The organism is Pseudomonas sp. GW821-FHT03E01 (assembly GCF_059420765.1).
On record NZ_JBWKUI010000012.1, the window covers coordinates 1 to 57671 of the forward strand.

The 57671-nt window shown below is 58.9% G+C and carries 49 protein-coding genes and 2 pseudogenes (1 of these 51 running past the window's edge); 33 read left to right on the forward strand and 18 right to left on the reverse strand.

Translation table 11 applies throughout. From position 1 onward, the window contains the following. Window positions 1-180 precede the first annotated feature (180 nt). From recC to yfiB, 6 genes are all read left to right on the forward strand, one after another. A complete protein-coding gene (gene recC / locus AC07VO_RS20125) occupies window positions 181-3633 on the forward strand; it encodes an exodeoxyribonuclease V subunit gamma (RefSeq protein ID WP_086946406.1) in 3453 nt (1150 codons plus the stop codon). Next, window positions 3630-7319 carry an exodeoxyribonuclease V subunit beta gene (gene recB, locus AC07VO_RS20130; RefSeq protein ID WP_192351645.1) on the forward strand — a complete coding sequence of 1230 codons (3690 nt, stop codon included), beginning with the start codon at window positions 3630-3632 and terminating at the stop codon, window positions 7317-7319. The genes recC and recB overlap by 4 nt, the downstream gene beginning before the upstream one ends. Then, a complete protein-coding gene (gene recD / locus AC07VO_RS20135; protein WP_086946404.1) occupies window positions 7316-9424 on the forward strand; it encodes an exodeoxyribonuclease V subunit alpha in 2109 nt (702 codons plus the stop codon). Before recB ends, recD begins: the two co-directional genes overlap by 4 nt. A 117-nt stretch (window positions 9425-9541) precedes the next feature. After that, window positions 9542-10117, forward strand: a complete 576-nt coding sequence (gene yfiR, locus AC07VO_RS20140; RefSeq protein ID WP_018929415.1) for a regulatory sequestration protein YfiR — start codon at window positions 9542-9544, stop codon at window positions 10115-10117. Then, window positions 10114-11382 carry a diguanylate cyclase DgcN/YfiN gene (dgcN, locus tag AC07VO_RS20145; protein ID WP_086946403.1) on the forward strand — a complete coding sequence of 423 codons (1269 nt, stop codon included), beginning with the start codon at window positions 10114-10116 and terminating at the stop codon, window positions 11380-11382. Before yfiR ends, dgcN begins: the two co-directional genes overlap by 4 nt. A gap of 5 nt (window positions 11383-11387) precedes the next feature. Further along, window positions 11388-11891: an outer membrane lipoprotein YfiB gene (gene yfiB, locus AC07VO_RS20150; RefSeq protein ID WP_028939937.1), complete on the forward strand. Its 504-nt coding sequence runs from the start codon at window positions 11388-11390 to the stop codon at window positions 11889-11891. On the opposite strand, the gene AC07VO_RS20155 is transcribed toward yfiB, so the two are convergent. Next, window positions 11888-12835, reverse strand: coding sequence for a LysR family transcriptional regulator (locus tag AC07VO_RS20155; RefSeq protein WP_086946402.1), 948 nt, complete (start codon window positions 12833-12835; stop codon window positions 11888-11890). The genes yfiB and AC07VO_RS20155 overlap by 4 nt on opposite strands. Window positions 12836-12998: 163 nt before the next feature. On the opposite strand from AC07VO_RS20155, the gene AC07VO_RS20160 reads away from it, so the two are divergent. Next, the gene (locus AC07VO_RS20160) at window positions 12999-14516 is read left to right on the forward strand and encodes a CoA-acylating methylmalonate-semialdehyde dehydrogenase (protein WP_086946401.1); all 1518 of its coding nucleotides are present in this window, start codon (window positions 12999-13001) and stop codon (window positions 14514-14516) included. 10 nt (window positions 14517-14526) lie between these two features. Next, window positions 14527-15414: a 3-hydroxyisobutyrate dehydrogenase gene (gene mmsB / locus AC07VO_RS20165; protein WP_019582621.1), complete on the forward strand. Its 888-nt coding sequence runs from the start codon at window positions 14527-14529 to the stop codon at window positions 15412-15414. 95 nt (window positions 15415-15509) lie between these two features. On the opposite strand, the gene AC07VO_RS20170 is transcribed toward mmsB, so the two are convergent. Both AC07VO_RS20170 and AC07VO_RS20175 read right to left on the reverse strand, forming a co-directional pair. Further along, the gene (locus tag AC07VO_RS20170) at window positions 15510-15854 is read right to left on the reverse strand and encodes a cupin domain-containing protein (protein WP_007900627.1); all 345 of its coding nucleotides are present in this window, start codon (window positions 15852-15854) and stop codon (window positions 15510-15512) included. A 155-nt stretch (window positions 15855-16009) separates the two neighbouring features. Continuing rightward, entirely contained in the window at window positions 16010-16894 is an 885-nt protein-coding gene (locus AC07VO_RS20175) for a LysR family transcriptional regulator (protein ID WP_086946400.1), read from the reverse strand. 97 nt (window positions 16895-16991) lie between these two features. Between AC07VO_RS20175 and AC07VO_RS20180 the strand changes: the two genes are divergently transcribed. After that, window positions 16992-17756 carry a sulfite exporter TauE/SafE family protein gene (locus tag AC07VO_RS20180; RefSeq protein WP_019651020.1) on the forward strand — a complete coding sequence of 255 codons (765 nt, stop codon included), beginning with the start codon at window positions 16992-16994 and terminating at the stop codon, window positions 17754-17756. Here AC07VO_RS20180 and AC07VO_RS20185 read toward each other — a convergent pair. After that, window positions 17746-18060, reverse strand: a complete 315-nt coding sequence (locus AC07VO_RS20185; protein WP_086946399.1) for a putative quinol monooxygenase — start codon at window positions 18058-18060, stop codon at window positions 17746-17748. The genes AC07VO_RS20180 and AC07VO_RS20185 overlap by 11 nt on opposite strands. Before the next feature lie 159 nt (window positions 18061-18219). Between AC07VO_RS20185 and mdaB the strand changes: the two genes are divergently transcribed. The 8 genes from mdaB to AC07VO_RS20225 all read left to right on the forward strand — a co-directional run bounded on the left by mdaB (window position 18220) and on the right by AC07VO_RS20225 (window position 26677). Then, window positions 18220-18810, forward strand: coding sequence for an NADPH:quinone oxidoreductase MdaB (gene mdaB, locus AC07VO_RS20190; RefSeq protein ID WP_019651022.1), 591 nt, complete (start codon window positions 18220-18222; stop codon window positions 18808-18810). 55 nt (window positions 18811-18865) lie between these two features. Then, window positions 18866-19777, forward strand: coding sequence for a LysR family transcriptional regulator (locus AC07VO_RS20195; RefSeq protein WP_018929425.1), 912 nt, complete (start codon window positions 18866-18868; stop codon window positions 19775-19777). 114 nt (window positions 19778-19891) lie between these two features. Continuing rightward, the gene (locus tag AC07VO_RS20200) at window positions 19892-21337 is read left to right on the forward strand and encodes a SulP family inorganic anion transporter (RefSeq protein ID WP_086946398.1); all 1446 of its coding nucleotides are present in this window, start codon (window positions 19892-19894) and stop codon (window positions 21335-21337) included. 199 nt (window positions 21338-21536) lie between these two features. Further along, window positions 21537-22211 (forward strand): hypothetical protein, encoded by a 675-nt coding sequence (locus AC07VO_RS20205; RefSeq protein WP_245852801.1) that lies wholly within the window; start codon window positions 21537-21539, stop codon window positions 22209-22211. Window positions 22212-22462: 251 nt separating this feature from the next. After that, on the forward strand, window positions 22463-23812 hold the full coding sequence (locus AC07VO_RS20210; RefSeq protein ID WP_064616102.1) for a GntT/GntP/DsdX family permease: 1350 nt from the start codon (window positions 22463-22465) through the stop codon (window positions 23810-23812). A gap of 15 nt (window positions 23813-23827) precedes the next feature. Continuing rightward, a complete protein-coding gene (locus AC07VO_RS20215; RefSeq protein ID WP_086946396.1) occupies window positions 23828-24688 on the forward strand; it encodes a MurR/RpiR family transcriptional regulator in 861 nt (286 codons plus the stop codon). Between the two features lies 1 nt (window position 24689). Beyond that, entirely contained in the window at window positions 24690-26147 is a 1458-nt protein-coding gene (locus AC07VO_RS20220; protein ID WP_086946395.1) for an N-acyl-D-amino-acid deacylase family protein, read from the forward strand. 161 nt (window positions 26148-26308) lie between these two features. After that, entirely contained in the window at window positions 26309-26677 is a 369-nt protein-coding gene (locus tag AC07VO_RS20225) for a glyoxalase superfamily protein (RefSeq protein WP_018929431.1), read from the forward strand. A 112-nt stretch (window positions 26678-26789) separates the two neighbouring features. Here AC07VO_RS20225 and AC07VO_RS20230 read toward each other — a convergent pair whose 3' ends face one another. Beyond that, the gene (locus tag AC07VO_RS20230) at window positions 26790-27653 is read right to left on the reverse strand and encodes a methyl-accepting chemotaxis protein (protein ID WP_404942596.1); all 864 of its coding nucleotides are present in this window, start codon (window positions 27651-27653) and stop codon (window positions 26790-26792) included. 42 nt (window positions 27654-27695) lie between these two features. Then, window positions 27696-28709: pseudogene (locus tag AC07VO_RS20235) on the reverse strand (methyl-accepting chemotaxis protein); the annotation flags it as partial. Window positions 28710-28969: 260 nt separating this feature from the next. Between AC07VO_RS20235 and pmrG the strand changes: the two are divergent. Beyond that, window positions 28970-29641 (forward strand): lipopolysaccharide core heptose(II)-phosphate phosphatase PmrG, encoded by a 672-nt coding sequence (pmrG, locus tag AC07VO_RS20240; protein ID WP_026286668.1) that lies wholly within the window; start codon window positions 28970-28972, stop codon window positions 29639-29641. A gap of 34 nt (window positions 29642-29675) precedes the next feature. Then, window positions 29676-30539: a phosphatase PAP2 family protein gene (locus AC07VO_RS20245; RefSeq protein WP_064616104.1), complete on the forward strand. Its 864-nt coding sequence runs from the start codon at window positions 29676-29678 to the stop codon at window positions 30537-30539. Here AC07VO_RS20245 and AC07VO_RS20250 read toward each other — a convergent pair. Then, window positions 30490-31929, reverse strand: a complete 1440-nt coding sequence (locus AC07VO_RS20250) for an ArnT family glycosyltransferase (RefSeq protein WP_086946394.1) — start codon at window positions 31927-31929, stop codon at window positions 30490-30492. The genes AC07VO_RS20245 and AC07VO_RS20250 overlap by 50 nt on opposite strands. A gap of 193 nt (window positions 31930-32122) precedes the next feature. On the opposite strand from AC07VO_RS20250, the gene AC07VO_RS20255 reads away from it, so the two are divergent. Continuing rightward, window positions 32123-32647: a GNAT family N-acetyltransferase gene (locus AC07VO_RS20255; RefSeq protein WP_086946393.1), complete on the forward strand. Its 525-nt coding sequence runs from the start codon at window positions 32123-32125 to the stop codon at window positions 32645-32647. A 221-nt stretch (window positions 32648-32868) separates the two neighbouring features. On the opposite strand, the gene AC07VO_RS20260 is transcribed toward AC07VO_RS20255, so the two are convergent. From AC07VO_RS20260 to AC07VO_RS20285, 6 genes are all read right to left on the reverse strand, one after another. Beyond that, the gene (locus tag AC07VO_RS20260) at window positions 32869-33276 is read right to left on the reverse strand and encodes a PIN-like domain-containing protein (protein WP_086946392.1); all 408 of its coding nucleotides are present in this window, start codon (window positions 33274-33276) and stop codon (window positions 32869-32871) included. Continuing rightward, the gene (locus AC07VO_RS20265; protein ID WP_018929438.1) at window positions 33273-33965 is read right to left on the reverse strand and encodes a DUF433 domain-containing protein; all 693 of its coding nucleotides are present in this window, start codon (window positions 33963-33965) and stop codon (window positions 33273-33275) included. The genes AC07VO_RS20260 and AC07VO_RS20265 overlap by 4 nt, the downstream gene beginning before the upstream one ends. 430 nt (window positions 33966-34395) lie before the next feature. After that, window positions 34396-34764 carry a DUF6124 family protein gene (locus AC07VO_RS20270; protein ID WP_018929439.1) on the reverse strand — a complete coding sequence of 123 codons (369 nt, stop codon included), beginning with the start codon at window positions 34762-34764 and terminating at the stop codon, window positions 34396-34398. 227 nt (window positions 34765-34991) lie between these two features. Beyond that, complete coding sequence (locus AC07VO_RS20275; RefSeq protein ID WP_086946391.1) at window positions 34992-36032, reverse strand: DMT family transporter; 1041 nt, start codon at window positions 36030-36032, stop codon at window positions 34992-34994. Between the two features lie 155 nt (window positions 36033-36187). Beyond that, window positions 36188-36445, reverse strand: coding sequence for a hypothetical protein (locus AC07VO_RS20280; RefSeq protein ID WP_018929441.1), 258 nt, complete (start codon window positions 36443-36445; stop codon window positions 36188-36190). A gap of 35 nt (window positions 36446-36480) precedes the next feature. Beyond that, window positions 36481-36855, reverse strand: coding sequence for a DUF6124 family protein (locus AC07VO_RS20285; RefSeq protein ID WP_086946390.1), 375 nt, complete (start codon window positions 36853-36855; stop codon window positions 36481-36483). Between the two features lie 480 nt (window positions 36856-37335). Here AC07VO_RS20285 and AC07VO_RS20290 point away from each other — a divergent pair. After that, a pseudogene (locus tag AC07VO_RS20290) lies at window positions 37336-37539 on the forward strand (transposase domain-containing protein); the annotation flags it as partial. Here AC07VO_RS20290 and AC07VO_RS20295 read toward each other — a convergent pair. The 5 genes from AC07VO_RS20295 to AC07VO_RS20315 all read right to left on the reverse strand — a co-directional run bounded on the left by AC07VO_RS20295 (window position 37494) and on the right by AC07VO_RS20315 (window position 42547). After that, on the reverse strand, window positions 37494-37991 hold the full coding sequence (locus tag AC07VO_RS20295) for a GNAT family N-acetyltransferase (RefSeq protein ID WP_064616110.1): 498 nt from the start codon (window positions 37989-37991) through the stop codon (window positions 37494-37496). The pseudogene AC07VO_RS20290 and the gene AC07VO_RS20295 sit on opposite strands and share 46 nt — an antisense overlap. A gap of 994 nt (window positions 37992-38985) precedes the next feature. After that, window positions 38986-39432, reverse strand: coding sequence for a MarR family winged helix-turn-helix transcriptional regulator (locus tag AC07VO_RS20300; RefSeq protein WP_158245522.1), 447 nt, complete (start codon window positions 39430-39432; stop codon window positions 38986-38988). A 134-nt stretch (window positions 39433-39566) separates the two neighbouring features. Further along, the gene (locus AC07VO_RS20305) at window positions 39567-40691 is read right to left on the reverse strand and encodes a hypothetical protein (RefSeq protein WP_086945963.1); all 1125 of its coding nucleotides are present in this window, start codon (window positions 40689-40691) and stop codon (window positions 39567-39569) included. Further along, window positions 40666-42027 carry a cytochrome P450 gene (locus AC07VO_RS20310; RefSeq protein ID WP_086945964.1) on the reverse strand — a complete coding sequence of 454 codons (1362 nt, stop codon included), beginning with the start codon at window positions 42025-42027 and terminating at the stop codon, window positions 40666-40668. The genes AC07VO_RS20305 and AC07VO_RS20310 overlap by 26 nt, the downstream gene beginning before the upstream one ends. 22 nt (window positions 42028-42049) lie before the next feature. Beyond that, window positions 42050-42547, reverse strand: coding sequence for a DUF1330 domain-containing protein (locus AC07VO_RS20315; protein ID WP_086945965.1), 498 nt, complete (start codon window positions 42545-42547; stop codon window positions 42050-42052). 141 nt (window positions 42548-42688) lie between these two features. Between AC07VO_RS20315 and AC07VO_RS20320 the strand changes: the two genes are divergently transcribed. The 12 genes from AC07VO_RS20320 to AC07VO_RS20375 form a co-directional block, all read left to right on the forward strand. Continuing rightward, a complete protein-coding gene (locus AC07VO_RS20320) occupies window positions 42689-45019 on the forward strand; it encodes an efflux RND transporter permease subunit (protein ID WP_086945966.1) in 2331 nt (776 codons plus the stop codon). Then, window positions 44967-45752, forward strand: coding sequence for an outer membrane lipoprotein-sorting protein (locus AC07VO_RS20325; RefSeq protein ID WP_207238837.1), 786 nt, complete (start codon window positions 44967-44969; stop codon window positions 45750-45752). Before AC07VO_RS20320 ends, AC07VO_RS20325 begins: the two co-directional genes overlap by 53 nt. Before the next feature lie 15 nt (window positions 45753-45767). Beyond that, window positions 45768-46874: a DNA alkylation repair protein gene (locus AC07VO_RS20330; protein ID WP_086945967.1), complete on the forward strand. Its 1107-nt coding sequence runs from the start codon at window positions 45768-45770 to the stop codon at window positions 46872-46874. A gap of 30 nt (window positions 46875-46904) precedes the next feature. Beyond that, complete coding sequence (locus AC07VO_RS20335) at window positions 46905-47933, forward strand: methyltransferase (RefSeq protein WP_086945968.1); 1029 nt, start codon at window positions 46905-46907, stop codon at window positions 47931-47933. A gap of 151 nt (window positions 47934-48084) precedes the next feature. Continuing rightward, the gene (locus tag AC07VO_RS20340) at window positions 48085-49686 is read left to right on the forward strand and encodes an NAD(P)-binding domain-containing protein (RefSeq protein ID WP_086945969.1); all 1602 of its coding nucleotides are present in this window, start codon (window positions 48085-48087) and stop codon (window positions 49684-49686) included. 12 nt (window positions 49687-49698) lie between these two features. After that, window positions 49699-50517 carry an amidohydrolase family protein gene (locus AC07VO_RS20345; protein ID WP_086945970.1) on the forward strand — a complete coding sequence of 273 codons (819 nt, stop codon included), beginning with the start codon at window positions 49699-49701 and terminating at the stop codon, window positions 50515-50517. Between the two features lie 10 nt (window positions 50518-50527). Further along, window positions 50528-51856, forward strand: coding sequence for a coproporphyrinogen-III oxidase family protein (locus tag AC07VO_RS20350; protein WP_086945971.1), 1329 nt, complete (start codon window positions 50528-50530; stop codon window positions 51854-51856). Window positions 51857-51867: 11 nt separating this feature from the next. Continuing rightward, window positions 51868-53151, forward strand: coding sequence for an ATP-grasp domain-containing protein (locus AC07VO_RS20355; RefSeq protein WP_086945972.1), 1284 nt, complete (start codon window positions 51868-51870; stop codon window positions 53149-53151). After that, window positions 53141-54589, forward strand: coding sequence for a pyridoxal phosphate-dependent decarboxylase family protein (locus AC07VO_RS20360; protein ID WP_086945973.1), 1449 nt, complete (start codon window positions 53141-53143; stop codon window positions 54587-54589). Before AC07VO_RS20355 ends, AC07VO_RS20360 begins: the two co-directional genes overlap by 11 nt. Continuing rightward, on the forward strand, window positions 54589-55857 hold the full coding sequence (locus tag AC07VO_RS20365) for a cation:proton antiporter (protein ID WP_086945974.1): 1269 nt from the start codon (window positions 54589-54591) through the stop codon (window positions 55855-55857). Before AC07VO_RS20360 ends, AC07VO_RS20365 begins: the two co-directional genes overlap by 1 nt. Window positions 55858-56215: 358 nt before the next feature. Next, entirely contained in the window at window positions 56216-56563 is a 348-nt protein-coding gene (locus tag AC07VO_RS20370; RefSeq protein WP_245846306.1) for a LasR-specific antiactivator QslA, read from the forward strand. Window positions 56564-57630: 1067 nt separating this feature from the next. Further along, window positions 57631-57671: the start of a YfjI family protein gene (locus tag AC07VO_RS20375; RefSeq protein ID WP_086945975.1), read on the forward strand. The gene runs 1366 nt beyond the window's last position; only the first 41 of its 1407 coding nucleotides appear in the window; its start codon is at window positions 57631-57633; its stop codon lies beyond the right edge, outside the window.

Sequence of the window (57671 nt, forward strand, 5' to 3'; positions counted from 1 at the left end):
TGTGAGAGTAGGTCATCGTCAAGATTAAATTCCGAAACCCCTATCTGCGTATGCAGGTAGGGGTTTTGTTTTGCCCGCAGGAAAGTTCGTACAGCAACATCGGAACGGTCCCGGCTGTCACGGTCTGCCGACAGTGCTAAGGTTCGGCCCTAGCTTTTGTATTTTCCCAAGGAAGCCTTTATGCCGGACGCTACGTCCCTCAGTGCTGGTTTTATGGTGGTTCACGGCAACCGCCTGGACGAGCTGCGCAGCCTGGTGGTCAGTTGGATGCGGCGCTACCCGCTGGCTCCCTTGGAAAATGAAATTGCCCTGGTGCAGAGCAACGGCATCGCCCAATGGCTGAAGCTGGCACTGGCCGAGGACCCAGAAGATGACGACATGGGCGGCTGCGGAATCGCTGCCGCCATCGATGTGCAGTTGCCAGGCAGCTTCATGTGGCAGCTCTATCGCATGGTGCTGGGACGTGACGAAATCCCGGCCAAGTCCCTGCTCGATAAAGCCCCGCTGACTTGGCGCCTGATGCGTCTGCTGCCACAGTTGATCAACCAACCGCACTTCGAACCCCTGCAGCGCTTCCTTACGAATGACACCGACTTACGCAAACGCTATCAATTGGCGGAGCGGCTGGCCGATCTATTCGACCAATATCAGGTGTACAGGGCGGACTGGCTCGAAGACTGGGCAGAAGGCCGTCACCAATTACGAAATGGCAGAGGCGAAGCCAAAGCCCTGACTCCGGCCAACTGCTGGCAAGCAGAGCTGTGGCGTGCGCTGTTGCTGGATGTCGGTGCACAAGGCATGGCGCAAAGCCGTGCGGGTGTCCACCAACGCTTTATCGAGCGTATCAATAGTCTCGACAGCGCGCCCAGTGGATTGCCTTCCAGGGTGATTGTTTTCGGGATTTCTTCACTGCCAGCTCAAGCCTTGGAAGCACTTGCCGGGCTGGCTCGATTCAGTCAGGTCTTGCTGTGCGTACACAACCCATGTCGCTACCATTGGGCGGACATCGTCGCCGATAAAGACCTGTTGCGGCATCAATACAAACGCCAGGCTCGCAAGCGTGGCATGCCGGTTGTGCTTGATCCGCAAACGCTCCATCAACATGCCCACCCGCTATTGGCGGCGTGGGGCAAGCAGGGGCGGGACTACATCAATCTGCTCGACAGTTACGACGATCCCAACAGCTATCGCTCGGCATTTCGCGATGGGCGCATCGACCTTTTCAGCGATAACCAGCCTCAGAGCATGCTCAATCAGTTGCAGGACGACATCCTGGAATTGCGCCCCCTGAACGAAACTCGCGAGAGTTGGCCTGCAGTCGATCTGACAAAGGACGAATCGATCCGTTTTCACATCGCCCATAGCGCTCAACGCGAAGTGGAGATTCTCCACGATCAGCTGCTCGCACGATTCAGTGCTGATCCAGACTTAAGGCCTCGCGACGTGATCGTGATGGTTCCAGACATCGACAGTTACGCCCCCCACATCCGCGCTGTCTTTGGTCAGCTTGATCGGCACGACCCACGCTTCATTCCCTTCACGCTCGCGGACCAAGGCCAGCGCGGCAGGGACCCGCTACTGATCGCTGTCGAGCATCTGCTCAAGCTGCCCGACAGTCGTTTCCCCGTCAGCGAAATTCTCGATCTGCTGGACGTTCCGGCATTACGCGCTCGCTTTGGCGTAGAGGAACGTGACCTGCCGACTTTGCACCGCTGGATCGAAGGCGCAGGTATCCGTTGGGGGATGAATGCCGAGCAGCGTGCGGGTCTGGGCCTGCCAGAAGAACTGGAGCAAAACAGTTGGCGTTTCGGCTTGCGACGGATGTTGCTTGGTTATGCCGTGGGCAGTGCCAGTGCCTGCGAGGGTATTGAACCCTACGACGAGATCGGTGGCCTGGATGCTGCGCTCATAGGTCCTTTGGTCGCACTGCTGGATGCACTGGAGATTGCCCACCAGGAGCTCACCCAACCTGCGTCGCCCAAACTCTGGGGCATCCGCTTGCAAGCACTGGTGCAGTTGTTCTTCCAGGCCAGTAACGAACATGACGACTATTTATTGGCTCAACTCGAAGAGTTGCGCGAGACCTGGCTTGAGACCTGCGAGTCAGTAGGCTTGCAGGACGAGTTACCACTGACCGTAGTCCGAGAAGCCTGGCTGGCTGGCCTCGACCAAGGTCGCTTGTCTCAGCGCTTTCTCGCCGGTGCCGTCAACTTCTGTACCCTGATGCCCATGCGAGCGATCCCGTTCAAACTGGTCTGCCTGCTGGGTATGAATGACGGCGATTACCCTCGCGCGCAGCCGCCACTGGACTTCGACCTGATGGGCAGCGACTACCGGCCCGGCGATCGTTCCCGGCGTGAAGATGACCGCTATCTGTTGCTGGAAGCCTTGTTGTCGGCGCGGGACCAACTCTATATCAGCTGGGTCGGCCGCAGTATTCGGGACAACAGTGAGCGCCCGGCTTCGGTATTGATAGGACAACTACGTGATCATCTCGCCAGCGGTTGGCGATTGCACGATGACAAGGCTGATCTGCTTGAGTCCATGACTCAGGAACATCCGCTGCAACCCTTCAGTGCACGCTACTTCCATGAAGGCGATGATTTGTTCAGCTACGCCAGCGAGTGGCAGGTACTTCATCAGTCCAGCGGTTTGACGCCTGCCATCGAGGTTCTTGAGCCCTATATTCAGGACGAGCCGCTGAGCCTGGGTCAGTTGCAGGATTTTCTGCGCAATCCGGTACGGCATTTCTTCAGTCAGCGACTCAAAGTGTTCTTCGAGGCTGCCGAAGCGCCTTTGGCGGATGAAGAGCCATTTGTACTCGACGCGCTGCAACGCTATAGCCTCAGCGACAGCTTGCTCGAAGCAGCGCTCGGGCAATTGGACCAAATCGATCAGGTACTGGAAGCACAGGCGAAACGCCTGCAAAACAGCGGGCTCTTGCCCATGGCCGGTTTTGGCGAATGTTTGCAGCGAGAGTTGATCGAGCCGTTGCCGGATCTGTTGCAGCGCTATCAACAGCTTCTGGCGTTATGGCCTTCCCCACTTGCCAGCGCGTTGCCCGTGAGTCTGGAACTGCATGGGCTGCGTCTGGAGGGCTGGCTCAGTGGCCTGCATCAACGTGCGGACGGTGGTTTGCTATCGGTCACCACGATTCCCAACAGCATCGGCTCGCTCAAGACACGCAAATGGCATCGTCTGACACGACCATGGATCAATCACCTGGTTGCCTGTGCCAGCGGGATGTCGATGACCACCGCGTTGGTGGCCAGCGACGACAGTCTGTTACTGGCTCCGTTGGCGAAGGATGCAGCACTTGATGCCTTGGGTAATCTGTTGCTGGCCTGGCAAACGGGCATGCGCCAGCCGTTGCCGATTGCCGTAAAAACAGCCTTCGCCTGGCTGGCTCAAACCGATCCGGTCAAGGCTGACGCCGCTGCCCGCAAGGCCTATGAAGGCGATGGCCAGACCACTGATGGTGAGCGCCGCGAAAGCCCGGCACTCGCTCGGCAATACGCCGACTACGATGTTTTGATTGCCGACGAGACCTTCCCCGATTGGTGCGACGCTTTGTATCGGCCGCTGCTTGAGGCTCCCTGGCGTTCATTGACCAGCGAGGAGGCGCGCTCATGACCACGAAAACACCGCTGGCCCTGGCATTCCCCCTGCGTGGAAGCCAACTGATCGAAGCCAGCGCCGGGACGGGCAAGACCTTCACCATTTCTGCGCTGTACTTGCGTCTGGTCCTTGGTCATGGCGACGAGTCGAGTGGTTTTGGTCGTGAATTGCTGCCGCCGCAAATCCTCGTGGTGACCTTCACCGATGCCGCGACCAAAGAACTGCGCGAACGTATTCGTACGCGACTGGCTGAAGCTGCGCGTTTTTTCCGCGATGAGACACCGGCACCGGATGGCCTGATTGCCGAGTTGCGCGAGCAATACCTCCCCGAACAGTGGCCAGGCTGTGCAAACCGTCTGGACATCGCCGCCCAGTGGATGGATGAAGCCGCGGTATCGACCATCCACAGTTGGTGCCAGCGCATGCTGCGCGAACATGCATTCGACAGTGGCAGCCTGTTCACCCAGACCCTGGAAACCGATCACAGTGATTTGCTTGGCGAAGTCCTGCGCGACTACTGGCGACTGTTCTGCTATCCGATGCAAGGCGATGCGCTGAATTGGGTTCGCGGCAACTGGGGGGGGCCGGCAGCGTTGTTGCCGCGAGTGCGTGGGTTGTTCGCCAGCGAGCGTGACAGCGTTGAAGGTAAAGAACCTGCCGAGTTGATCGCCGAGTGCCTGGAGGAACGACGGGCCGCGTTGCTCGAGCTCAAGATGCCCTGGCGCCAATGGGCCGATGAGCTGCTTGCCATCTGTCATCAGGGCGTCGCGAGCAAAAGCGTCGATGGTCGCAAGATGCAGGCGCGCTACTTCGAACCCTGGTTCGAAAAGCTCCGGGCCTGGGCCGAAGACGAATCTCTGGAGCAACTGGACATTGGCACCGGCTTCACTCGCCTGACTCCCGATGGCATGGCTGAAGCCTGGAAAGGTGAAGCTCCCCGTCATCCCGGTCTCGATGCGATGCCCGGCCTCAAGGCCAGTCTCGATGGCTTGCCGACCCCCGATGCCGCCGTGCTGCAACATGCCGCCCACTGGGTCGGTGCTAGGTTCGAGGAAGAAAAGCGTCGTCGCGCGGAAATGGGTTTCGATGACATGCTGCTGCGTCTCGATGCAGCGTTGCAGTCCGATGGCGGTGAGCGTCTGGCGACCTTGATCCGCGAACAGTTCCCGGTTGCGCTGATCGACGAGTTTCAGGACACCGACCCGGTGCAGTACCGAATCTTCGAGAGCATTTATCGCATCGAAGACAACAACCCTGAATCCGGCCTGTTCCTGATCGGCGACCCGAAGCAGGCGATTTATGCCTTTCGCGGTGCCGATATCTATACCTATCTGCGCGCCCGGCAAGCCACCACTGGCCGCCTGCATACCCTGGGCACAAATTTCCGTTCCAGTCATGGCATGGTCAACGCGGTGAACCATGTGTTCCAGCGCGCAGAATCTCGCGAGCAGGGGCGCGGCGCGTTCCTGTTCCGGGAGAAGAGTGGCGAGAACCCGGTACCGTTTCTGCCCGTGGAGTCCCAAGGGCGCAAAGAAGTCCTGCACATTGAGGGGCAGGTTGTGCCTGCCCTGAACATCTGGCATTTGTCCTCTGACCAGCCACTGTCTGGCGTGGTGTATCGACAACAATTGGCCGCCGCCTGCGCCAGTGAGATCACTGCGTTGCTCAATGGCGGTCAGCAGGGGCGTGCGGGCTTCATACAGGATGGTAAGGGTCTCAGAGGCCTGCTGCCGGCGGATATCGCGATTCTGGTGCGCGACGGCAAAGAGGCCCAGGCCGTGCGCGGCGAACTTTCCGCTCGCGGTGTGCGCAGTGTTTACCTGTCAGACAAGGACTCGGTATTCGCCGCGCAGGAGGCCCATGATCTGCTGACGTGGCTCAAGGCCTGTGCCGAGCCGGATGTCGAACGTCCCCTGCGTGCCGCGCTGGCCTGCATCACGCTGAACCTTTCACTGGCTGAACTGGAGCGACTGAATCAGGACGAACTGGCCTGGGAAGCACGGGTCATGCAGTTCCGCGGTTACCGCGAGCTCTGGCGCAAACAGGGCGTTCTGCCCATGTTGCGGCGATTGCTACATGATTTTCAGCTGCCCCAGGCGTTGATCGCGCGCAGCGATGGTGAGCGGATATTGACCAACCTGCTGCACTTGTCCGAGTTGCTGCAGCAGGCCGCCGCTGAACTCGATGGCGAGCAAGCTCTGATCCGTCATTTGTCCGAGCATCTGGCGTTGTCTGGTCAGGCTGGCGAAGAACAGATCCTGCGCCTGGAAAGCGACGAGCAACTGGTCAAGGTCGTGACCATCCACAAATCCAAAGGGCTTGAATATCCGTTGGTGTTTCTGCCGTTCATCTGCTCGGCAAAACCGGTGGATGGCAGTCGTCTGCCGTTGTATTACCACGATGCCACGGGTAAGGCACAGGTGAGCTTGAAGCCGACAGCCGAGTTGATCGCCCAAGCCGACGATGAACGTTTGGCTGAAGACCTTCGTTTGCTCTATGTGGCCCTGACCCGGGCACAACATGCGTGCTGGCTGGGTGTGACTGATCTCAAACGCGGTAATAACAATGGCTCGGTCCTGCACCTTTCGGCGTTGGGCTATCTGCTGGGCGGTGGTGCGCCATTGGCTGAGTCGGCAGGGCTGCGTCGTTGGCTGGAAGACCTGCAGCAAGACTGCGCGGCGCTGAGCTACGGTGAAATGCCTGACGCGACCGCCGAGCATTATCATCCGCCACGCAATGAAGCGACCTTGCTTGCCCCGCTGATACCCAGGCGCAAGGCCAGCGAAAACTGGTGGATCGCCTCTTACAGTGCCTTACGCATTGGTGACAGTTTGAGCGTGGGCAGTGACGAGGCACCGGAGAGCGCGCAAGCACAAAAGCTCTTTGATGACGAACGCCTTGATCCCGAAGCGCCACGAGAAGTCGCCGCCGGCGGCGCTGATATCCATCGATTCCCTCGTGGGCCGAACCCCGGCACTTTTCTTCATGGATTGCTCGAATGGGCCGGTGACGAAGGTTTTGCCGCTGCACCGCAAACCGTGGAAGACGCGATCGCCCGTCGCTGCAACCGCCGTGGCTGGGAAGGCTGGATCACCACATTGAGCGGCTGGCTGCAGCACTTGCTCAAATCCCCGTTGCACATCGGTGGCGGGCAGGCGCCGGTGGTGTTCGAGCAACTGTCTCAATACCGGGTCGAGATGGAGTTCTGGTTCGCCAGTCATAAAGTCGATGTGCTCAAGCTCGATGAGCTGGTGCGCCAATACACCCATCACGGCGTGGCCCGGGTGGCTGCCGAACCGGTGCTGCTCAATGGCATGTTCAAAGGCTTCATCGACCTGACGTTCGAGCATGAAGGCCGTTACTACGTCGCTGACTACAAATCCAACTGGCTGGGCGTCGATGACGCGGCCTATACCGAGCAGGCCATGGAGCAGTCGATTCTCGATAACCGTTACGACCTGCAATACGTACTGTACCTGCTCGCCCTGCATCGCCAGCTTAAGGCTCGGCTGGTCGATTACGATTACGACCGACATGTCGGTGGAGCGTTGTATCTGTTTCTTCGCGGTACTCGAGCGGCCAGCCAAGGTGTGTATTTTGCCCGTCCGCCACGGGAGCTGATCGAGCGCCTGGACCGGTTGTTCCAGGGCAAGCCAGAGCCCAAGGCCGAACCCGCCTGGGAACAGGGAGTATTGCTATGAGTCGCACTTTCGCCGATTTGCTGCCTACGCCGTTGGCGGCCGAAAGTCTGGCGGACCTGGCCCCGTTGAGCCGCGCAGATGACTTGTTGCTGCTGCTCACGCGCTGGGTCGAACGCGGCTGGCTGCGGGCGCTGGACAAGGCCTTCGTCGCGTTTCTCCACGAGCTCGCTCCCGACGATGATCCGCTGGTGCTGCTGGCCGCCGCGTTGATCAGTCACCAGCTGGGCCACGGTCATGTCTGCCTGGATCTGTTCGAAACACTGAAGGAGCCGGACTTCGCTTTGTCGCTGCCGCCGGAAGGTGATGTGCAAAGCGGTGCGATGTTGCTGCCGTCGCAATTGCTTGAGGCGCTGGACGGCGCCCATTGGTGCAAGGTGCTGGCGTCCAGCCGTCTGGTGGCTTTGGCCGTCGACAGCCGTGAGGCCGCGCAACACCGGCCGTTGGTGCTGTCGGGTAAACGCCTGTACCTGCGCCGCTACTGGGCTTACGAACGGCGCATCGACCACGCGCTACGCCAGCGTCTGGCGGCACACGAAGCAACGCCGGGTGATTTGCCTCAACGCCTGACCGGGCTGTTCGGTCCAGCCAGGTCTGATGAAGTGATCGACTGGCAGAAGCTCGCGTGTGCCCTGGCTACCCGAAGTGCATTCAGCATCGTCACCGGCGGCCCGGGAACCGGCAAGACCACCACGGTTGTGCGCTTGCTTGCATTGCTCCAGGCACCCGCAGTGGAGGCCGGTAAACCGTTGCGTATTCGTCTCGCGGCACCCACCGGCAAAGCCGCCGCACGATTGACCGAGTCCATCAGCCAGCAGGTTCAAACCCTGAAAGTGCCTGAAACGGTGCGCGAGAAGATCCCGTCGGATGTGACCACCGTGCACCGTTTGCTCGGCAGTCGTCCCGGTACCCGGCATTTCCGTCACCACGCGGGTAATCGCTTGCCGCTGGATGTACTGGTGGTGGACGAAGCCTCGATGATCGACCTGGAAATGATGGCCAACCTGCTCGATGCGTTGCCGCCCCATGCTCGTCTGGTGCTGCTCGGTGACAAGGACCAACTGGCGTCGGTAGAGGCCGGTGCCGTACTGGGCGATCTGTGTCGTGATGCCGAAGCCGGTTGGTACAGCCCGCAGACCCGCCAGTGGCTGGAGGCGGTCAGCGGTGAGCGCCTCGATGCCAGCGGTTTGCGGGAAGACACCCAGGGCGCGCATCCACTGGCCCAGCAAGTCGTGATGCTGCGCCACTCACGGCGCTTCGGCGAGGGTAGCGGCATTGGTCAGTTGGCCCGTTGGGTTAACCAACAGCATCCCGAGGACGCGCGCAAGTTATTGGCCGCTGCAAGTCATGACGACGTATTTTCCCTGCCTCTCAAGGGTGAGCAGGACCGGGCGCTGGAGCGCTTGTTGCTCGAGGGCCATGGCGGGGGACCGCAAGGCTATCGGCATTACCTGAGTCTTTTGCGCAGTCAGCGACCACCGCTCGACCGCCCGCTCGACGATTCATGCTGGGCTGATTGGGCTCGCGTGGTGCTACAAGCCTTCGACGCTTTCCAGCTGTTGTGTGCTGTACGCAAAGGGCCTTGGGGCGTGGAAGGTTTGAATCAGCGCGTGACCGACGCGCTGCTCAAGGCACGGCTGATCGACAGCGACCATCAGTGGTACGAAGGTCGGCCCGTGCTGATGACCCGCAACGACTATGGCCTGGGTTTGATGAACGGTGACATTGGCATTGCCCTCAAGCTGCCGGAGCGTGAAGGCCCGGAGGCCGGGCGGCACGTGCTGCGTGTGGCCTTCCCGCGTAATGACGGGCAGGGCGGTGTGCGCTTTGTCCTGCCAAGCCGACTCAACGATGTCGACACGGTGTATGCCATGACCGTGCACAAATCCCAAGGCTCGGAATTTGCCCATACGGCGTTGATTCTGCCGGATGCTTTGAATCCTGTGCTTACCAAGGAACTGATCTATACCGGGATAACCCGGGCCAAGGACTGGTTCACCCTGATTGAGCCTCGAGCCGGCGTATTCGAAGAGGCCGTGCGGCGCAAGGTCAAGCGCTTGAGCGGGTTAATGCTGGAGCTGGAAGAGGGTACCTGGCCGAGCCATTGAGGGGCGGTGGCAGACGCCGGAATCTGTCCGATGTGCCGTGGCGCGTCGCCTCGCTGGTGTTTCGGTGCTGTGCTATCGTTGCGGCATCATTTTGTTGCGATCGTAGAGAATTCCTGCATGAAGTTGGCTGTCTGGGCGACAGGGCGCGTCGTTGGCTGCAAACAAGTGCTGCTTGCCGGCCTCCTCTGTTTGTTGACGGGCGTTGCCTGTGCTGAGTCGGAAACTATCGTGAGCAAAGCCGACCAACGTGCCAGGTCGGTCACTCAGGTAGTACTCGGGATCCTCAGTTATGCCCGATGGCCTGTTGAGCCCCAACAACTGCGCCTGTGCGTGGTCGGCCCCACTGAATACACCGACGACCTGGTCAAAGGCACCACACAAGCCACGGGTCGACCGGTTACTGTACGACGGTTGCTGGCCGATAATCCGGTCATCGCCAGTGAATGCGATGCGGTGTACATCGGCAAGCTGACCGGCGATGAACGCAGTCGGCTATTCGCCTCGTTGACGGGACGCCCGGTGGTGAGCATCAGCGAAGGCGGCGATCAATGCACTGTCGGCAGTCTGTTCTGTCTGCGGGTCGGTGATGAGCAGGTGTCCTTCGAGGTCAACCTCGACTCGGTCGCCCGCAGCGGTGTACGCATTCACCCCAGTGTGCTGCAACTGTCGCGCCGCAAGCCGGCGGCGCCATGAGTCTATTCAAACCTTGCATACGCCCGACCCTGGGGTCGGTTATCGGCCGTGGACATTTGATCGTCGCCCTGGTGGGTGTGGCCATGGCCAGTGTTTCACTGACCCTGCTGGGTGTTCTGGCTTTGCGGGTCTATGCCGATCACAACCTGCATCTGATTGCCCGTTCGATCAACTACACCGTGGAAGCCGCGGTGGTGTTCAACGACAAGTCCGCCGCCACCGAAGCGCTGGCATTGATCGCCTCCACTGAAGAAGTGGCTGATGCACAAGTGATGGACGAGCAAGGCGAGTTGCTCGCACGTTGGCAACGACCGGAAACGGGGTGGCTCTCCGATCTTGAAATGCAGATCGCCCGAACGATTCTGGAAAAACCCATCAGCATGCCGATCACTCATCAAGGTCGGGAAATCGGCAGCATCTTGCTCATCGGTCACGGCGGCAGCCTGATGCGCTTTTTGCTCAGCGGTCTGGTGGGAATCGTCTTGTGTACCGCTGTCAGTGCCTGGGTAGCGCTTTATCTGGCGCGTCGGCAATTGCGAGGAATCACTGGCCCATTGCGCAGCCTGGCTGCCGTGGCTCACGCCGCCCGTAGCGAGCGTGCTTTCGACCGGCGCGTACCGCCCGCCGACATTGCCGAACTCGACAACCTGGGCAACGACTTCAATGCTTTGCTCGACGAGCTCGAGTCCTGGCAGACCCATCTGCAAAGCGAAAACGAAACCCTGGCCCACCAGGCCAGCCATGACAGCCTTACCGGGTTGCCGAATCGGGCGTTTTTTGAAGGCCGCCTGATGCGCGCCTTGCGCAATGCGGGCAAGCTGGATGAGGGAGTGGCCGTACTGTTTCTCGACAGCGACCGGTTCAAGGAGATCAACGACAACTTCGGTCACGCTGCCGGTGATGCGGTGCTGATCGCCGTGGCGACCCGGGTTCGTGCGCAGTTGCGTGAAGAGGATCTGGTTGCGCGTCTGGGCGGCGATGAGTTTGCCGTGCTGTTGACGCCGCTGCACAAGATAGAAGACGCCGAACGGATTGCCGACAAAATCATTGCCAGTATGGACGCGCCAATCCTGTTGCCGGGCGGTACCCAGGTGTTGACTTCACTCAGCATCGGCATCGCCGTGTACCCGGATCATGGGCTTACGCCCGGTGCGCTGCTCGATGCTGCAGATACCGCGATGTATCAGGCCAAACGCCTTTCCCGAGGCGCTCACCACACGGCAGGGTCGGAGCACTCTGTCGTCCATCTTCAAACCAGGAGCTAATTTTTGTGTTCACATTCACTCAGCGTTCTCTGCGATTTTTTACGATTAGCTTATTCATGACCTTGCTGGCATTGACCGGTTGCCAGACGACACCGCAGAAAGGACTGACCCCGGCGCAGATCGCTGTACTCAAGCAGCAAGGTTTCGAGATGACGGATGAGGGCTGGGCCTTCGGCCTGTCCGGCAAAGTGCTGTTCGGTAGCGATGTCGAACACCTCAACCCCGCCAGTACCCAGATCGTCGAACGCATTGGCAAGGCGTTGTTGGGCGTGGGAATCGAGCGGGTGAGGATTGACGGCCATACCGATGCCTCGGGCGAGGAATCCTATAACGAACAACTTTCCCTGCGTCGCGCGAAAAGCGTTGAAGCGGTATTGGCCGCTGTCGGCATAAAAGAACAAAACATCCAGCTACGCGGCCTGGGCAGCAGCAAGCCCGTCGCCTCCAACGCCACCGCGGCCGGGCGCACCGAGAACCGCCGGGTGTCGATCGTGGTGAGTGCCGATTAATCGGCGAACACCATCTCCCGACTTTCCCCCATCAACAGCGCCTGATTCTGCTCGGTGACGGTACGGATGTAATCCCACAACAAGGTAATCCGCTTGAGCTTGCGCAGGTCCTCCCGGCAGTACATCCAGAACTGCCGGGTGATGGTGATCTCTTGTGGTAACACCGGCAGCAATCGCGGATCCTGAGCCGCTAAAAAGCACGGCAGAATCGCCAGTGACCGTCCTTGCTGCGCCGCCACGAACTGCGCGATCACACTGGTGCTGCGCAGATTGGCACTGGCACCGGGCAGCACATTCGCCAGGTACAGCAGCTCCGAGCTGAACGCCAGATCGTCCACATAACTGATGAATTGATGCTTGCTCAAATCTGCCGGGCGGCGGATCGGTGAGTGCTTGTCCAGATAATCCTGGGTCGCGTACAGCTGCAATCGATAGTCACAGAGTTTGCAGCAGACATAAGGGCCGTGTTCCGGCCGCTCCAGCGCAATGACGATGTCTGCCTCGCGCTTGGACAGGCTGATGAAGTGCGGCAGCGGCAGGATGTCCACCGAGATCGCCGGGTAGGCGTCGACGAAATGGCTCAGCTGCGGGGTGATGAAAAAGCTGCCGAACCCTTCGGTACAGCCCATGCGCACATGCCCGGACAACGCGACGCCTGAGCCCGAGACCTGCTCGCAAGCCATGTGCAGAGTGCTTTCGATCGATTCGGCGTAACCCAGCAGGCGCTGGCCTTCAGCGGTCAGGACGAAGCCGTTGGTGCGGGACTTCTCGAACAACAGCGTACCCAACGAGGCCTCCAGCGAACTGATGCGTCGCGACACAGTGGTGTAGTCCACCGCCAGGCGCTTGGCCGCAGTGCTGGCCTTGCGAGTACGGGCAACTTCAAGGAAAAACTTGAGGTCATCCCAGTTCAACGAGCCTAAAGACGTGATGTTTTTTTGCATGATGGACCGGCTTTTATGTGCGTTCTTATTAGAAGTTTGCACATCTATACTCCAAAAACAGTCCGACAACCAAATCGCGACACACGCCTCATCTCAAGGCGACTTTCTCGCCTTGGCTCCCAAGATAGCTCTCTAAATAAGAACAACGTCCCGGAGACCCGACATGAACGCATCGCTAGAAACCACCGTACAAAAGATCAAGTTATTGATCGATGGCGAGTGGGTCGAATCCCAGACCACCGAATGGCACGACATCGTCAATCCGGCGACCCAGCAAGTGCTGGCCAAAGTCCCTTTCGCGACCGCTGCTGAAGTCGATGCCGCCATCAGCGCCGCTCATCGCGCCTTTCAGACCTGGAAGCTGACGCCAGTCGGCGCGCGGATGCGCATCATGCTCAAGCTTCAGGCGCTGATTCGCGAGCACTCCAAGCGTATTGCCGTGGTACTCAGCAATGAGCAGGGTAAAACCATCGCCGACGCTGAGGGCGATATCTTCCGTGGCCTGGAAGTGGTCGAACACGCCTGTTCCATTGGCAGCCTGCAAATGGGCGAGTTCGCCGAGAACGTCGCAGGCGGTGTCGACACCTACACCCTGCGTCAGCCGATCGGCGTCTGCGCCGGCATTACCCCGTTCAACTTCCCGGCGATGATTCCGCTGTGGATGTTCCCGATGGCCATCGCCTGCGGCAACACCTTCGTGCTCAAGCCTTCCGAGCAGGATCCGATGTCGACCATGCTGTTGGTGGAGCTGGCGATTGAAGCCGGCATTCCGCCGGGTGTGCTCAACGTCGTTCATGGTGGCAAGGATGTGGTCGATGCGCTTTGCACCCACAAGGACATCAAGGCTGTTTCGTTCGTCGGTTCGACCGCGGTCGGCACGCATGTCTACGAGTTGGCCGGTAAACACGGCAAGCGCGTGCAATCGATGATGGGGGCCAAGAACCACGCCGTTGTGCTGCCCGATGCCAACCGCGAGCAAGCGCTCAATGCACTGGTCGGCGCCGGTTTCGGTGCGGCCGGGCAACGCTGCATGGCCACCTCGGTGGTGGTGCTGGTGGGCGCGGCCAAACAATGGCTGCCGGATCTCAAGGCGCTGGCGCAGAAACTCAAGGTCAATGCCGGCAGCGAGCCAGGCACCGATGTTGGTCCGGTGATTTCCAAGCGGGCCAAGGCACGGATTCTCGAGCTGATCGAAAGCGGGATCAAGGAAGGCGCCAAGCTGGAGCTGGACGGTCGCGACATCACTGTTCCGGGCTACGAACAGGGCAACTTTGTCGGCCCGACCCTGTTCTCTGGCGTAACCCCTGAGATGCAGATCTACACCCAGGAAATCTTTGGCCCGGTGCTGGTGGTGCTGGAAGTCGATACCCTCGATGAGGCCATCGCCTTGGTCAACGCCAACCCGTTCGGCAACGGCACGGGTCTGTTCACCCAGAGCGGTGCGGCGGCGCGTAAATTCCAGTCGGAAATCGACGTTGGCCAGGTCGGCATCAACATCCCGATCCCGGTGCCGGTACCGTTCTTCAGCTTCACCGGTTCCCGTGGTTCGAAGCTCGGCGACCTCGGTCCGTATGGCAAGCAAGTGGTGCAGTTCTACACTCAAACCAAGACCGTCACTGCACGTTGGTTCGATGACGACAGCATCAACCACGGTGTGAACACCACCATCCACTTGCGCTAAGGAGCCGGACATGAAAATCGCTTTTATCGGTCTCGGCAACATGGGCGCGCCGATGGCGCGCAACCTGATCAAGGCCGGCCATTCGCTGAACCTGTTTGACCTCAATCAAACCGTGCTGGCCGAACTGGCTCAACTCGGCGGCACCATCAGCACTTCACCGAAGGAAGCGTCGAAAGACGCGCAACTGGTGATCACCATGTTGCCGGCAGCGGCCCATGTGCGCAGTGTCTGGCTGGGTGAAGACGGTGTGCTGGCGGGAATCGCCAAAGGCGTGCCAGCGGTGGATTGCAGCACCATCGATCCGCAGACGGCGCGAGATGTTGCCGCGGCGGCCGCAAAGCAGGACGTGGCCATGGCCGATGCCCCGGTTTCCGGTGGCACTGGCGGTGCAGCGGCCGGGACGCTGACCTTCATGGTCGGCGCCACGCCTGAACTGTTCGCCACTCTGCAACCGGTGCTGGCGCAGATGGGCCGCAACATCGTCCACTGCGGCGAAGTCGGCACCGGGCAAATCGCCAAGATCTGCAACAACCTGCTGCTGGGGATTTCCATGGTTGGTGTCAGCGAAGCCATGGCGCTGGGCAGCGCCCTGGGTATCGACACAACCGTGCTGGCGGGCGTCATCAACAGTTCAACTGGGCGTTGCTGGAGTTCGGAGATGTACAACCCGTGGCCGGGCATCGTCGAAACGGCGCCGGCCTCGCGCGGTTATACCGGCGGTTTCGGTGCTGAACTGATGCTCAAGGATCTGGGGCTGGCCACTGAGGCGGCACGTCAGGCGCACCAACCGGTCGTGCTCGGCGCGGTGGCCCAGCAGTTGTATCAGGCGATGAGCCTGCGTGGGGAAGGGGGCAAGGACTTCTCGGCGATCATCAACAGCTATCGCAAACCCCAATAAGGGGATTGTGGTGAGGGAGCAAGCTCCCTCGCCACAGGATTCATGCATGCCTTTTTACCGAGAGACCACGTCGGGTGGTCTCTCGGTTTTTTGCATCAGGCAAACACGAAATACTTGCGCACGGTTTCAACCACTTCCCATGTGCCTTTCATCCCCGGTTCGATGACGAAGATATCACCGGCGCGCAGGTGGATCGGCGCCATGCCTTCCGGGGTGATGATGCAGTAGCCTTCCTGGAAGTGGCAGTATTCCCACTTCACGTATTCCACATACCACTTGCCCGGCGTGCAGATCCAGGTGCCCATGATCTTGCTGCCATCTTCGCTGGTGTACGCGTTGAGGTTGACGGTGTGCGGATCGCCTTCGAGCTTTTCCCATTTGCAGGCGTCGAGTACGGGCAACGGGTGAGTGTCGCGAAGAACGGTAATCGGTGCGGTCATGTGGACTCCGGGCCTTGGAATATAGAAAGTGGTACTGAAGAACTGAAGTCGCACCCTATAGCGCCCATGCTCCGCTCAGTTGTCTGTATTCGACATCGAGCTGTCCAGAAACGCGCAAACGCTCAAAGATTTTCCGGCGGGCAAAAACCTGCCCCTCAGGGCAGAGTCAAGGCGCTCAGCAAGGCCTGGGCATAACGGGGCAGTACGGTGAAGTCCCGGGCGCACAGCAACAGTTTGCGGCGAGCCCACGGCTCTTCCAGTACGACGCTTTTGAACGGCGTTTCAGCCGGCCAGCGTTCGACCGCCGCCAAGGGCACGATCGCCAGCCCGGCTCCCCGGGCGACCATGCGCATCACGCCCTCGAAACCATCGGCGCGGATGCGGACCTGCATCCGCAAGCCGCTGTGCAGGGCCTGTTCTTCCAGGTAAATGGCCAAGGCGCTGTTGGCGTTCAGGCCGACGTAGTCGTGGTGCAAAGTGGCGCTGAAATTTAGCGGTCCGGTGTCGGCCAAGGGGTGATCACGCGGCAGGATCAGCACCAGCGGATCGTCGCGGAAATAGCGGGTTTGCAGGCCGTCGGTATCCACGGCGTCGGACACGATCCCCAGGTCTGCTGCGCCCTGGCGCAAGGCGTGGGTGATGCGTGTGCTGGGCAGCTCCTGCAGGTCGATGTCGAGGTTCGGATGGTCGCGCAGAAAGTCCGCCAGCAACTCCGGCAGGTACTCGGTGATCGCAGTGGTATTGCACAGCAACCGCACCTGGCCTTTGACGCCTTTGGCGTATTCGACCAGCTCCTGCTGCATGCGCTCGGCCTGTTGCAACAGGACTCGAGCGTGCTGCGCCAGTGCCTTGCCGGCCGGAGTGGGGCTGACACCGCGGCGACCTCGCTCGAGAAACTCGATGCCCAGTGAGGCTTCCATCGCGCGGATTCGTGCACTCGCCGCCGCCAGCGACAAATGGCTGCGGGCGGCACCGGCGGTGATGTTGCCGGTGTCGAGGATGTTCAGGTAGAGGCGCAGGTCGGTGAGGTCGAAGTGCATACAGAATCCCGGATCGTTTTTAGCCTCTACCGATTCAAGAGGCAGCCTCAGTATATGGCAGATTTTCAATGCACCCTTCAGGGCCCACGATAGCCCCATGAATACACTTGCCGCGTTCTATCAACATCTGGGCTTGGCCCTGTCCTTATTGATTGTCGCCACTTTCCTGCTGGCCGGGATGATCAAAGGTGTGATCGGCCTTGGTCTGCCAACCATTGCCATGGGCCTGCTCGGCCTGGCTATGGCACCGTCGCAGGCTGCGGCGTTGTTGATCATTCCCGCGACGCTGACCAACGTCTGGCAACTGGCCTTCGGCGGTCATTTGCGCGGGTTGCTCAACCGGTTATGGCCGATGCTGCTGGCGATATTCATCGGCACTGGCGCTGGCACAGTGTGGATCGGCATGGCCGGTGGACATTGGGTGGTTCGGGGGCTGGGGGCGGCGCTGTTGATCTACGCCTTGAGCGGGTTGTTCCTGCCGACCTTGCGCGTCGGCGGTCGCACCGAGCGTTGGCTCGGTCCGCTCTGCGGTGTGCTGACGGGCGTCATCACCTCGGCCACCGGTGTCTTCGTGATTCCGGCGGTGCCTTATTTGCAAGCGCTGGGCTTGAACAAGGATGAACTGGTACAGGCGCTGGGCCTGTCGTTCACTGTCTCGACTCTCGCGTTGGCCGCCGGCCTGTCATGGCGCGGCGCCCTCGGCGGTGGCGAGTTGAGCGCGTCGCTGCTGGCGCTGATCCCGGCGGTGCTCGGCATGTTGCTGGGGCAATGGCTGCGCCAGCGGATCAGCGCCGTGTTGTTCAAGCGCGTGTTCTTCATCGGCCTCGGCGTGCTCGGCGGCCACTTGCTGATCAGCGGCTAGCGGACGATGTGCTGAGCATCTTGATCGGGCGGATATCGAAATCCTGCTCCAGATATTCCATGCGCATGTCGAGGAACTGCTTCATATGGGGCAGGTTCGAGTGCACGTCCAGATGGGCCTGGGATTGCCAGATCTCGTAGAAGATAAACAGCGTCGGGTCCTGCTTGTCGCGCAGCATGTGGTACTCGATGCAACCGGGTTCGGCGCGACTCGGTTCGACATAGGCACGGAAGAACGCTTCGAAGGCCTCGGCTTTTTCCGGGCGGGTCTTGGCGTGCAGGATGAAGCCTTGCAGTTCGCTCATCAGAATCTCCTAAACAGTCAGAATCGGCGCAAGTTTATGGCAACAATCGCTTGTTGATTCGTGCGTATAGGTCAAATGAATTTTGCGGATGGAGCGCTTATTCCGCGCGAGGCTGATCGTTAGGCTGCCGCCATCGATTCCAACCTTGCGAGATTTCTCATGAAAAAAGTCTTGTTGCTCAATGGCGGCAAAAAATTTGCCCACTCCGATGGTCGCTACAACACGACGCTGCACGAAGCAGCGTTGAGCGTGCTGGATCGCGGTGGTGTGGATGTGAGAACCACGTTCATCGACGAGGGCTACGACGTCGCCGAGGAAGTCGCCAAATTCCTCTGGGCCGATGTGATCATTTATCAGATGCCCGGCTGGTGGATGGGCGCGCCCTGGACGGTCAAGAAGTACGTCGATGAAGTCTTCACTGCAGGCCACGGCAGCCTCTACGCCAGCGACGGCCGCACGCGCTCCGACGCGTCGCAGAAGTACGGCAGCGGCGGCTTGTTGCACGGTAAAAAGTACATGCTGTCGGTGACCTGGAACGCCCCGCAGCAAGCCTTCGACGACTCGACCGACTTCTTCGAAGCCAAGGGCGTGGACGCGGTGTATCTGCCGTTCCACAAGGCCAATACCTTCCTCGGCATGACCGGTCTGCCGACCTTTTTGTGCGTCGATGTGATGAAGCGCCCGAATATCGAAGCGGATGTGGCGCGTTATGAGCAGCACTTGACCGAGGTGTTTGGCCTTAAGGCATGACGCTCGGCTACTATCGATATCTGAAGCAGTGCAGGACTATCGATAAGGGACACACGTGAAAGCCAGATCCGATGAGTTGCAGATTTTCGTCTGCGTGATTGAGTGCGGGTCGATTTCGGCTGCGGCTGAGCAAGTCGGGCAAACGCCGTCGGCGGTCAGCCGCACGCTGTCGCGGCTGGAGGCCAAGCTCGATACCACGCTGATCAATCGCACCACGCGGCGCATGGACCTGACCGAGGAGGGCAAATATTTCTTCGAGCACGCCAAGCTGATTCTCGATCAGATGGACGAGCTCGAAGAGCGTCTGTCCTCTCGCCAGCAAACCCCGTCCGGGCGACTGCGGATCAACGCCGCGTCGCCGTTCATGCTGCACGCCATCGTGCCGTACATCGATGAGTTCCGCCGTCTCTACCCGGACATCCAGCTCGAACTCAACAGCAACGATTTGATCATCGACCTGCTCGAACAAAGCACCGACATCGCCATCCGCATCGGCACGCTGGCCGACTCGACCCTGCACGCCCGCTCCCTGGGTTGCAGCCCGCTGCACATCGTCGCAAGCACAGCGTACCTGGAACAACACGGCGTACCGAGCGCTGTCGAGGATTTGAGCGAGCACACGCTGCTGGGCTTTACCCATAACGAAGGTCTCAACCAATGGCCACTGCGCTATGTCCATGGTGACCGCTGGCCGATTCAGGCGTCGATCAGTGCGTCGAGTGGCGAGACGATCAGGCACCTGGCGCTGGCCGGTCAAGGCATTGCCTGCCTGTCGCACTTCATGACCATCGACGACATCCGCGCCGGTCGCTTGCAGGTGTTGCTGGCGGAGTTCAACAGCGGATATCGCCAACCCATCAACGCGGTGTACTACCGCAACTCGCAACTGGCCCTACGGATCCAGTGCTTTCTGGACTTCATCCAGGGCAAATTGGCGGCTTATGCGATTGCCGATTTCAGGGGCTGATTCGCAGGTCGCGTGATCGTTCATTGCGAGCAGGCCACCCATTCACTGGCCCGCCCGCCGTCAATTCCGTAACATCCGCGTCCCTCTTTTCCCGCCTGTATTTTTAGGTAAGCCATGAAACCCAAACGTCTGCGCGCCGATGTCCTGGCCGGACTCACCACCTCTTTCGCCCTGCTCCCCGAATGTATCGCTTTCGCGCTGGTGGCCCACCTCAATCCATTGATGGGGCTTTACGGCGCTTTCATCATCTGCACCCTGACTGCGCTCTTCGGCGGACGGCCGGGGATGGTGTCTGGTGCCGCTGGCTCGATGGCGGTGGTGATCGTCGCGCTGGTGGTGCAGCACGGTGTCCAGTACTTGCTGGCGACGGTGTTGCTGGGCGGGCTGATCATGTTGGCGTTTGGTCTGTTGAGGCTGGGCAAGCTGGTGCGCATGGTGCCGCATCCGGTGATGCTCGGCTTCGTCAACGGCCTGGCGATTGTCATTGCGCTGGCCCAGTTGGAGCACTTCAAGAGCGGTGAGGCCTGGTTGAGTGGGGCGCCGCTGTACATGATGATCGGGCTGGTGGCGCTGACGATGGCCATCGTTTACCTGATGCCGCGCCTGACGCGTGCCGTGCCGCCGGCGCTGGTGGCGATTCTGGGCGTTGGGCTGGCGGTTTACCTGCTCGGCCTGCCGACCCGTACCCTGGGCGACATGGCGCACATTGCCGGTGGCTTGCCGGGTTTTGCGCTGCCAGACATCCCCTGGAGCCCGGAAACCCTGCGCATCATCGTCCCTTACGCGATATTGATGGCGGTGGTCGGCTTGCTGGAAACCCTGCTGACCCTGAACCTCACCGACGAGATCACCGAGAGCCGCGGCTATCCGGATCGCGAGTGCGTGGCCTTGGGCGCTGCCAACATGGTTTCTGGTGTGTTCGGCGGCATGGGTGGCTGCGCGATGATCGGGCAAACCGTGATCAACCTCAGCTCCGGCGGTCGCGGTCGGCTGTCCGGTGCGGTGGCCGGGGGGATGATCCTGCTGTTTGTGCTGTTCCTTTCGCCGCTGATCGAGCGCATTCCGCTGGCCGCATTGGTTGGGGTGATGTTTGTGGTGTCGCAGCAGACGTTCGCCTGGGCTTCATTGCGGGTACTGAACAAGGTGCCGCTGAACGATGTCTTGGTGATCATCGCGGTCACGGTGATTACCGTGTTCACCGATCTGGCCATCGCTGTGTTGTGCGGGATCATCATTGCGGCGCTCAACTTTGCCTGGCAACACGCTCGCGAGCTGTATGCCGACAGTCACGTAGAAGCCGACGGCAGCAAGCTCTACCTCCTGCACGGCACGTTGTTCTTCGCCTCGACGACGCCTTTTCTCAACCAGTTCGATCCCGCCAATGATCCGTCTGTGGTCACTGTCGACTGTCGCCACTTGAGCTTCGTTGATTACTCGGCCATCGCCGCGTTGAAGACATTGCGCGAGCGCTACACCAAGGCTGGCAAGCAGCTACGCGTGCTGCACTTGTCCGATCGCTGCAAGAAACTGCTCAAACGCGCCAGCGAGCATCACGACTGACATCGATGGGGGTCGTTCCTTTGCTCTGTGTCACGAGTGGTGGCGAATTATGGACAGTGTGATGGCTACTTAGTAGCATCCGCTGCATACGGATCTTTCTCCTGCGCGTCGATCGACGTGGGTCTATCAAGGAATCGAAATGCACAACTTTACCCATGGCGATAAAACCGTTTCTTTCACTGTCTTGAGCGGTGAAGTGGTGAGCAGCGAAAAAATCAGCGAGACCCGTGTGACATCCACGGGCGGCGTTCAGGTGAACGGTAACGACGGTGATGTGACGCCTGTGCGCATCAGTTCTGTTTCAATTATCAATCATGAGATCTGGGTCAAAACCCCGGACGGTATCGAGCACGATGTAAAGCTGCGCGGCATGGACATTCCTTTGCGCACAGGTCAGGAAATCTCTTTGATCAGTGCCTTGAAAAAGGATGGTTCGCATCTGCACACCATTTTGCAGAACCACACAGCGTCCAAGCGCTGGGTGCTGCGTGACGCGAGTGCACTGAATACCGAACTGGAGCTGTCGCCCTTTAACTGGAAGACAGTGCTGATCGTGCTTGGATTGTGCATCGCCGGTCTTGCTACGGCCGGGCTAGGCTTCCTGGCGGCGGCGGGCTATTTTTTCTACGCGTGGTATCGGGGCGCCCAGCGCAAGAAACTGCTGATTAGAGATTTGAACGCCTACATCGAGACCCTGGACAATCGAGTCGCCAGTCGCGAACAGGCGCCAAGCCCTGTTCAAGTCGAAAGCTCGGACCAGGCTGAAATCTCTTTCCAGGCCGAAAGTCCTGCACCGACGCAATCCCCTGCCGAGACTGAAAGCCCTGCGCTGAACAGTGATAGCGTACGCAGGGCGCTATCGCGCAATCTCTGATGACTTGATCTCGATACAGCAGAGTCAAGCCTGCCTCGATAGTGGAACTATCATCCCTCTACGCTGATTGTTCTCACGCAGAGGGATGAAAATTCCGCTATCCGATTTTCATAACCTGCGATCTCCCATACCTCTGCACGACATCCCTTACCCCTCCACGAAAATTACTTTCACTTCGTTTGAAAGTAGCCCGTCGAAATGATTTATGAGTTTCACAACCCATTCGACGTGACCCTTTCGAGGAGTACCGCATGACGCTTTCCTTCGGCTATTGGCTGTTGGTTTACGCCGCCATCGCCATCATTGCGCTGATCGTTCTGATCGCCCGTTACCGGATCAATCCCTTCATTGTGATCACCCTGGTGTCCATCGGCCTGGCGCTGTTGGCGGGGATGCCGCCGTCGGGTGTGGTGGGGGCGTATGAGGCCGGGGTTGGCAAGACGCTGGGGCACATTGCGCTGGTGGTGGCGCTGGGCACGATGCTCGGCAAGATGATGGCCGAGTCCGGCGGTGCGGAGCAGGTGGCGCGCACCTTGATCGACCGTTTCGGCGAGAAAAATGCCCACTGGGCGATGGTGTGTATCGCCTTTCTTGTAGGGCTGCCGCTGTTCTTCGAGGTCGGTTTTGTCTTGCTGGTGCCGATCGCGTTTACCGTGGCGCGGCGGGTGGGCGTGTCCATTCTGATGGTCGGTTTGCCGATGGTTGCGGGGCTTTCGGTGGTCCACGCGCTGGTACCGCCGCACCCGGCGGCGATGCTGGCGGTGCAGGTCTATCAGGCGTCGGTGGGGCAGACCTTGCTCTACGCGATTCTGATCGGTATTCCGACCGCGATTATCGCCGGTCCCCTGTACGCCAAATTCATCGTGCCGCGCATTCAACTGCCGGCCGATAACCCCCTGGAACGCCAGTTCCTGGAGCGTGAACCGCGCGATAGCCTGCCGGGTTTTGGTGTCACCATGGCCACGATTCTGTTGCCGGTAGTGCTGATGTTGATCGGCGGCTGGGCCAACCTGATCTCCACGCCGGGTAGCGGTTTCAATCAGTTCCTGCTGTTCATCGGCAACTCGGTGATCGCCTTGCTGCTGGCGACCTTGCTGAGTTTCTGGACCCTCGGCCTGGCCCAGGGCTTCAATCGCGAGTCGATCCTCAAGTTCACCAATGAATGCCTGGCGCCGACCGCCAGCATCACCTTGCTGGTCGGTGCCGGTGGTGGCTTGAACCGAATTCTGGTGGACGCTGGCGTCACCAATCAGATCGTCAGCCTGGCCGATGAATTCCAGTTGTCGCCGCTGTTGATGGGTTGGCTGTTCGCCGCGTTGATGCGTATCGCCACTGGTTCTGCCACCGTGGCCATGACCACCGCGTCTGGGATTGTCGCGCCGGTGGCCGTTGGTCTGGGTTATCCCCACCCGGAGCTGTTGGTGCTGGCGACGGGGGCGGGGTCGGTTATCTTTTCCCACGTCAACGACGGCGGCTTCTGGTTGATCAAGGAATACTTCAACATGACCGTCACCCAGACCTTCAAGACCTGGACAGTGCTCGAGACGCTGATCTCGGTGGTCGCCTTCGGCCTGACCGTTGGCCTTTCTCACCTGCTTTAGTCGGAGCCATCCGCCATGGACATCCTCTATCAGATCCGCGCTCGTCAGGAATCCTTCAGCGCCGGAGAAGGACGTATCGCTCGGCTGATGCTCGACGATGTAGGATTTGCCGCATCCGCCAGCCTCGATGAGCTGGCGCAGCGGGCGGAAGTCAGCACTGCCACGCTGTCGCGATTCGCCCGTACAGTCGGTTGCCGCGACCTGCGGGATTTGCGCCTGCAACTGGCCCAGGCCAGTGGCGTCGGTAGCCGCTTTCTGGACCCGGCGGGCATGCCTGAACAGTCGGCGTTCTACGGGCAGATCGTCGGCGATATCGAGTCGACCTTGCGCCAGCACCTGGCGGCGTTCGATGAGTCGCGCTTCGCCGATGCGGTGAAACTGTTGGGCAAGGCACGGATGATTCACGCCTTCGGCATGGGCGGCTGCTCGACCCTGTGCAGCGATGAACTGCAAGTGCGGCTGGTGCGCCTCGGCTACCAGATTGCGGTGGGTCACGACCCGGTGATGATGCGCGTCACCGCCGCCAGCCTTGGCGCCGAACACGCGGTCATCGCCTGCTCGCTGACCGGCATCACGCCCGAACTGCTCGAAGCGGTGGAGCTGGCGCGCAGCTACGGCGCACGAATTCTCGCCATCACCCGCGCCGACTCGCCGCTGGCGCAATTGGCCGATGTGCTGTTGCCGCTGCAAAGCGCCGAGACTTCCTTCATCTACAAACCCACGGCGGCGCGCTACGGCATGTTGTTGGCCATCGATGTGCTCGCCACCGAGCTGGCGCTGGCCAGTCCTGAAGACAATCAAGAACGTCTGCGGCGGATCAAACTGGCCCTGGACGACTACCGCGGCGGCGACGATCACTTGCCGCTGGGAGACTGACATGATGTACGACACGCTGATCCGCAATGCGCTGATTATCGACGGCAGCAACACCCCCGGTTACCCCGCTGACGTGGCGATTCTGAATGGCCGCATCGAGCGAATCGGCGATTTGCACGACGCTCGCGCCATCGAAGAAATCGAGGCCGCTGGCCGAGTGTTGGCGCCGGGTTTCATCGATGTGCATACCCACGACGATACGGTGGTGATTCGCCAGCCGCAGATGCTGCCCAAACTCAGCCAGGGTGTGACCACGGTGATTGTCGGCAACTGCGGGATCAGCGCGTCGCCGGTGAGTTTGCGCGGTGATCCGCCGGACCCGATGAACCTGCTCGGCACCGCCGCGGCGTTCGTGTATCCGCGCTTCAGCGACTATCGCGCGGCCGTCGAAGCGGCCAATACCACGCTGAACGTGGCTGCGCTGGTGGGGCACACCGCGTTGCGCAGCAATCACCTGGACGATCTGTATCGCACCGCGACCGACGCTGAAATCAGCGCGATGCGCGAGCAACTGCGCGATAGCCTTGAGGCCGGTGCCTTGGGTTTATCCACAGGCTTGGCCTACGCCAGCGCCTTCTCGGCATCCACTGATGAGGTGATGCAGTTGACCGAAGAGTTGACGGCATTCGGCGCGGTCTACACCACCCATTTACGCAGTGAGTTCGAACCGGTGCTGGAGGCCATGGACGAGGCGTTCCGCATCGGACGCCACGCACAGTCGCCGGTGATCATTTCCCACCTCAAATGTGCCGGCGCCGGTAACTGGGGGCGTAGTCCGCAATTGCTGGCGTCCCTCGAACACGCCGCGAAAACCCACCCGGTGGCTTGCGATTGTTATCCCTACGCGGCGAGTTCTTCGACGCTGGACCTCAAGCAAGTCACCGACGCCCATCGCATCACCATCACCTGGTCCACGCCGCACCCGGAAATGGGGGGGCGGGATCTGATGGACATTGCTGCCGAGTGGGGCACTGCGCTGCTCGAAGCCGCCCGCCGACTGCAACCGGCGGGGGCGGTGTATTACGGCATGGACGAGGCCGATGTACGAAGCATCCTCGCGCATCCGCTGTCGATGATCGGCTCCGACGGTTTGCCGGAAGACCCGTTTCCGCATCCACGCTTGTGGGGCGCATTCCCACGAGTGCTCGGACATTTCAGTCGCGACGTCGGCCTGTTTCCGCTGCATACCGCCGTGTACAAGATGACCGGGTTGTCGGCGGCACGCTTTGGCTTGAAGGAACGTGGCGAGATTCGTGAAGGGTATTGGGCGGATCTGGTGTTGTTCGATCCGGCGACGATTCGCGATGTGGCCGACTTCAACGATCCGCAGCGGGCGGCGCAAGGGATTGATGGAGTGTGGATCAACGGAGTCTTGAGTTACCGCGACGGGCAGGCGAACGGCAGAAGGGAAGGGCGATTTCTGGCGCGGGAGGGGGATTTGCGTAGAGGGTTTCATTGATCGCGCCTTCGTAGAAGCTGCCGAAGGTTCGGGCCGCGTTCGGACGATCTTTTGATCCAGGTCTCATGGTGGCACATTGCAGTTAAAGAAAGCCGTCACCAAGCCGAAGCGCTGACATCCAGCCCAGTCACACTGGGCTCATTCAGTCAGGGAGTTACCCCATGAGTTTCGGCAAAACCACCCCGATCCTGCGGATTTTCGATGAAACCAAGGCTTTGGAGTTCTACGTCGAGTTTCTGGGGTTCAAGATTGATTGGCAGCACCGCTTCGAGGCGAACCTCCCGCTGTACCTGCAAATCTCCCGTGGCGAGTGCGTGCTGCACCTCTCCGAACATCATGGCGACGCGACACCGGGCTCGGCCCTGCGCATCGAGACCGATGAGCTGGAGGCGTTCCAGCAGCAATTGCTGGCCAAGGAATATAAGTTTGCGCACCCACAAATCCAGGCGATGCCGTGGGGCAGTCAGGACATGACCGTGGCCGATCCGTTTGGCAATCGGTTGGTGTTTACCAATGCGATTAGTGTTTAAGCGTTAGATAGCCTTCGCGGGCAAGCCTCGCTCCTTGTACAGGTTACTCACTGAACCTGTAGAAGCGAGGCTTGCCCGAGAAGGCGATTAATCATTCACCGCAAAGTGAATATCAAACCCGGAAGTGACTCACCATCATCTGCAACTGATTGCCCAACCGCGCCAGCTCGACACTGGACGCAGCGGTTTCGTCGCTGGCGGTGGCGGTCTGTTCGGACACGTCGCGTACGTTGATGATGCTGCGGCTGATCTCTTCGGCCACGGCGCTTTGTTGCTCGGCGGCGGCAGCGATCTGCTGGTTCATTGACTGAATGTTGGACACCGTGCGGGTGATGTTTTCCAGTGATACGCCGGCCTTGCGAGTCAGCGCCACGCTGCTGTCGGTCAGGGTACGACTGTTGTTCATCACCGCCGCCACTTGTTGAGTGCCGTTCTGCAAGCCGGCCACCAGGCCTTCGATTTCCTCGGTGGATTTTTGCGTGCGCTGGGCCAGGCCACGAACTTCGTCAGCCACCACCGCAAAACCACGACCAGCCTCACCGGCACGGGCCGCTTCGATGGCAGCGTTGAGGGCCAGCAGGTTGGTCTGCTCTGCCACGGCCTTGATCACATCCATGACGCTGCCGATCTTGTCGCTTTCCTGCTGCAGTACGCTCATCGCTTCAGTGGAACGCACCACTTCGCTGGCCAGCCGCTCGATCTGGGCGATGGCTTCGTTGACCACTTTGTCACCTTCGCGAGCTTCACCGTCAGCGGCGGCTGCGGCCTGAGAGGCTTCTTCGGCGTTGCGCGCGACTTCCTGCACGGTGGCCGTCATTTCGTGCATGGCGGTGGCGACCTGATCGGTTTCCACTTTCTGGCTGTTCACACCGGCGCTGGTCTGTTCGGTCACGGCCGACAGCTCTTCGGCGGCGCTGGCGATCTGGGTGACGCCATCGCGGATGCCGCTGATCAAGTCCCGCAGGGTCACGCCCATGCGCGCAATGCCTTGCTGCAACACGCCGAGTTCGTCGCGGCGGGTGACCTTGATGTCCTGAGACAAGTCACCACCGGCGATGCGCTCGACCACTTTAAGGGTATCGCGCAACGGACCGGTGATCTGACGGGTGATGACCACGGCGGCGATGATGCCCACCAGCAACGCCAGCAAGGTGCTGATCAATTGAAGTGTGCGGGCCTGGGCGCTTTCGGCATCACGGCGGTCGAGCTGGAATTGATACAGCTGATCGCTCAGGGTCACGATGGCGGCGCCCTGATCGGTCATTTCCTTACGCGCCTGCACCGCATCGCTGTTGGCGGCTTTATAGGCTTGCAAGGCACTGCGGTAGTTGCTCAGGGCGGTTTCCAACTGACGCAGCGCGTCTTGTTGTGTGTCGGCGAAATGCGCGTTCAGCGACTTCAGGCTGGCGATGGCCGCATCCAATTGGGAAACGGCTTTCTGCTCGGTCTCGGCATTGGTGTTAGCGGTGTAGCCGCGCACTTCATAGCGGGCAAGAATGAACGCTTCCTTGGCGGCAGTGATGGCCAGGAACTGTTCGAAGCGCTGATCGCTCAAGGGCATTTGCTGTACGCGGATGTTGATTGCGTCGATCAGCTTGCTGGCGGTTTCGGCGTTGGCGCCCATGGCGTCGCGGGCGCTGTTGCCGGTGCGGTAGGCGCTGCGCATTTTGTTCAGCGACGTCTGATAAGCGGCGATGGTCGCGGCCTGCTCTTTGAGCATTTTGACGTTTTCAGGGTTTTTGAAGCTGCCCAGCAGGGCGGTTTGCTGAGCAACAAAACTGTCCAGGGTGGTTTGCACATTCTGTGCGGCGGTTTCGTCGCCGTTGGTCAGCATGTATTGCAGGCGAACCACGCGCAGCTTGGTCAGGCCGGCATTGAGCTGAGTGATGTCGCTCATCCAGTTGCTGCGGTCAATCAACCCGCCCAGGCTGGTCCAGCCGGTCAGGGCGAGAATGCAGGTCAGTGCCAGGACCAGGCCGAATCCCAGGCCCAGTTTCAAGTTCACGCTGATGTTGCCGAACCAGCTATTCATCAAATTCCTCCAGGAACGTTGCGCTTTCGATCGTCGGTTGGCTGGAAGATTTTTGTTTTTGGGAGCCAGCAAGGTGTGTAGCAGGTATGTATCGGCCGCAACCCCGGGAGCTGAAAGGATTTTGTCGGATGGATTCTGTAACAAGATTTTTACGCAGTTCTTAAGCTTTTTTTCACATGGGTTTCACCAGCAGCCAACGCGAGACTCGCTACCCTTGCGGTTTTGTATGATTGTGATGCATGCCGGCGAGGCGGCTGAACGTGGAATTGAGACTGAGTCTGTTCGGGATAAAACGCTCGATCGATCTGAGCCGTTTGGCCCGTTATCGAAACGCAATGGTCATCGTGGCCTCACTGCTGCTGGTGATTCCGCTGACCGTGTGGCTGTTGCGACCTGCGGCTGTGCCCGATCTGTCCCATGGCAATGTGGCGGGTGCCCGTGCGCTGGCTGCGGGGTGGGCCAAGGGCGACATGATCGTGCTGGTGCGTCACGTTGAGCGTTGCGATCACTCCACCGCCCCCTGTCTGATTGGCAATGATGGCATTACAGATCGCTCGCGCAGTGTGGCAGTGGGGGTCGGTGCGCAGTTTGAACGTCTGGGCCTGAACAAGACCGATATCTATAACAGTCCGATCATCCGTGCGGCACAGACCTCCAGTTATATGTTCAACAAGGTTGGCGTCGGCGAAGACTGGTTGATCAACTGCCGGGGCAGTATGTTACGTGATGCTCTGGCGCACAAAGTGGCGGGGCGCAACCTGATTCTGGTGACCCACAGTGAGTGCATGGCGGAACTCGAAAAAGAGCTCAAGCTGCCGACTGCTACTCTAGGCTACGGCGCTTCTCTGTTTATCTCCGCTGAAAAACCTCAGGAACCTCGTATGCTTGGTTCCATCGAGGCCTCTGACTGGCACTCGGTGACCACCGAATGAGCTTCTTCTTCATCACTCTGGATCTGGACGTACGATGCTGACTTCTTCCCGTTACCGCTTTTACTGGGTGAACTTTGGTATTCCGCTGGCCTGCGCGGTCGCGGTGTTCCTGATGTTTGACATGACCAAAATCGACATCGCTTTCAGCGATCTTTTTTATGACCCGGTTACCCAGGTGTTTCCGTTGGAGCATGTCCGTCTGTTCGAGCAGATCACCCATAAATGGGCGCGGATCATCCCGAACTGGACGGGTGAGATTGCGATCATCGGCGCCTTGCTGTCATTTCTCTGGCCGCGACTGAAGGCTGAAAAACATTCGAAGATCATCGCCTTCCTGGAAAAAATCAAAGTCGCGCCTGTGCTTCGGTTCGCCAGTAAACACCGCCGGGACTTCCTGTATGTGGTGTTCGCGTTTTCCATCAGCACCGGCGTTATCCACTACCTCAAGAGCCACACCAGTGTGTATTGCCCGGTTGAAACCACTCAGTACGCCGGGAAAATCGAGCACAAGGAGTGGTACCAGAATTTTGACCTGCTGAAAGAAGCCGGTGACGGTCGCTGCTGGCCGGGTGGGCATGCGTCGGGCGGCTTCACCATGCTCGCGCTGTACTTCGTGGCTCGCCGCTACCGCTGGCGGTACGCTAAAGCGATGATGTACGGCTCGCTGCTGCTCGGTTTCGTCTACGGCACGACACGGGTCCTGCAAGGCTGGCACTACATGTCCCACACCTTTTGGGCCGGGATCTTCGTGTGGCTGACGTGTTTACTGACGGCATTGGCGTTCTATGGGCGGGCGCGACTGGAGCTGCCGGTGCTGCAAAAGGCTGAGCTACCCGTCGCTGAGCCGTTTACAGGGTTACAAAGTAGTAAGCCTGACGCCCCACCATCATTGTCTTGATCACCTTTAAGGGTGCGGCGGGTTCATTTACACCAGACATGAGTGCCACATTAGCCGGTGAGGCGCTCAGAAACTCATGCAATTGCGCCTCGGTATCCAGGCCTTTGAGTACGCGTCGGGTGTAGAACACGCTGGCGCCGCCCACCCGCTCGTTGGCTTGAAACAATGCGACCTGCTGCCCGCTGGCCTGGAATGCCTGAATCTGTTCAGTCAGCGGCAGGAAGGACAGTGTGCGATCAGCGTGAGGCAATACCCATTGTGCGGCAGCGAGGTAGCTGCCAATCACCACGGCCAGTACGCCAACCCCTATACCGCGACGATGCCGGACAATCAGCCCCGGCAAGGTCGATGCACCGGAGTAGGCCTGAAGTCGCTCGAACAGCACGCTCGCATATTCCGCGGCAATCACCGCCGCTGCAGGCGTCATGGACATCAGGTACACCGTGCGTTTGCTCGACGCCAGGGTCAGCATGACGAACTGCGCCAGCAGCCACACCGTGAAGAACAACAGGTAACGATTGGCCATCAGGCTTTTGCGAAAGTGCCACAGCCCCAGGTACACCAGAATGTTCCAGGGCGCGAAGGTCTCCGGCAGCTTGGCCAGGTAGTAGTAGAACGGTTCGTAATGGCCGGCCTCGACGAAGGAGCCGCTGAAGCGCCCGACACTATTGGTCAGTAACACTTCCCCCACGGCATGCGCACCATCGCGTTGATACAGCACCGCGAGCCAGATCATCAGCGGCACCAATCCCAACAGTGTCAACAGGCCGGGGCGCAGCCAGTCCGAGGGCTTCAGGCGCTTGTCCATCAAGGTTTCGGTCAGCAGATACGCGAAGATCACCACCCCCGGCATCGCCAGCCCCAGTACGCCTTTGCTCAAGGTCGCGATGGCGATCCCTGATGCAAAAAGCAGGGCGTTGCCGACGGTCGAGTGCCGTGTCCCCTGAAAAAATGCCAGCAGCGCCATGCTCACGCCGAAGGCCAGCAACGCGTCTTCGCCGACGCTGCGCGTGTTGCTCCAGTAACTGGCCATGGTCGCCAGCAAAATCCCCGCCGTCCAGGCAATGACCTTGGGCCGGTCGAACCGCCGCAGCATCGCATACAGCAACATCACGCTGAACAACCCGGCAAACGCCGACGCGAGCCGCACCGCCCACGGCGTACCGCCGAATGCGCGAATCGCCCCGGCGTCGAGCCACAAGCTCAAGGGCGGTTTCTCAAGAAATGGCTCGCCGAACAAATGCGGGGTCACCCAGTCGTTATCCAGGTGCATCTCCATGGCAATTCCGGCGACCCGGGCCTCCGTGGAACCTTGTAATTGGTGGTTGCTTAGGGCGAAGAAAAACAGCAGAGCGGCGAGTAGAAACAGTGAAGAGACGGGGCGTGACATGAGTTTCTGGCTAACCGAGCAGGGGACCGGGAACCCCAAGCATACGAGTTGAATGCTTAACGAAACATGAACGACCAGCGAGAGGTGACGGGTGACGTTGGGGCAGCACTAACGGGGGGCGATCTGAGTAGCAGCGTCCTTCCAGGCGCTGTTATTGTCTGACGTCATGGAGTTGGTAGTTAAGGATGATGCAATGGAGCTTGCGCTGACGGTTGGCACTCACACATTGAGATTGAGCGCCCCCGACCCCGAATGGTGTAAAGCGTTGCAGCATGCGCTGAACGCCAGTTTTACAGTCCACTGCGAATTTCTGCCCTGGGCCAAACCCTACACCACCGAGGACGAGGCCCGATCGTTCCTCGCGCGGGCAGTCGATGAATTCAAAAGCGAAACCGGTGAGCGCCGGCTGTTTATCGTCGACGATGCCGCGCGCGCGATCATCGGCTGCATTGGCTTGAAGCCCCGGCGCCGTAACCGGTATGTGGTCGGCTACTGGGTCAATACCGAGTATTCGGGCAAAGGCTATATGCGCACGGCGCTTGAAGCGTTGATCAAAAGCATGCCCGGTTTCACGTTTTACCTGACCATCGCCTCGGCCAATGTGGCGAGCCAGCGGCTGGCCGAAGCGGCCGGGTTTGGTTTGATCAGACGGTGTTATCAGAGGGCTTGTTTGCAGCCGCATGAGGCGCAGGATACGTATCTGTATCGGTTGAAATGAGGGTGGGAGCAGTCACTGGAACCGACCGCTAACCAAATCGCAGGCAAAAAAAAGCCCGCGGGAGGGCGGGCAAACCGTAGTTTCTTGAATGAGCGAGGGGGAATGTACAGGTTGGAGGGGGGGCGGTGGGGTGAAGAAAAATTCATGTGGATGGATGGCTTCAGTCGCTCGTAGCTTCACCAAAGGTATGAATGAAAAGAAGCCCTGTCACGGTTCGGGGTTTATATTTTTATTTGATCAAATTTTCCGTGCGCCGGACATTTCCACGGTACGCGGAACGCAGCGCCACCTCCATTCAGATGTGCCTGACTCATGATCGACGGCCACCATCGCACCAGGTTATGCGCTTTGTTCCAATAAGACTCGTTTCCCCAATGCTTGGCCAAACAGAAGACCGGCAGTCCGCACTCGCGGAACGCTCTCTTTTCAATATCACCTTTTGTGAATTTGTCTTGAGAGATGACAGACCATCCACCTTCTTCTCTCAGCACTGATATCCATGCCACATCAGCGGTGCTTTGCGGAAATTTATCCCTTAAAGACAGTACCGAATGGCCCTCAGCTTTAGTCAGTTCGTTCAAGGCTCGGGCCAACGCAGGGGGAAGATTGTTATCCAATAGGAACTTCAAGCCGCATTCCTTTGCTCAAAACTGACCGCTGCCTCAACTGCAGCAATAGGTATTTCATAGAGGCGGGCTACACGTTTGACGTCTCTGCCTTCAGCTCTGTAGGCGCTAAAAATGGCTGCTGTGTCAATTCCCGTACCTGACAGGACAGGTTTTCCAAAGTTTCGAGAGGGGTCGAGAACGATGGCTTTGCTGCGTTTGACCGGATACCAGCGCTGCGCCGAGCCTGATCCTGTGTAGTCGATACCTTCATAGAGCGAAGGTTTGATGACTTGTTCGAATGCATACTGTCGCTTGATCAAGTCCAGAAGTGCCTCATCCCCTGTTTCACCCATCACCGTGGCGAAGATGCTTCGTCCGTCGGTTTGAAAGCGTTTGCAGGTGAATGGGTACGCTTGGTTAAACAACTCTTTTGCTTGCTGCGAGGCACTACGGATGGCTTGCAGGCTTACGCCGTGTTGGCGAAAAGCATGAACGAAACGAATTTCCAGTAAGTCATGAAAACCTAGAACGCACTCGTTCACATCAGACAGCTCTGAGTCCCAAAGCCCCGGATGTTGAACACCGTGGGCGGTGTACCCGAATAACCAGCGGCGTATATCGGTAGCTGAAATCCCGGTGTAGAGCGAAGCTTCTGCTGGGGTGTACAAGCCAATGCCGACAAGGCGGCTAGGTAGCTTAATGTTTTGCATGTTGGCCTCCTTGTCAGCAGGTGATCCGATGGATGGATTCTGGTCGTAAGGGTGAACTCAAGCAACTGGTCGGGGACGAACCGCTGTTTTGTTTGGGCAGAGTAGGTTTGAAGCGTGAGCTACACAATCAGCTCGGAGTCGTCACGGCTTGCAGGAAATTTCTGAAAACCCTGTCCTGTAAGTCGCTTGGGCGAAAACGTGGCTACTCTGTCGTCTATTGAGTCGACAGTAAGTTGCAGATTATGAAACCTAGTGTTGAGTCGTCTGACACTGCATTGTCTCGTATAAGTAACATTCAGCTTCAATTGTCACGCATACAGAACATCTCTACCCATTCAAAGCCCAAAAAGGCACCTGCGATATTCTCGTCAGGTGCCTTTTTGTGTTGGGGGAGCGGTAAAGACTCCATTCGATCAACGAGCGCGATCACTCAGTGAAGAACGGGAGGCTCTCCCGCGGCCACCGACGCGTTCGGATCAAGGTTATCCTTCGCTCGGTTGACCAAAAGCTCAGTCAGCATCGTCAACTGCTGAAGCGCCAGTGCCACATTGCGCTGCGGGCCTTCGAGTCGGTCGGCAAAGTCCAGCGTCATGACGTTGAGGGACGCCAGGGTTTCGCTGGCGTGAGCGAGCAGGGTGGGCATGTCGACGTCGGGGCGGACGCTGAAGATGTTCCTGTTCAGGTTGCGCCGGCGGGCACTGACGGAGCGTTCGGTGGTTTTGGGCTGTTGGGTCGGGTCGAGGGTTTCAGGTTGTGAAGTGGCCGGATTTTTCAGTGGGATTCGGGTGATCTTTTTCATAAGGGCGTTCCATTGGTTTAGGGATCCTTACGTAATTTCGGCTTGTTAAAACCATCCGCAGGGTCGCAGCGAAGGGTGAAGACTATCTTTCAGAAATGTTGTTCACCAGTTCATGGCAGTCGCTACGGGTTGCAGGAAAATTCCCAGGATGACGTGGTTCTAATCTGTCAGAGAAATCCTTTTTCACTACTGTTGGCCCTGAGCAACTGCCGCGCCGTCTCAGTCGCTCAGTGTTGGTGCCTGTGATGGATATCGGGAAAGTGCGGATGACTGTGTTTAATGGGAGTGTGGTCGTGTAAATGGCTATGAGGTTCAGTGCCGTCCCACTCAAAGGCATGTTCATGTTGATGGTGCTCGTCATGAATATGCGGATGGTCATGTGTTTGCGGATCGTGTTGGTGCTCGTGAGAGTGGCTTTCGGTCAGGTGTATCCAGACGCCAATTCCCATCAGGCCGGCAGCCACCCCAAACACCCACGTCACCGCTTCGCCTAACAACAGGATCGAAATAGCGGCCCCCAGGAACGGTGCAGTAGAGAAGTACGCACCTGTGCGCGCGGTGCCAAGCCCCCGCAAAGCCAAAACGAATAGCACCAGGCTAACGCCGTAGCCCAAAAAGCCTACCAGTAGCGTCGGCCCCAATAGAGACCATTCAGGGAGATGCATGCCAAGAGCAATCCCCAAAGCGCAGTTGACGACCCCGGCGACCAATCCTTTGATGCCTGCGATGAACAATGCATCCGATGCGGAAACCTTCCGGGTAAGGTTGTTATCGATGGCCCAACAAAAACAGGCAATCACCACGGCGACCGGGCCAACCCAGCCATGGATCCCTGCGGAAGTCTGAGGCCAACCCAAGAGCACGCCACCGGCAACGATTGCGATCATTCCAGCGACGATCCGCCGGTCGGCGTTCTCCTTGAACACCATCCAGGCAAGCAGGGCGGTCAATACCGCCTCAAGGTTTAGCAACAGCGAAGCAGTGGTAGCTGATGTGAGGGTAAGGCCAAACATTAAAGACACCGGCCCCAACACGCCGCCGAACGCGATAGCACCAATGAGCCATGGCCATTCTGAAATGGTTAAACCGACAGGCTGCCAGCCGCGATCGCGGATCAGCCGGGTAACCGTGAGACCCAAGCCACTTCCCAGGTAAAGCAAACCGGCGAGCAAGACGGGTGAAACGTTCAGCCCCAGGACCTTGGCAAGCGGCGTGCTGGCGCCAAACAGCGCTGCAGCCCCCAAGGCGTATATAACGCTTTTGTTCATCATCTGTTCCGTAGCAAAAGGCATGATTGAGAAACACGATACTCGTCATGCATCGATAGCGCATTGAATCGAATCCACAAAAAAGGCACCTGCGATATTCTCGTCAGGTGCCTTTTTGCGTTGGGGCGCGGCAACGATGCCCTATGCCGGATACGTTAAGACGCTGAAACCTGCCGCTGCAACCGCCGCCCCACCACATCCAGCAAATCGCAACCATCACGCAACGAAGTCACCAACACCCGCGCCAGCTCACTGTGAACGCCTTCACTTACAGCGAAGCTCTCCAGCAATTGAGTCGCCGTGCGGATGCGGTAAGCCGCCGTTTCATGCAGCACATCAAGCGGCGCTTCAGTGTCGATCAGCAGCGACGCGATAGTGCAGTCGATGCCGGTGATCGGCATGTATCGATCCATGACAAAACCTCCATTCGATCAAAGAGCGCGATCACTCAGTGGCAGACGGGCTCGATCGCCGGCATGGGCGAATCAAGGTTATCCAGCGCTCGATTGATCAACATCTCGGCCAGCACCGCCAATTGCTGCATCGCCAACGCCACATTGCGATGCGAGCCTTCAAGCTGGTCGGCCAGGTCGGTGGTCATGACGTTCAAGGAGGCCAGGGTTTCACTGGCGTGACCGAGCAGGGTGGGGGTGTCGACGTCGGGGAGGATGGTGAACACATGGCTCACGGGATCGGGGTGTTTCGGGTTGCGCAAGCGGGCGCTGACGGCGCGTTGGGTGGCTTGGGAGAGTTGGGTCAGGTCGAGGGGTTCGGGTTCTGAAGGGGTATCGGTTTCTGGAGGGTTGGGGGTGATCTTCTTCATGTTGATGCTCCTACACTAGTTATGGAGGCGGCCGCCCCTCTGCTGTCAAACAGAATTGGGTGGCAGCTGTGCGCGGGTTGACAGACCGGTAGTGTAGGAACCCGGTGCACCCGAAGATGCCCCACGCACAGCCGCCATAAACGAGACTGCATGCGCGTGAGCATGCTGCCTGATCAGGAGGAGTGAAAGGTTACACTTTTCGGCCTGTCAAAGCCCAATCGCTGAATTGCAGCGACACCTGGAGGCTATCCTCGATGAGCGGCGCCCGCTAGTTCATGGAAGGCGATACGTTTTGAGGGAAATTTCCTAGGACGGAGCGTGGTGTGAGCCAGAATTGTTTCTTGAAGGTTCTGGATCCGTCGTGGCGTTCGATGGTGGCGACACTGGGCAGGGTGCCGATGAGTGTCTGGATACCGTCGATGAGCACATGCCCGGCGTGGTCCAGCTTTTCGCTGACATCTTCACCGATGCGCTTAAGTGGCGGCGATCATGAGCTTGAACCAGTCTGCGCGCATGAACGGGCATGATCCGTATGCTTACCTCAAGGACGTTTTGACTCAGCGGGTGACGGAGGTTCATCAACTGTTACCGCATCAGTGGAGTCCGTCTAGCCTACCCAAGGCAGCTTCATCCGAAGCCTATACATCCAGCTTACGGACAAAGACATTCACGTCATTGCCGTAGTACGCGGAAGAGCCTTCATACTGAAACCGCAACTTAGATAAAACATGAGTAGATGCATTGTTATCGGGCCAGACGAGAGCAACACACTCTGAAAGACCTAGCACCTCACGCGCATAATCGAGAATTGCCGCACCGGCCTCTGTAGCGTATCCGTTACCCCAAAAGGCTTTAGCGAAACGGTATGCCAGTTGAAATCGATCAGTGGATTCTAGGGGGGTGAGGCTTATCCAGCCAATTGGTTTCCCCTGTAACTCCACACGCCAATGCCCTGGCCCCTCATGCGGTGCAGAATTTACATAGGCGAGAACTTCTTTCCGTCGAGAAGGGGTAGGGGCAACTACTCCGGTCGTGTAGCGCATGACCTCTGGGTCGGCCTCCATCGTCATCACAAAACTGACATCATCCGGCGACAGGCGCGTTATCAAAAGTCTGCGGGTCTTAAACGTCGCCATTGCGCAACTCCAATGCTGATTACTCACCGCAGGCAGTCTACTGACGCGGCCGCCGATTGGGACAATAACCGATACCCTAACCAGTTCACGAGCGCAGATGGTTATTGAACGCGCGGTCCACATGTGTTTGCCAGCCGCTTACATTTCAAGAACCGTTCAGCAGAATCAAAGCAAAGGAGCCCGCTTGTATGCTGGGGCTTGGAGGGAGGAGGAGGGACAAACCCCAGATGCGACAAAGCCCGCACTTGGCGGGCTTTGTCGTTTTCGGATTGGTGGGCCGGGGTAATTTGAATTTGTTCTGTAAGTTGTTGATTTATAACATTTATAATTATTTTTATTTTTTGTTGGAATACCAATTGGAATACTGCACTCCACATGACCACCCGTTTGCATTCGATCCGACACGCACGCTTCGTAACCGTGATTGGCAGTGAACTGCTCATAGCTGCCAGTGGCGACAGGCAAAAATCGGCCACAAGCTGCCGTCCAGGCGGATCACTACCATGCGGCACGGTTTAGCTTGAGCTGCCCGCGGCTTCAGCTTTGTGATAGCAGCTCAGGGCATCGATAGCCTGCTACATCAGAGGCTCGCCTGCTTCGATCATTCCCTGTAGGGTCCGCTTCATTGATGCTTACCTCGTGATAGTCAGGCCAGCCCAGTGAGTCGGTGACTTGCCTGCACGAACCGACACTCCAACGGATAGGACACATGACAACAGCAGAGAGAATGGCGGCTCTATCTTCATCTCGTACGCCTGGGGCGCAAGACTCAAAAAAAAGGAGTGGGTTCAAAGCGGTTACCGACTCCCCCTTAGCTTTTGCCCGCCGGCATGCCCTCTCCGAGCCCGAGCGGCTGACGTTGATGTATTGCATCGACCGCTTGGATTTTGAATTTTTCGGGATAACGCGAGTTGCTTATGGCACCTCCTAATGGGCCTCATTTAAGGGATGGAGGTGTCTAGAAACTAGGGACGATTCAGCAGAATTTTAATGCTTACTCAGCGTCTATGAGGTGTCTGATCTGATCGACCACTCTGATCAGCGAAAGCTTGTCCTCTTTTCGGATAGCTTCAGATAACAAACGATCAGCAACCATCATCGACTGATGGACTTCCTTACGTAGCTCTTCCCCCTGAAGAGTAAGGAACACTAAGGTTTGACGTCGGTTCGACGGTAGCACTTCTCGTCTGATCAGGCTGCTGCCCTCCATGCGCTTTAGCAGCCCGGACACTGCCGAGATGTCTATTTCAAGCTGATGCGCAATATCTCCCACCAGAATGCCCTTATCCGTTTGGCAAAGCTCCAGAAGGTAGCTCTGCTGTGCGGATATACCTTCAGGCAGGTACTTTCTATAGAACTCAGAAATGCCTCGCCATCCACGATAGAAGTTGAAGCAAAACAGGTTGCGTAGTACGGGTTCAGCATTGCTGTTACGTGCCACTATTCGTACCTCTGAATGCAGTGGGCGATCGAGCAAAACGCGTTCAGGCTGGCCTCATGCCCTGAAAACCATCCTGTAGTTTGTTGTTGCCACGCGTAAAGCAGGGCAGAGCTAAAAACGGGCTGCCGGTATGATCAAAACGCATAGGATAGCCCAACGGACAGATACCTTGCTCGGTACATACCGCCGCTGTTGAGCAGTAGACTCAGTTGCTCATCAATGCGCCGGCTGCCCTGAACTTTCAGACCCCATAAGCCGCTTTGGCGATCCCTCACGGTGGACACCAGCAGGTTGGTGTCCGCGACGTCGTTGGCAATCCATCGGATTCCCAGCATCTCGCCGCATGACGCAATGATGCTGTCGCAGCGGGTGTCGGTCAGGTGCTCGTACAGCAGGGATAGGTCACTGGCACCGTTGAAGGCGGACGCCCAGGTATATTCGAAGCCCGAGACACTGGCCCGATCAATCCCGTATTCACTGTCCTGAAGCAACGCTTCAAGCTTCAACAGCCAGGCGCCCAGGGTGACTTGAGTGTCGACGGCGAGCCTGTCCACCTCAGGGTACGCCGGGTCGAAACTGGAAGGTGAGTGCCCCGCGTAGGGTTCGCGGCTGTGACCCCGAAAGTAACTGAGGCCAATATCCGCAGGGCCGGCTACCTGGGTGGCGCGCACGGCAAAGTCGGTCTGGCCGGAGCAGCGCAGTGGCGTGAAGAGGTCCTGCTCATAGGCAGGGTCCTGCGCGCCATGCTCACCGAAGATCAGCGCGTCCGGACGCTCGCGATAGCAGGGTAGGGCATACAACGTCACGTTCTGCCCCAGGCCGCGATAGCCCACCGAGGCCATAGGTTGTGAGAGGCGAGCATCGCCATCCGGGTCGAACCTGAGGTCAACCTGATTCACCACGTCGACCAGATGCCGGGACTCGGTGACCCCCCAAAACACCCGGCTTAGTCCGACCCCCAGTTGCCAAGGCCCCGGTCGGTAGGACAACGAAAACTCGCGCAGGTCCGCGGCGTCGTATCGGTCCAGCCCCGCCCACTGTAATTCCACCTCCATGTCCAACGACATCTGCTCGAGCAGTGGTTCATGGCGGTCCCACTTGAACTGCAGTCCTGCAAAAGACGTGCGCGCCGGCTCGTAGCCATTGCCTTGGAATGTCAGCTTGTACTGCTCCTCTGTACTGCTTGCGCAGGGGCTTAAGGTGATTGTCAGGCAAGCCAGCAGCAGTCCTCGGCTAAATCGCGACAGTGGATACGCCATGAGCTACGCGCCTGGTCAAAGAAGTCTTCAGGCCATTGCGAGTCCGTAGAACGAATGCCGGTTCAATTTCAGGCAAGTGTTCCGGGCGCACATTGAGCTCGTAGTTAGTCAGCACCTGCCGGAGCAGCGCCTTCAATTGCAAGTGTGCCAAGCCGATGCCAATGCACTTCATCCGTCCGCCGCCAAAGGGAAAGAAGGCGTACTTGGGACGGCTGGGCGCCGTCGCCGCAAAATGCTCGGGATGGTATTCCAGAGGCCGATCCCAGTAGGATGGGTCACGGTGAGTCACCCAAGGACTCATGATGATGTTGGTGCCTCCCGGCACCCGTTGGCCACCGAGTACGCATGGTTTGGCGGCTTTGCGATCGATTAGCCACAGTGGTGGCGACAGGCGCATGGATTCGTTAAAGCATTGTTCCAGCACGGGCGTGTCTTTCAGGTCGAGCCGGCTGCTGGTGGCGACTGAATTCAGTTCATCGCGTACTGCCTGCTGCCAGCTCGGATATTTGGCCAGATCGCCCAAGGTCCACATCATGGCTGAGGCGACGGTGTCGAAGCCGGCCAGGAACACGCCCATGATTTCCCGCAGGATGTGCTGATCATCGAGGGCCTGGCCTTGTTCATCGCGGTAGTTGATCAAGTCGCCAAGGAAACCGCCTGCGGCTGCGTCGGTACTGCTGCGATGCTGGGCAATGATTTCCAGCAGGACCGTGGCGATCTGCCCGGCGGCGGTGTGCAGTCGGCGGTTGTTCGGCGTCGGCAACCAATCGGGAAGCGGAACTGGCGAGGACAGACGGATATTCATATAGCGCAGGCTCAGGGTCCAGCCGTGCGAGATGCGCGCAATAGCCTGGGCACCGATGCGGTGTCCGAAGAGAAACTGGGTCAGCACGTCCATGGCGTACTCGACCATTTCGTGTTGCAGGTCGATGTCGCCGTTGTGGTCCACGCGATTGGACCAGTCGGCCACGCGTTCGTGAGCCAAGGTGTCGACATTCAGCGCGAGCTCACGCAGGCGCGGCAGGGCAAACGACGGGATGACCGCCTTGCGCTGCTCCTTCCACTTCTGGCCGTCGGCGATGATCATGCTGCCACCCGCCAGGGGGCCGAAGGCCGCGGCGATATCGCTGCGACCGAAGTTTTCGCCCTGGAAAATGGTATCGAGATCGGCCGGGTCGAAGGCCAGGCAGAAGGAAGCCCCAAAACCGACGGGCAATCGTACGAGGGTACCGTAGCGCTGCCGACACTCGTTCAAGAGTGCCAGCGGTTCGTTACGAAACCGCTCAGAACAGCCGAAAAGCATATGCCCGCGAGGGCCTGGCGCAAAAGCGTTCATCCTATCGTCCTTGATTGCAGCTTTAGGCGGCTTGGATCGGTGCCATGGCGAAGGCGCCACCGAATACCGCGCTGGAAGCCGCAGTCCGATTGCGGTAGTCGGGGTCTTGCATCAGTTGGCCCACGGCGTCCGCCGACGGGAATTCGATGATCTCGAAGCCGTCGAAGGACCACTGCTCACCACGCTCTGTGACAGCGCTGATCACCACGTGCCCACCGTGGCGGGTTAGGGCTGGTTCGCGGTCGGCGACATACTTGGCCAGAGCATCGGCGTTGTCTGAGGCATTAGGTGCCTGGAACTGAAAGGCCACCAGCATGGTGGGGCCCTGGACTTCGGCCCAGCGCGCGAGATCCTGTTTGACGCCTGTCACGTGAACCCCCGGTTGCCCGTCCGCCGCAGGGGAAAGTTGCAGGCGACGCACTTCCAGTTCCCCAAACATCGGTTGGGAAACCCGACCGTCCAGCACTACAGCCGATGCCGCGGTGGGCTGATTTGCTTCGCTGATTACGTTCAGCTTCATGTCTTGCTCCTTTATATGACGTCATATTTGACGTAAAAAAACTACAAGCTAAATGTTTGCACGTCAACTATTGACGTAAAAGATGTTGTTCTATAGCTTGCGCACCGTCGATCACATGGCCCTTTTGGAACGGATGTCAAAATGATGAGAACGATAGTGTCAGGTGTAGTGCGCTTGCGATGGGGGTTCCTGCTGCTGTTTCTAGGGCTGGCATATCTGGCCAGCCTAGGGCAGAGCCGACTCGGCTTCAGTACCGATTACCGGGTGTATCTTGCCCCGGACAATCCGGAGCTGATGGCGCAGGAGCAGATGCAGGCGACCTTTGACCGGTCGGACAACCTGTTCATTGTGGTGGCGCCGGAGTCGGGCGACGTGTTCAGCCAGTCGTCCCTTGAAGCGCTGCAATGGATCACCCAGCGCGCCTGGCAGACACCTTATTCGGTGCGGGTGGATTCCCTCAGCAACTTCCAGAATATCGACGCCGACGCGGACAACATCCAGGTCGCCGATCTGGTGCGTGATGCCGCTGCCCTGAACGAGCAGCAGCGTCAGCGGGTCCGCACCATCGCCTTGTCAGAGCCGCAGCTGGTGGGCCGCTTGGTGTCCAAAGCCGGCAGCGTCGCCGCGGTCAATGTGGTGTATCACCTGGCCGGGGTTTCTCCTTATGAGAATAGCGAGGTGGTGAGCTTCGCCCGTCAGCTGGCTGAGGAGGCGCAAGCCAAGTTTCCCGGGATCAAAGTGCACCTGACGGGCATGGCGATGTACAACAACGCCTTCCTAGAAGCCGCCTTGGGTGACGCCGCCAACCTGACCCCTTGGGTCTATCTGGTGATCCTGATCGCCGCGCTGATCATGCTGCGCAGCGTGCTGGCCACAGTGGCAGCGGTGGCGGTGGTGTATCTGGCCATGACCAGCGCCGAGGGCATCGCGGGCTGGCTGGGCATGAGCCTGACGTCGCTCTCGGCGTCTGCGCCGCTGGTGATTCTGATGATCGCCGTGGCGGACTCGGTGCATGTGCTGTCGGTCACCCTGATGCATCTGCGCAAGGGTGCTACCCGGTTGGATGCATTGCGTGAAGCGCTGCACGAAACCCTTGTGCCGGTCACCGTGACCAGTCTGACCACCGCGGTGGCTTTCCTGTCCCTGAACTTCAGCGAGATCCCGCCTTTCCGTGACCTGGGCAACATCGTCTCGATCGGCATCGCCCTGGCCTGGTTGTTCACCCTGTTTCTGCTGCCGGGCCTGGTTGCGCTGCTGCCACTCAAGCCCAGCGCCAAAGGTGATCCGCTTGAACATGCAATGACCCGCTTCGGCACTTGGGTACAATCACGCTCGCGGATGTTGATGTGGCTAAGCATCCCTGTAGTAGTTGTGCTGGCCTCGTTGGCCGGGCGCAATGAGCTCAATGACCAGTATCTGCGCTGGTTCAGCCCGGAGACTGCTTTCCGGCAGGCCAATGACTACACCGAGCAGAACCTCACCGGTCTTTACACCATCGAGTATGCGCTCAAGTCCAAATCAAGCAGCGGCGTGAATGACCCGGTCTTTCTGGCTCAGGTGGAAGCCTATACCACTTGGTTGCGCCAACAGTCGGAAGTCGCCCATGTCAGTTCGCTCTCGGACGTGGTCAAGCGAGTCAACCGTAGCCTGACCACTGGCACCGAGGAAGCTTATCGGCTGCCGGAAAGCACCGAAGTGGCGGCGCAGAGCCTGCTGCTGTACGAGCAGTCCTTACCTTATGGCCTTGACCTGAACAACCAGATCGATGTCAGCCGCACGGTCACCCGGAGCGTGGTGGCCCTGCACGAACTGAGTACCCGGCAGATGCTCGACTTCGAGCGTCGCTCGATGTCGTGGCTGGCCAGCAACGCGCCGGGAATCGAAGCCAAGGCCGCCAGCACCACATTGATCTTCGCCCACATCGGCCAGCGCAATATCGAGAGCATGATGTGGGGGATCATCGCCTCGGCGGCGGTGGTTGCGTTCTTGCTGATGCTGCTGTTCCGCTCCTGGAAACTGGGCCTGCTGTCCATGGTGCCGAACGTAATTCCGGCAGCCATGGCCCTGGGTATCTGGTGGCTCTGCGTTGGGCAGGTTGGGTTCTCGGTGGCCATCGTCGCCTCCATGACCCTGGGGGTGGTGGTCGATGACACCATCCACTTTATGTACGCGGTGTTGCAGCGGGTCAAGTCCCACGGCCAGACGGTGGGTGAAGCGGTTGTCGAGGCTTTCACTAGCACGGCACCGGCCTTGTTGGTGACCTCACTGACCTTGACGGCCGGGTTCCTGGTCCAGGCAACATCCGAGTTCGCCTTGAACCAGGAAATGGGGCTGATGACCGCCCTGACATTAGTGATTGCTCTGCTGGCGGATTTTTTCCTGCTGCCAGGGTTGCTTGAACTGACATTGGAGAAGAAGCGTGAAAGGACTGAAGAGCGTGAAGTACCTGGCGATGCTGTTCTGCCTCGTTGAGATGAGCGTGGCCGTGGCGGATGAGAAAGGTCAGGAGATCGCCAGGCAGGCGGACCAGCACAACATCGGCTGGAAGGACATGTCGGCGGATCTGCAAATGGAATTGCGTAATGCCTACGGCGCGGTAAGTACCCGTGAGTTGGCGGTGCAGTTTTTTGAAGTGCATGCCGATGGCGACAAGAGCCTGGTGCGTTTTCTGAGTCCGGCGGACGTGCGTGGCACTACCTTACTGACCCACGCCCATAGCCTGACCTCGGATGATCAGTGGCAGTTTTTCCCGTCGCTGCGTCGGGTCAAACGGATTGCTTCGGAGAACAAGTCAGGCCCATTTATGGGCAGTGAGTTCGCCTACGAGGACATGGCCAGTTGGGAACTCGATAAGTATCAGTACCAGTATCTGGGGGACGAGGTAGTCGATGGGTTGGACGCGTACAAGCTGGAAATGACCCCAGCTTACCCGCGCTCCGGCTACACCCGTCAGGTCACCTGGCTCGACAAACAGTATTACCGGCCGCTCAAGGTCGAATACTACGACCGCAAGAATGCGCTGCTCAAAACCCAGACCTACAGCGGTTATGGTGTTTACCTGGACCGCTACTGGCGGGCCAGCGAGATGCGAATGGTCAACCACCAGACCGGCAAGCAGACCTGGATGCGCTGGAGCAACTACCGCTTTGGCAATGGCTACAACGAGCTGACATTTGATAAGAGCAGCCTCGACGCTCAGCGTTGATTCAAGGGAGATGTCATGGACTTCAAGGATTACTTCGATCATCCGCTCGGCGTCGAGTTGGGCGGTCGCGCTGCCGCGCTGCTAGCGAGCTTCGATCAGCAGCGCTACAGCGCGTCGTTGCCTGCGGACCTGCGACCGCTGGAGATGAAGGCCCGGGTCAAGGCCATGGCCAACGCCCTCTGGGATGGTTTGGGCCTGGAGTTTGTGCCGGCGGCCCAGGTACTGGTTAGCATGCTTGACCCGATCCCCGGGACCCGCTTTGGTCGCATGACCGGGTTCCCGGTGTGGGTGATCGCCGATATTTTCGAAACCCGCGGTCTTGAGCACTTTGAGCCCGCCATGCAGGCGATCAAGAAGGTGACTCAGCACTTCACCGGCGAGTTCGCCATCCGGCCTTATCTGGATGCCTACCTGGAGCCTACATTGCAGGTGCTGGCCGGCTGGGTCAGCGATGACAGCCCCGACGTGCGCAGGCTGGTTTCCGAGGGCACGCGTCCGCGCCTGCCGTGGGCCTCCCGGGTCCCGAGCCTGTTGGTTGACCCGGCACCGGTCCTGGCCCTACTGGAGCGTCTGCGCAATGATCGCAGCGAGTATGTACGCCGCTCTGTGGCCAACAACCTCAATGACATCAGCAAGGACCATCCCAGCGCCGTGCTCGATGTGCTGGAGCGTTGGCAGGTCGAGGAGCGTGGGCCGCACACCGATTGGGTCATCCGCCATTCGCTGCGTACCCTGGCGCGGCGCGGTGACAGCCGTGCGCTGGAGCTGCTTGGGTATTCCATGGCCGCGCCGGTGCAGGTCAAGCGCTTCCAGGTCGGACCTTCGCAGATCAAGCCTGGGGAGCGTATTTCCCTGGATTGCGATATCCAGATCGACAGCACCAGCGAGCATGGGCTGATGGTCGACTACGCGATTCTCGCACCGGGTGCCCGAGGCCAGATCAACCGCCGGGTGTTCAAGTGGAGCAAGCGCCAGAAGCTGGTCAAGGGTTCGGTGAAGCTGCAGCGCGATCACAGTATCGAAAGCAGTTCGCTGAGAAGTTACTACCCTGGCGCACACGAGGTGCATCTGATCATCAACGGGCAAGTCGTGGCCCAAGGCTCTTTCGAGCTGGGCGTTTAATCACTACATCAGTTGGACAGGGAGGTTGATATGGCAGTACCACCATTGGCCGGGAAGGTCCTGGATCCCGTGAGCCTGGCGCTCTATGGCTTCATGGGCAGCGCAATTCTACTGCAGGGGCATCGACTAGGGGTTTTCCAGGCCCTTGCCAGCGCTGACGTGGACCCCGGGGCAGACGCTCTGGCACAAACCCTGACGCTGGATGGCTCCACACTGGAGCGGTTTTTGCGCGGCGCGGTTGCTTGGGGGCTGGTCGAGGAACAAGCGGGTGGCTATCGACTGTCGACGTCCGCCCGTGGCGCGCTGGATCCTCAGTCGTCGCAATATCTGGGGCCTTTGCTCGAACACTTCGACAGCAACACTCTGCCGCTGTTTCGCCACCTTGGCGATGCCGTGGGCAGCGGCCAGGCGCAATGGTCGAAATTGGCGCAAGACGCGTCGGCCCCCTTCGATTACCTGCTGGCCGAGGACCGTGGCGCGGCGTTCCATGATGCGATGTGGAACCTCAGCCGCGAGCCTTCAGCGGAGTTGGTGAAGCTGGGGGTGCTGGGCGACGCGTCGAGCCTGGTCGACTTGGGGGGCGGCATTGGTACCTTCGCCATCGCCGCCGCACAACAGCATGCCGAGCTCAGGGCGGTGGTGTTCGACCTGCCTGCCGTGGAGCCCCATTGCCTGGCGCGGATCAGCGGGGTGGGGCTGGCCTCAAGGGTCAGCTTTGCGCCGGGTGACTTCTGGTCCGGTGAGCTGCCCCACGCGGATGCCTACTCACTGGGGTTCATTCTCTCTGACTGGAATGACGAGCAATCTCTGCAGCTGCTGCGCCGGGTTCGCCAGACGTTGAATCCCGGAGGGCGAGTGCTGGTGCTCGATCGCTTGTTGGAAGCGTCAGGCGCCGAGCCGTTTGCCGCGGTCATGCAGGACTTGGCGATGCTACTGGAAACCGGCGGGCAACACCGCACGTCGGCTCAGTTTCAGGCGCTGTTGCATGAAGCTGGTTTTACTCGCACCCAAGTGATCAGATCCAGCGGTGAGAAACATGCGGTCATTGGATATCTATAACTCCAAGCCGGTTTAACTTTGATGTAAGTCTGTGGCTATCAGGCCAGTTTTACTGTTGATCTGCCCAACTCATTAATTCCGCACTGCAACAGCGTGGAAGTCTACGTGCGCGCTGTTCTGGTCAATAAGTGAAACATAAGGAGAGCTTCAAATGTCCGCTGAGAAGACGTATGGATACTTGGTTGTTGGCGCTGGCCCGGGAGGGCTGCAGGCCGGTTATTGCTTACAGCAACAAGGGCGTGATTATCTGATTGTTGAGAGCGGTGGTCGCGCGGGCACATCATTTGAACGATTTCCGCGGCATAGGAAGTTGATCTCAATCAATAAAGTCCATACCGGTTATTCTGATCCTGAAATTAACTTGCGTTGGGATTGGAACTCGCTGTTAAGCAGCGAAAACACCGCGGCGCGGTTCACCGACTACAGCCAGCGCTATTTTCCCGATGCCGATGACATGCCGCGTTATTTGGACGGTTTTGCCAAAGAGCATCAGCTTAATGTGCGTACCGATAGCTCAGTGGTGAACGTACGTCGTGACCAGGACTTTATCGTCACCTTGTCCACGGGCGAGGAGTTGCGGGCCCGTGTGCTGATCGTCGCCACCGGCGTGCAACTGCCTTGGCTGCCGGACATCGAGGGGATCGAACACGCCGAGCACTATGTCGATATGGACATCGACCCGGTGCCATTGACCAACAAGAAAGTGCTGATCCTGGGCAAGGGCAACTCGGGCTTCGAGACCGCCGACGCACTGATCGAGCATGCGGCTATGATCCATGTGGCGAGCCCAAATCCATTGCGTATGGCCTGGTCGACTCACTACGTCGGGCATGTGCGGGCGGTCAACAACAACCTGCTCGACACGTACCAGCTTAAATCGCAGAACGCGATTCTCGACGCTAAACTGCATCGCATCGAGCGTGACGGTGACAAGTTCAAGGCCTACTTCAGCTACGAGCACGCCGAGGGTGAGCAGGAGGTCATCGAATACGATCGCGTTATTGCCTGTACCGGCTTTCGCTTTGATGATTCGATGTTTGACGAGTCTTGCCGCCCTGAGCTGTGCTCCATGGGCCGATTGCCCGCGCAGCAGGTGGATTGGCAGTCACAGAATATTCCAGACCTTTACTTTGCCGGCACCTTAATGCAGTACCTCGACTACAAAAAGTACATGTCGGGGTTCATTCACGGTTTCCGTTACAACGTGCGCACTCTGTGCCAGTTGCTGTTGGAGCGCTACGACGGAGTCGCCCTGCCGCAGGTTACCCATGAGTTGCAGGTGGCGCCGGCATGCGAGCGCATCATCGAGCGGGTCAATCAGTCCTCGGCCCTCTGGCAGCAACCAGGCTTCCTGCAAGATGTGATGCTGATAGACCGGCAACAACAGTGCTTGAAATGGCATCTTGAATTGCCCCAGGACTACGTCGCACAACGCTTTGCCGCTGATGAGTACATGACACTGACCTTGGAGTTTGGTCAGCGCAAGTTTGACAACCCTTTCAATGTTTCGCGCATTGCCAGAGAGAACATCAAACGCGCCGAAGATTCAAACTTTCTGCACCCGATTATCCGGCATTACCACGGCGGAGAGTTGCTGGCGGAACATCACGTTATTGAAGACTTGGCCGCTGAGTGGCGCGAAGCGGAACACATCGAACCACTATCGGAGTTCCTGCGGCAGCAATTGCCAGTAGAGCAAATCGCTCCAGTTTTTGAAACTCCGAAACTGTGGAACGTGATTTCGACATTTTAAAAGGATTTAATAATGAACTTCGTAGACTTTCATATTCATGCTGGAAGGTTCTCGCTGCTGCGTGACGACATTCAAGGGCTATTGACCAAATTTCCTTTTGAAGAAGGGGTCGATGTTCGTGAGATATTTTCCAATCCATTGGCGTTGAAGGCTTATCTTCAAGAGCGCGGGGTGGCACGTGCGGTGATCCTCGCAGAGTGCGGGCCGGGGACCAACTTTTCCATCGACAGTCAGTTGATTCTGGATTTCTGCGGCAGCGATCCTTTCTTTGTACCGTTCGGCAATATCAATCCGCTGCACCACGCTGATCCACTCCAAGAGTGGCACAAGGATTTCGAGCGGGGGATCAAGGGCTACAAGTTCTACCCCGCCGACCATGGATTTGATCCGTACCTCGACTCGATGATGGCGGTCTATGAAATGTGTGCTGAAGTCGGCCAGCCCGTCATGTTCCACACCGGCCTGACTGCGCAGCGCGACACCGAGCAGAAGTTCATCCGGCCTGGGGATTTTCGCCGCCTGGTAGAAACCTTCCCACGGCTCAAGGTGATCTTTGCACACGGCGGCAAGCCGACCTGGTACGACGAGGCGCTTGAGATGGCCTGTCGTTATCCGGGGGTGTACCTGGATACCGCCCTAGTCCCGCCTGAGGTGCTGGTGGACTGGCTGCACGAGCGTCCGGCGGTGCACAGCAAAGTACTTTTCGGCTCCGATCTGCCGGTGTGCGGTAGCTACTCGGCGGTGTGCCAGAAGATTCTCGGTGCTGGCTTTGATCACGAACTGCTGCAAGCCGTGCTCAGTGGAAACGCTGATCAAGTGTTGGCCGGATAAGGGGAACTCCATGTACGAGGCCTATTATCCGCTGACCTACTACTTCTACCCGCTGCTGGGGGACGCTGTGCATCAGCGTCTGCCCCAGGTCTTCGAGAGTCCAGTGGCCGCGGGTGTGGAAACCCTGCTCTATGTGCATATTCCGTACTGCCAGGACATGTGTCGGTTCTGCCCGTTTCATGTGCGGGTCGACAAGGACACCGCTGTCTATGAGCGCTACACCAACGCCCTGTGCCAGGACATCCGCACTGAGGCGGCCAGCGTGCGTGGCCGCTCCAGCGAACTGCGGGCGGTGTATTTCGGTGGCGGCTCGCCTTCGGTGCTGTCGCCCGAGCAACTGCAGCGAATTTTCAACACTATCAGAGAGAGCTTCAGCCTCAGCGCCGATGCCGAGATTTCCTTTGAAGGCGAGCCCAAGACCTTGGGCGATCCCTACCGGCTCGAGGTGCTCAAGAACGAAGGCGTGCAGCGCATCAGCTTCGGCCTGCAGACTTACGATGCGGAGTTGCGCAAGCACTTCAACATCGCCGCCACCTTGGACGATGTGGCCAATGTGCGCGAGCAAGGACGGCGTTTCGGCTTCGACGAAATCAATGTCGACATGATGTACAACCTGCCGGGGCAGACCCTGGCCTCCCTGGACCGAGACCTGACACGGCTGATCGACGACGGTTTTGATAGCGTCGATTACTACAACCTGCACTACTTTGCATTCCCGCCAAAGTTCAAGCGCCAGATGGATGAGGGCAGCATTCCAGCCAAGCCTTCGGAGAAAATCATGCTCGCGCTGTTCGAGCAGTTGCGCCACCGCTTGGCCGAGGCTGGCTATGCCAATGTCGCCGATCAGATTTACACCCGTAAGGCGAAGGTCTGTGAATACTTCCGCCTGCTCTGGGGCGGCGGCAATGGTGAGCATCGTGCCGAGACACTGGCCGTGGGTTCCTCGGCCCGAGGTTATGTGGACGGCTTCAGCTACATGAAGCACAGCAACGTCAACAAGTATATGGACGCCATCGAACAGGGGCTGCCGAGCATCGAGAAAAGCTCGGTGGCGCTGGACCGTCCGGAGAACCGTGGTGCGGTGATGTTTCCCAAGTTCCTACGCCTGGACAAGTCCAGCGAGCGTGCGTTGGCCACGGTCAATCCCGAGCTCATCGCCAACTGGATCGAACATGGCCTGCTCTCGGAGACCGCGGATGCGTTCGAGGTGTCCCAACGTGGTCGTCTGTGGACCAACAACATGACCACCGACTTGTTCGAAGCCACCCAGCGGCAGGTTGGCGGGCAGGTGCTGACGGTACTGGAGCACAAACCGGGTGCACGGACCGGCTCATTCTAAGGAGGGATATTATGTCAGCACATCGTATTGGCGTTATTCATGCCTATCCCAGCCGGAGACTGCTGGATTGTCTGGGCGCCGCGGGTTATCGGGTGGTGTTGATCGGCAACGGGCGGGCTCTGGCTGAGCACCCAGCGGTCGAGGCCGTACTGCAGGTGCCTCTGTGGCCGACTGATGCTCTGTTTAGTGCCGCGGCCGAGTACCACGCGGCGCATCCTCTCAGTGCCCTGTTGCCTGTCAATGAGGGCGCGGTAGTGGCGACCGCGCAGTTGTCCGAATGTCTGGGCCTGCCGGGCATGTCGGTGGCCACTGCTGTCTGCAGTCGCAATAAGTACTTGGCCACGCTGTTGTGGGAAGCGCAGGGCGTGCCAGTGCCGGCGACGCTGCCGTTGACCCTGGAAACCCCGTGGGAGCAGGTCTGCCAGCGCCTCGGGACACGGGTGGTGGTCAAGCTTAGCGACTCGATGAACAGCCAGGGAGTGATTGCGGTCAGTGATGCATATCAGTACCGGCAAGCCCTTGCGGCACTGCATGAACTGATCCAGCAGACCACCGATGTCGATCCCCTCAAGGACCGCAATCGCTTTGCCTACGGTCACAGCAGCCTCCAATTTATTGCCCAGAGCTTTTGCGAAGGGCGGGAGGTCAGCGTCGATCTGTTGCTGCAGCCCGACGGCACGGATCAGGTCCTGGCGGTGCTGGAGAAAGAAGGCGGGCAAGGGCCTTACTTTGCTGAATCGGCTTCTGTCTGGCCCACCTCGCTGGGGGCCGAACAGGAGCATTCGATTGGTCAGCTTGCGCTGCGCGCTGCGCGGGCGCTAGGTCTGACCCAGGGCGCCGCACACGTCGAAATCCGCTATCAGCATGGCGTGCCCCGGGTACTTGAAGCGGGGTTGCGTCCTGGGGGCGGCTACACCGCGCAGACCATCGAGCTGTTGAGCGGGGTCGACGTGTATGCCGCTCAGGTCCGCCTACTTCTGGAACAGGTGCCATTGCCCACGGCGGTGGGTGAGTGTGGTGCGGTGCTGTTTGGCGGTGTGGTGATCGAAGCCAGCGGGACCTTGCTCGCTGTCGAAGGCATGCAGGTCTTTGAGCAACTGGCGGAGTTGCGCGAGCTGGTAGTGCTCGCCCATCCCGGTGATTGGGTGCAGGCCATGCCGGACTCTGCTCAGCCCCATTACTGTTATTACCTTCTGACGGGAGAGAGTCGTGAGGCACTGCTGGAGATTCACCAAGGTATTCAGCAGCAGGTTCGGTTGCAGGTTGCGGTGCAGGAGGTGACTCATGATTGCTGAGCCGCGCGAGTGGGGCGCCAACCCGCAGATCCTTGCCGCGGGCCAGCGGGTGTTGGAGTTGTTTGCCAGCGTCCAGGGCACGCCTGAGCAATTCCCCCTGTGGTACGCGAGCGACTCGATCGCCGCCCGAACCCAAGACCCAGCCTCGATGCCCGAACACGGTCAGTCGTTGGACGATACCCTGGCCCAGGCCGTGGAGTTGATGCAGCAGGGCCTGTGCAACGTCAGTCACCCGTTGTACTTCGGCTATATTTCGCCGCGGCCTCACCCTGCTGCGGTGCTGGGGGATTTCCTCGGCAGTGCGCTGAATCAGACCCCCGGTGCCTGGCGTGCGGGGCCATCGGCGACTATGGTCGAGGTCGAGGTGCTGCACGCCCTGCGTTCGCTGTTTGGCCTCGACCCAGTTGTCGGGCGTTTGCCCGGCGGGGTATTCACCGGGGGCGGTACGCTGGCCAACCTGATCGGGCTCAAGCTGGCCCGCGAGCAGCTGCACCGCCAGCATCCGGAAATGCGTCGGGCCGGCGGCTTGGGGCCACGGATTTACATGTCCCGAGAGGGGCACTTTTCCATCGCCAAGGCCCTGGACGTGCTGGGTTTTGCCGCGGATGCGCTGGTGGAGATCGACACCGATGAGCAGGGCGCCTTGCTCCCGGAGCAACTGGAGCTGCGACTGGCGCACGACGTTGCGCTCGGCTACACGCCGATGTGCCTAATCGGTGTCCTGGGCACCACCGCGACCGGGGCGATTGATCCGTTGCGGCGCATCGGCGAGCTAGCTCGCCGTTACAACGCCTGGTTCCACATTGACGGTGCTGCCGGGCTGGCGCTGGCGGCGTTGCCCGAGGCCCGGCGTCACATGCAGGGATTGAGCGACGCGGACTCCATCACCTTCGACCCCTGCAAGTGGATGTTCGCCTCCTTCGGTGTCGGTTGCCTGCTGGTGCGCAACGGTGAGGTGCTTGGCAGCAGTTTCTGGGCTGGCGGACCTTACTGGGAAGAGCTCGGTGAACTCGACACCTTCAAGATGAACCTCTATGGCACTCGCCAATTTCGTTCGCTGGGAGTGTGGTGCCTGCTGCAGCATCTGGGGCTGGAGGGCTATCGGCAACTGCTGAGGAATATGACCGGCGCGACGGCGCACTTGCGGGCGCTGCTGAGCGCCGATCCGGCTTATCGCTTGATACCCGATCAGCAGATCATGCCGGTGGTTGCCTTTCGGCCTGTGACCGCCAGTGCCGAGTGTGTGACTCGTCTGGTCGCGCTCTGTCAGCAGCGAAACCTAGCTTACCCCAGCGTGCTGGAATGGAACGGCGAGCGTTATATCCGCGTTGCCATCAGTAACTATCAAACCTCCACGCTGGACGTGGAACGGTTCAAGCAGGCCCTTGACGGGCTGTTGCACGAACTTGGCTTCTCGCCACTCCCTAGGATTCTGTAATGAACAATCCCCACGAAAATCTATTAGTCATTGTGTTGGCTGCGTTGGTCGTCATCATCCTTTGCAGCCAGGTTGCCGGTAAAATAGCTCAGCGTTTTGGGCAACCTATTGCGGTGGGTGAAATCACTGGTGGCATTGTTCTCGGTGCGCTTCTAGGTGGCCTGTGGCCGCAGGGCGGTGCGTATCTTCATGCTAACGCCGGACAGGTGCTGACGGTCATGTCCCAGTTGGGCATCGTGCTGATGATGTTCCAGATCGGCATGGAGTTCGATTTCGAACTGCTGCGCGAGCGTCGTCTCAAGCGTGCCCTGGGCTGGATCACCTTGCTGGGCATTCCGATCCCTTACCTGACTGGGATGTTCTGCGCCTTCATTTATGCCCGCTACTACCCGGTTCCTGATCTGCTCGGGCTGATGCTGGTCTGCGGTATCTCATTCTCCATCACCGCGCTGCCCATCCTTGGCCGAATCCTCCTAGAACGGAACATGGAAAACAGCGAGACTGGGGTGACCGCGATTGCCGCTGCTGGGATCAACGACCTGATCGGCTGGATTGCCCTGGGCGCAGTGGTGGTGTTCGCCAGCGGTCAAGGCGCGGCGCAAACGCTGCTGAAACTGGCGGCTATTGCGCTGTTCTTGGTGGTGTTCTTCCGCTGTGTGCGTCCTTGGCTTGTCAAACGCTTGCAAGCTGATACTCAGCATGCTGCCGTACTGAGCGATGCGCATTTTGGCGCGATCATCGGCGGGGTGTTTGTGACCGCGGTCATCACCGCGTGGTTGGGTGTGTTCGCCATTGTTGGTGGCTTTCTGGTGGGCACCGCGTTGTATCAATGCAAAGCCTTGCTTGAGCAATGGAACCTGCGGATGCGCCCTTTCGTTAACATCGTTTTGGTACCGGTATTCTTCTTCTACACAGGTATGAAAGTTGAACTTGGATCCATGGTGACTGCTCAGGACATTCTTTGGTGCCTCGCGTGGGTCTTATGCGCCTGCCTAAGCAAAGGGCTGAGTTGCACCCTGGCCGCCAGGCTGGCGGGATTCTCAATGACTGACTCCTTGAGAATCGGCACGTTGTTGAATACGCGTGCCCTTATGGAGTTAGTGGTGCTGAATATCGCCCACAGCCTTGGCTTGATGCCGCCCCAGCTGTTTTCCATTTTGGTCATCATGGCTTTGGTTTCAACGCTGATCACCTCGCCGTTGCTGAATGCCATCCAGAAGTACAGTGGTCGCTCCGTTTCAGCCCAGCCAGTTGGTCAGTATTCCTAGATAATTTAGCGTCGAGGACGACGTCTTGCAGCGCCTCAAGTTCGGCTTCGATTGCGGTGACTTCGGTGTCGATCAAGTCATAGAGTAAGCTGAATTGAGGAGGACTTAGTTTGAGCTTGTGTTGTCATAATATTTTGTCAAAAGTCGATGCTGGATTTGGGGCGACCTCCTTCTAGGTGTCAAAATATTTTGGTTGGCACCATTTCTGGTCTCAGACAATTAAGTCTGTCTGTGATGATGGGGTTCCAGGGAACAAAAACCGTCGCAGCTTGGAAGCCCTTCTTGGGCTTCCAAGACCTATGCGCGCATCTGAGCGATCAGCATTGAGCTGGCTGTAGAGCTGCTGGATGATGCCGCAGTGTTGTTCGACAAAGCGTTTCAATATCTGACCGGTATCCCAGCTCAGCGCGTTCATCAGCAGATCGGTGAGTACTTTTCTGTCCCCTCCGCTGAAGGTTGTCCTGGTATCCGGACCCCATGGGGCAATGAATTCGGCCCAATGATTGAGGACGGCGTTCGTTGTGCGGAGACTTGGCTTGACGGCTCATCACTGCCGTTATGGTGGGCACTGGCGCAGAGCCGAAAGCGTCATCACCCAGGGGATTCTCAGGAAGCGTTTGAGGCCGGTTTTCTGCTGCGCTTGCAGCAGACACTGATCATACGGCGTGAAGCCGCCACCTCTCAATCAGCCAACTTTGATGCTTGAGGCTGTACTTGACGTTTGAGATTTTCTTTTCCCGCTAAACCCTCCGATCCAGCGATCTTTGATCGCGCCGATCGGAGGGTTCACTCGCTTTTTCTCGAAGCCACCTCGTTCCACCCTCTATTTCAAATTTGATTAGCGCCACATCTTCTTTTACCCGAGTAATTGCCCACGATCTCTATCGAGCGCAACGCAGTTTCAGCGTCAGACCAGAGCTTGTCGTAGGGCTATGGCTAGAGATGTGGCGACACCGGCGACAACGGCGACAACCCATACAGAACGGGGCCTGGAGCATGGCGACAAAAGTGGCGACAGTCGCCACTTTTTGCACGCTTTGGCCGTGACGCTTGACCGTCTTTTCGAGTGGGTATAAAAATTGGCGCACGGACCGCTGTCGTTGACAGCACCAGCCCAGGTAGCCAGAACCTTCAAGGCTACGCCACTTGCGTGGTGGTTCTCCCGAAGTGCGATTAGCGTCCGGCAGCTCGCACGGTCACTCCCCAGGAGTGATGGATGCCTACTCGACTTATTCTGCCCACTGCGGCAGACGATGGAACCTACCTCGCTGCGCTGCAGCAACCTCACCTCTCGGCACACTTCGCTGCGCCAATCCGCGCCCGTCTCTTTCTCCTGGAAAGAGACGGGCGCTCGTACCACTGCTGCAAGCCACGTCGTACAAGGCATTGCTGCAACTCTCCTCGTGACAATCGAGCTGACAACTCCGATTCGTCGCCATCCGCAACGACACAGGCATCGGTGCCGCAGCCCATGGACGAGCTGCGCCTGACTGACAATCAGGCATGCCCCAGATGCACATGTCGTTGCCTTCTCCCACTCAGGATCTCTAGGTGCCGAACTCGTCAGTCGGCACAGCCTCCACCCGCCCGCTTCTTCGGATGCGCAAAGGAGGTCAGGTTCATGGGTTCATGCCCTCGCTCCCGGTCGTAAGGAGCCGTGCGTTCCGCGTCAGTGAACACCTCACAGGCCGCAGGGGCCTTGATCCCTGATAACACTCAACAGCCGTGGCGGGAGTACGTGAGGACAGCCAGCCATCACCGAGGAGAGGGCCCATGCAGCGGTTAGATCCGAAGCTTGAACTACCACGATCCCC

Excerpts from the sequence above, each read along its gene's own strand:
- AC07VO_RS20265 (WP_018929438.1), bottom strand. The coding sequence starts at position 33,965 with ATGCAAAACATTAAGCTACCTAGCCGCCTTGTCGGCATTGGCTTGTAC.
- AC07VO_RS20255 (WP_086946393.1), top strand. The coding sequence starts at position 32,123 with ATGGAGCTTGCGCTGACGGTTGGCACTCACACATTGAGATTGAGCGCC.
- dgcN (WP_086946403.1), top strand. The coding sequence starts at position 10,114 with ATGAGTCTATTCAAACCTTGCATACGCCCGACCCTGGGGTCGGTTATC.
- AC07VO_RS20160 (WP_086946401.1), top strand. The coding sequence starts at position 12,999 with ATGAACGCATCGCTAGAAACCACCGTACAAAAGATCAAGTTATTGATC.
- recC (WP_086946406.1), top strand. The coding sequence starts at position 181 with ATGCCGGACGCTACGTCCCTCAGTGCTGGTTTTATGGTGGTTCACGGC.
- mdaB (WP_019651022.1), top strand. The coding sequence starts at position 18,220 with ATGAAAAAAGTCTTGTTGCTCAATGGCGGCAAAAAATTTGCCCACTCC.
- yfiR (WP_018929415.1), top strand. The coding sequence starts at position 9,542 with ATGAAGTTGGCTGTCTGGGCGACAGGGCGCGTCGTTGGCTGCAAACAA.
- AC07VO_RS20230 (WP_404942596.1), bottom strand. The coding sequence starts at position 27,653 with ATGGGCGTGACCCTGCGGGACTTGATCAGCGGCATCCGCGATGGCGTC.
- AC07VO_RS20220 (WP_086946395.1), top strand. The coding sequence starts at position 24,690 with ATGATGTACGACACGCTGATCCGCAATGCGCTGATTATCGACGGCAGC.
- AC07VO_RS20355 (WP_086945972.1), top strand. The coding sequence starts at position 51,868 with ATGTCAGCACATCGTATTGGCGTTATTCATGCCTATCCCAGCCGGAGA.
- AC07VO_RS20310 (WP_086945964.1), bottom strand. The coding sequence starts at position 42,027 with ATGAACGCTTTTGCGCCAGGCCCTCGCGGGCATATGCTTTTCGGCTGT.
- AC07VO_RS20170 (WP_007900627.1), bottom strand. The coding sequence starts at position 15,854 with ATGACCGCACCGATTACCGTTCTTCGCGACACTCACCCGTTGCCCGTA.
- AC07VO_RS20335 (WP_086945968.1), top strand. The coding sequence starts at position 46,905 with ATGGCAGTACCACCATTGGCCGGGAAGGTCCTGGATCCCGTGAGCCTG.
- AC07VO_RS20330 (WP_086945967.1), top strand. The coding sequence starts at position 45,768 with ATGGACTTCAAGGATTACTTCGATCATCCGCTCGGCGTCGAGTTGGGC.
- AC07VO_RS20270 (WP_018929439.1), bottom strand. The coding sequence starts at position 34,764 with ATGAAAAAGATCACCCGAATCCCACTGAAAAATCCGGCCACTTCACAA.
- AC07VO_RS20155 (WP_086946402.1), bottom strand. The coding sequence starts at position 12,835 with ATGCAAAAAAACATCACGTCTTTAGGCTCGTTGAACTGGGATGACCTC.
- AC07VO_RS20250 (WP_086946394.1), bottom strand. The coding sequence starts at position 31,929 with ATGTCACGCCCCGTCTCTTCACTGTTTCTACTCGCCGCTCTGCTGTTT.
- AC07VO_RS20275 (WP_086946391.1), bottom strand. The coding sequence starts at position 36,032 with ATGAACAAAAGCGTTATATACGCCTTGGGGGCTGCAGCGCTGTTTGGC.
- AC07VO_RS20215 (WP_086946396.1), top strand. The coding sequence starts at position 23,828 with ATGGACATCCTCTATCAGATCCGCGCTCGTCAGGAATCCTTCAGCGCC.
- AC07VO_RS20315 (WP_086945965.1), bottom strand. The coding sequence starts at position 42,547 with ATGAAGCTGAACGTAATCAGCGAAGCAAATCAGCCCACCGCGGCATCG.
- AC07VO_RS20185 (WP_086946399.1), bottom strand. The coding sequence starts at position 18,060 with ATGAGCGAACTGCAAGGCTTCATCCTGCACGCCAAGACCCGCCCGGAA.
- mmsB (WP_019582621.1), top strand. The coding sequence starts at position 14,527 with ATGAAAATCGCTTTTATCGGTCTCGGCAACATGGGCGCGCCGATGGCG.
- AC07VO_RS20280 (WP_018929441.1), bottom strand. The coding sequence starts at position 36,445 with ATGGATCGATACATGCCGATCACCGGCATCGACTGCACTATCGCGTCG.
- AC07VO_RS20285 (WP_086946390.1), bottom strand. The coding sequence starts at position 36,855 with ATGAAGAAGATCACCCCCAACCCTCCAGAAACCGATACCCCTTCAGAA.
- AC07VO_RS20350 (WP_086945971.1), top strand. The coding sequence starts at position 50,528 with ATGTACGAGGCCTATTATCCGCTGACCTACTACTTCTACCCGCTGCTG.
- recB (WP_192351645.1), top strand. The coding sequence starts at position 3,630 with ATGACCACGAAAACACCGCTGGCCCTGGCATTCCCCCTGCGTGGAAGC.
- AC07VO_RS20180 (WP_019651020.1), top strand. The coding sequence starts at position 16,992 with ATGAATACACTTGCCGCGTTCTATCAACATCTGGGCTTGGCCCTGTCC.
- AC07VO_RS20320 (WP_086945966.1), top strand. The coding sequence starts at position 42,689 with ATGATGAGAACGATAGTGTCAGGTGTAGTGCGCTTGCGATGGGGGTTC.
- AC07VO_RS20295 (WP_064616110.1), bottom strand. The coding sequence starts at position 37,991 with ATGGCGACGTTTAAGACCCGCAGACTTTTGATAACGCGCCTGTCGCCG.
- AC07VO_RS20200 (WP_086946398.1), top strand. The coding sequence starts at position 19,892 with ATGAAACCCAAACGTCTGCGCGCCGATGTCCTGGCCGGACTCACCACC.
- AC07VO_RS20245 (WP_064616104.1), top strand. The coding sequence starts at position 29,676 with ATGCTGACTTCTTCCCGTTACCGCTTTTACTGGGTGAACTTTGGTATT.
- AC07VO_RS20340 (WP_086945969.1), top strand. The coding sequence starts at position 48,085 with ATGTCCGCTGAGAAGACGTATGGATACTTGGTTGTTGGCGCTGGCCCG.
- AC07VO_RS20225 (WP_018929431.1), top strand. The coding sequence starts at position 26,309 with ATGAGTTTCGGCAAAACCACCCCGATCCTGCGGATTTTCGATGAAACC.
- AC07VO_RS20210 (WP_064616102.1), top strand. The coding sequence starts at position 22,463 with ATGACGCTTTCCTTCGGCTATTGGCTGTTGGTTTACGCCGCCATCGCC.
- recD (WP_086946404.1), top strand. The coding sequence starts at position 7,316 with ATGAGTCGCACTTTCGCCGATTTGCTGCCTACGCCGTTGGCGGCCGAA.
- AC07VO_RS20305 (WP_086945963.1), bottom strand. The coding sequence starts at position 40,691 with ATGGCGTATCCACTGTCGCGATTTAGCCGAGGACTGCTGCTGGCTTGC.
- AC07VO_RS20365 (WP_086945974.1), top strand. The coding sequence starts at position 54,589 with ATGAACAATCCCCACGAAAATCTATTAGTCATTGTGTTGGCTGCGTTG.
- AC07VO_RS20175 (WP_086946400.1), bottom strand. The coding sequence starts at position 16,894 with ATGCACTTCGACCTCACCGACCTGCGCCTCTACCTGAACATCCTCGAC.
- AC07VO_RS20345 (WP_086945970.1), top strand. The coding sequence starts at position 49,699 with ATGAACTTCGTAGACTTTCATATTCATGCTGGAAGGTTCTCGCTGCTG.
- AC07VO_RS20360 (WP_086945973.1), top strand. The coding sequence starts at position 53,141 with ATGATTGCTGAGCCGCGCGAGTGGGGCGCCAACCCGCAGATCCTTGCC.